General features: G+C 37.7%; 37 protein-coding genes and 2 pseudogenes (2 of these 39 only partly in view). 31 read left to right on the top strand and 8 right to left on the bottom strand.

All coding sequences use genetic code 11. The features are described from left to right. From add to IGI52_RS17345, 10 genes and pseudogenes are all read left to right on the top strand, one after another. Positions 1–662, top strand: partial view of an adenosine deaminase gene (gene add / locus IGI52_RS17300; RefSeq protein WP_438781891.1) — the 3' portion only. It extends 379 nt beyond the left edge of the window; the window shows 662 of its 1041 coding nt (coding positions 380–1041); its start codon lies beyond the left edge, outside the window; the stop codon is at positions 660–662. Positions 663–775: 113 nt separating this feature from the next. Continuing rightward, a pseudogene (locus IGI52_RS17305) lies at positions 776–1135 on the top strand (IS21 family transposase); the annotation flags it as partial. After that, complete coding sequence (locus IGI52_RS17310; RefSeq protein WP_438782278.1) at positions 1059–1253, top strand: hypothetical protein; 195 nt, start codon at positions 1059–1061, stop codon at positions 1251–1253. The pseudogene IGI52_RS17305 and the gene IGI52_RS17310, both read left to right, overlap by 77 nt. A gap of 161 nt (positions 1254–1414) precedes the next feature. Further along, positions 1415–2776 (top strand): AAA family ATPase, encoded by a 1362-nt coding sequence (locus tag IGI52_RS17315; protein ID WP_438781893.1) that lies wholly within the window; start codon positions 1415–1417, stop codon positions 2774–2776. Next, on the top strand, positions 2766–3470 hold the full coding sequence (locus IGI52_RS17320; protein WP_438781895.1) for a hypothetical protein: 705 nt from the start codon (positions 2766–2768) through the stop codon (positions 3468–3470). The genes IGI52_RS17315 and IGI52_RS17320 overlap by 11 nt, the downstream gene beginning before the upstream one ends. A gap of 377 nt (positions 3471–3847) precedes the next feature. Then, positions 3848–4186 carry a transposase gene (locus IGI52_RS17325; RefSeq protein WP_438782263.1) on the top strand — a complete coding sequence of 113 codons (339 nt, stop codon included), beginning with the start codon at positions 3848–3850 and terminating at the stop codon, positions 4184–4186. 366 nt (positions 4187–4552) lie between these two features. Further along, the gene (locus tag IGI52_RS17330; RefSeq protein WP_438781896.1) at positions 4553–6058 is read left to right on the top strand and encodes a TIGR02677 family protein; all 1506 of its coding nucleotides are present in this window, start codon (positions 4553–4555) and stop codon (positions 6056–6058) included. Beyond that, positions 6051–7187, top strand: coding sequence for a TIGR02678 family protein (locus IGI52_RS17335; protein ID WP_438781898.1), 1137 nt, complete (start codon positions 6051–6053; stop codon positions 7185–7187). The genes IGI52_RS17330 and IGI52_RS17335 overlap by 8 nt, the downstream gene beginning before the upstream one ends. Continuing rightward, positions 7174–11256 carry a TIGR02680 family protein gene (locus IGI52_RS17340; protein ID WP_438781899.1) on the top strand — a complete coding sequence of 1361 codons (4083 nt, stop codon included), beginning with the start codon at positions 7174–7176 and terminating at the stop codon, positions 11254–11256. Before IGI52_RS17335 ends, IGI52_RS17340 begins: the two co-directional genes overlap by 14 nt. After that, positions 11253–12527 (top strand): TIGR02679 domain-containing protein, encoded by a 1275-nt coding sequence (locus tag IGI52_RS17345; RefSeq protein ID WP_216407808.1) that lies wholly within the window; start codon positions 11253–11255, stop codon positions 12525–12527. Before IGI52_RS17340 ends, IGI52_RS17345 begins: the two co-directional genes overlap by 4 nt. Positions 12528–13142: 615 nt before the next feature. Here IGI52_RS17345 and IGI52_RS17350 read toward each other — a convergent pair. The 4 genes from IGI52_RS17350 to IGI52_RS17365 all read right to left on the bottom strand — a co-directional run bounded on the left by IGI52_RS17350 (position 13143) and on the right by IGI52_RS17365 (position 19224). After that, positions 13143–13427, bottom strand: a complete 285-nt coding sequence (locus tag IGI52_RS17350) for a hypothetical protein (RefSeq protein WP_438781900.1) — start codon at positions 13425–13427, stop codon at positions 13143–13145. 619 nt (positions 13428–14046) lie between these two features. Next, complete coding sequence (locus tag IGI52_RS17355) at positions 14047–15804, bottom strand: ABC transporter ATP-binding protein (RefSeq protein WP_438781901.1); 1758 nt, start codon at positions 15802–15804, stop codon at positions 14047–14049. Continuing rightward, positions 15801–17525, bottom strand: coding sequence for an ABC transporter ATP-binding protein (locus IGI52_RS17360; protein ID WP_438781902.1), 1725 nt, complete (start codon positions 17523–17525; stop codon positions 15801–15803). Before IGI52_RS17360 ends, IGI52_RS17355 begins: the two co-directional genes overlap by 4 nt. Positions 17526–17685: 160 nt before the next feature. Further along, positions 17686–19224: a helix-turn-helix domain-containing protein gene (locus IGI52_RS17365; RefSeq protein ID WP_216407797.1), complete on the bottom strand. Its 1539-nt coding sequence runs from the start codon at positions 19222–19224 to the stop codon at positions 17686–17688. A gap of 589 nt (positions 19225–19813) precedes the next feature. Between IGI52_RS17365 and IGI52_RS17370 the strand changes: the two genes are divergently transcribed. The 3 genes from IGI52_RS17370 to spx all read left to right on the top strand — a co-directional run bounded on the left by IGI52_RS17370 (position 19814) and on the right by spx (position 23284). Further along, positions 19814–20593 (top strand): putative ABC transporter permease, encoded by a 780-nt coding sequence (locus IGI52_RS17370; RefSeq protein ID WP_438781903.1) that lies wholly within the window; start codon positions 19814–19816, stop codon positions 20591–20593. A gap of 193 nt (positions 20594–20786) precedes the next feature. Further along, a complete protein-coding gene (locus tag IGI52_RS17375) occupies positions 20787–21971 on the top strand; it encodes a 3D domain-containing protein (protein ID WP_438781904.1) in 1185 nt (394 codons plus the stop codon). Positions 21972–22858: 887 nt separating this feature from the next. Further along, positions 22859–23284 (top strand): transcriptional regulator Spx, encoded by a 426-nt coding sequence (gene spx / locus IGI52_RS17380; RefSeq protein ID WP_438781905.1) that lies wholly within the window; start codon positions 22859–22861, stop codon positions 23282–23284. Positions 23285–23382: 98 nt separating this feature from the next. Here the strand turns inward: spx and IGI52_RS17385 are convergent. From IGI52_RS17385 to ahpC, 3 genes and pseudogenes are all read right to left on the bottom strand, one after another. Continuing rightward, a pseudogene (locus IGI52_RS17385) lies at positions 23383–24728 on the bottom strand (ISL3 family transposase). Positions 24729–25140: 412 nt separating this feature from the next. Continuing rightward, positions 25141–26679, bottom strand: coding sequence for an alkyl hydroperoxide reductase subunit F (gene ahpF / locus IGI52_RS17390; protein WP_438781906.1), 1539 nt, complete (start codon positions 26677–26679; stop codon positions 25141–25143). 9 nt (positions 26680–26688) lie between these two features. Then, entirely contained in the window at positions 26689–27252 is a 564-nt protein-coding gene (gene ahpC / locus IGI52_RS17395; RefSeq protein WP_216407792.1) for an alkyl hydroperoxide reductase subunit C, read from the bottom strand. A gap of 298 nt (positions 27253–27550) precedes the next feature. Between ahpC and IGI52_RS17400 the strand changes: the two genes are divergently transcribed. The 18 genes from IGI52_RS17400 (at position 27551) to IGI52_RS17485 (ending at position 57167) form a co-directional block, all read left to right on the top strand. Then, on the top strand, positions 27551–28576 hold the full coding sequence (locus tag IGI52_RS17400) for a TPM domain-containing protein (RefSeq protein WP_438781907.1): 1026 nt from the start codon (positions 27551–27553) through the stop codon (positions 28574–28576). A 255-nt stretch (positions 28577–28831) separates the two neighbouring features. After that, positions 28832–38797: a SpaA isopeptide-forming pilin-related protein gene (locus tag IGI52_RS17405; protein ID WP_438781908.1), complete on the top strand. Its 9966-nt coding sequence runs from the start codon at positions 28832–28834 to the stop codon at positions 38795–38797. Between the two features lie 754 nt (positions 38798–39551). Beyond that, a complete protein-coding gene (locus tag IGI52_RS17410) occupies positions 39552–40340 on the top strand; it encodes a YveK family protein (protein ID WP_438781909.1) in 789 nt (262 codons plus the stop codon). 9 nt (positions 40341–40349) lie between these two features. Next, positions 40350–41054, top strand: a complete 705-nt coding sequence (locus tag IGI52_RS17415; protein WP_438781910.1) for a CpsD/CapB family tyrosine-protein kinase — start codon at positions 40350–40352, stop codon at positions 41052–41054. Positions 41055–41072: 18 nt separating this feature from the next. Beyond that, a complete protein-coding gene (locus IGI52_RS17420; protein ID WP_438781911.1) occupies positions 41073–41840 on the top strand; it encodes a tyrosine-protein phosphatase in 768 nt (255 codons plus the stop codon). A 23-nt stretch (positions 41841–41863) separates the two neighbouring features. Further along, entirely contained in the window at positions 41864–42580 is a 717-nt protein-coding gene (locus IGI52_RS17425) for a sugar transferase (protein WP_438781912.1), read from the top strand. Positions 42581–42825: 245 nt separating this feature from the next. Then, positions 42826–44535 carry a phospho-sugar mutase gene (locus tag IGI52_RS17430; RefSeq protein WP_438781913.1) on the top strand — a complete coding sequence of 570 codons (1710 nt, stop codon included), beginning with the start codon at positions 42826–42828 and terminating at the stop codon, positions 44533–44535. Position 44536: 1 nt separating this feature from the next. Then, a complete protein-coding gene (locus tag IGI52_RS17435; protein ID WP_438781914.1) occupies positions 44537–45853 on the top strand; it encodes a sugar phosphate nucleotidyltransferase in 1317 nt (438 codons plus the stop codon). A gap of 58 nt (positions 45854–45911) precedes the next feature. Next, the gene (gene gmd / locus IGI52_RS17440; RefSeq protein WP_438781915.1) at positions 45912–46961 is read left to right on the top strand and encodes a GDP-mannose 4,6-dehydratase; all 1050 of its coding nucleotides are present in this window, start codon (positions 45912–45914) and stop codon (positions 46959–46961) included. Between the two features lie 45 nt (positions 46962–47006). Beyond that, on the top strand, positions 47007–47939 hold the full coding sequence (locus IGI52_RS17445) for a GDP-mannose 4,6-dehydratase (RefSeq protein ID WP_438781916.1): 933 nt from the start codon (positions 47007–47009) through the stop codon (positions 47937–47939). Between the two features lie 19 nt (positions 47940–47958). Next, positions 47959–48699 (top strand): WecB/TagA/CpsF family glycosyltransferase, encoded by a 741-nt coding sequence (locus tag IGI52_RS17450; protein WP_438781917.1) that lies wholly within the window; start codon positions 47959–47961, stop codon positions 48697–48699. Positions 48700–48759: 60 nt separating this feature from the next. Further along, entirely contained in the window at positions 48760–49893 is a 1134-nt protein-coding gene (locus tag IGI52_RS17455) for a glycosyltransferase family 4 protein (protein ID WP_438781918.1), read from the top strand. Beyond that, positions 49890–51104, top strand: a complete 1215-nt coding sequence (locus IGI52_RS17460) for a glycosyltransferase family 4 protein (RefSeq protein ID WP_438781919.1) — start codon at positions 49890–49892, stop codon at positions 51102–51104. The genes IGI52_RS17455 and IGI52_RS17460 overlap by 4 nt, the downstream gene beginning before the upstream one ends. A gap of 1 nt (position 51105) precedes the next feature. Continuing rightward, positions 51106–52173 carry a glycosyltransferase family 4 protein gene (locus tag IGI52_RS17465; protein WP_438781920.1) on the top strand — a complete coding sequence of 356 codons (1068 nt, stop codon included), beginning with the start codon at positions 51106–51108 and terminating at the stop codon, positions 52171–52173. 39 nt (positions 52174–52212) lie between these two features. After that, entirely contained in the window at positions 52213–53418 is a 1206-nt protein-coding gene (locus tag IGI52_RS17470) for a hypothetical protein (RefSeq protein WP_438781921.1), read from the top strand. Between the two features lies 1 nt (position 53419). After that, positions 53420–54958, top strand: coding sequence for a hypothetical protein (locus IGI52_RS17475; RefSeq protein ID WP_438781922.1), 1539 nt, complete (start codon positions 53420–53422; stop codon positions 54956–54958). A 50-nt stretch (positions 54959–55008) separates the two neighbouring features. Then, positions 55009–56175, top strand: a complete 1167-nt coding sequence (locus tag IGI52_RS17480; protein WP_438781923.1) for a nucleotide sugar dehydrogenase — start codon at positions 55009–55011, stop codon at positions 56173–56175. Positions 56176–56213: 38 nt separating this feature from the next. Beyond that, a complete protein-coding gene (locus IGI52_RS17485; protein WP_438781924.1) occupies positions 56214–57167 on the top strand; it encodes an LCP family glycopolymer transferase in 954 nt (317 codons plus the stop codon). Positions 57168–57585: 418 nt separating this feature from the next. On the opposite strand, the gene IGI52_RS17490 is transcribed toward IGI52_RS17485, so the two are convergent. Continuing rightward, positions 57586–57671, bottom strand: the 3' end of a protein-coding gene (locus IGI52_RS17490; RefSeq protein ID WP_438780108.1) for an ISL3 family transposase. It continues 1255 nt past the right edge of the window; only the last 86 of its 1341 coding nucleotides appear in the window; its start codon lies beyond the right edge, outside the window; the stop codon is at positions 57586–57588.

Here is a 57671-nt window from a genome sequence, read left to right on the forward strand (position 1 = left end):
AAAGACATTATGACATTCAGCTTGGTTTGATCTTTTGCTGTATGCGGCAGCAATCAGAAAATCAGAATAAAGCGGTGATAGATCTAGTAAAAAGGTATCTAGGAAAGACTGTTGTAGCCGTTGATTTAGCTGGTGATGAGTTGAAATTTCCTACTAGCAACTATCGAGCTTTGTTTAGTTATGCAAGTCGGCTAGGTATCCCTTACACAATCCATGCAGGCGAAACGGGAAACCTAGAAAGTGCGCTAACTGCGATTGATTTCGGGACCAAAAGGATCGGTCACGGAATCGCTTTAGCTCAATCACAAAAAGGAATGGAGATAGCAAAGAAACAAGAAGTGTTGTTAGAAATGTGTCCAGTCTGTAATATCCAAACTGGTGCAGCAGCTAACTGGCAAACTTATCCCGTGGGAATATTTAGTAAAAATAACTTAGCATTTTGCTTTAATACAGATAATCGCACAGTTTCGAATACAACATTAACGAATGAGTTTTTTCAAGTTGATCAAAACAGCTATTCTTTATCGGAAGAGATAATTTTTCAACAAACTAAAACAGCGATCTCTTACTTGTTTATTGATACTAAGTCTAAATTATCATTGATGAGAAGACTAGAAAGTTTTTTAGCCAAACATCCTAACGCTTACAATTATTTTGAATGAATAATGTAGAAAAAGTAGTCATACATCTTTATTAGGAAGTCCAATCGTTTATTTTTAAGGATTGGACTATTTGCATGCTTTGAAAACCATTTGTTTTGTGAGTAGTTCTAGAGCCAGGAGTGTCTGCACAAGTTGAATGGAAAGAAGATCTTGTCCTTTACAGTCGTTCTGGTCAACGGTTTCAAATCAATCTATTTTTATATGTTCTAGGCTTTTCACTTTGGAAGTATATCAAGTTAACGCTGGACAGAAAACAAGATACATTACTTCGTTGTTTGAACAATACCTTTCTTTCTTAAGAAGGAATCCCGCATGAAATTTGGTTTGATAATATGCGCACCGTCGTTGATCAAAGTAGAACGCAGTTTAGAAAGGTCATTTGGAGCCAAAGGTTCTATGAATACAGTAAAGATGCAGGATTTAAACCAATTGCCTGCCGACCTTATCGTCCGCAAACAAAAGGGAAAGTGGAATGAATTTTATTTGAAGGCTGGTCGAAATGATGAGAGGATCATCCGCCGGAATCTCAAAAACTCTCGTAAACGTATCCGAAGTATTGACTCAAATCCAGTACTAGCGAAAGAGTACTGATTACAATAAGTAGAAGAATTACTTTCATTTTCAACTGTAAACTGTCCATTAACTAAATCAAAAATCGTCTAAAAAGAATTTTTTATATCAAAATATTGATTTTGTGTTTTTTTTAGAGTAAACTCAAGATAATAAAATGATATTAGAGGGATAGACAAATTATGAATAACCAATCTGTGAAAATAGAACGTATAAACTTGGAAAATATCAAGAATGTATGCAATGGAACGATTGATTTGACAGCTAAAAATGAATCTCTCAATGTTATGGGGGTTTATGGTCAGAACGGTTCAGGAAAAACAGCGCTAGTTGATGCGTTGACAATGGTTAGAGAGCTGATTTTAGGTGGCAAATTAAATTCAGGAGAAGTAGATCTTTTAAATGAAGATAAAGAATCGAAAATAAAAATAGTAGTAGTATTTAATAGTAACTTAGAGGTTTCTTACGAAATGAGGTTAAAAAATAAAGACCATAAGGTAAACGTCATATCAGAGTGTGTTTATTTAAAAAAATTAAAAAAGTATCAACGAAAAAAAATGATTTTTGATTATAGACCTACTGAGAATGGTATTTCCGTAGATTTTTGTGGAAATAAAGACAGAAAATACAATGAAGATGAACGCGTGGAGTTATTGACAGCGCATGCTCTATCTGAACAAAATGAAACCTCTTTTTTATTTAGTGAGAGAATTAGAAAGTTTGTTTGTGATGAAAAAAATAAAGGAATAATTAATTCAGAATTACCATTAATTTTAGAGTTTTTAGTAAATGAATTTGCTAAAAACTTGTTTTGTTATTCAAATAAATTTTCTGGGATGATATATGCTGAAATACTTTTACCTATGAGCTTTCAAGTTGAAAATATGTATGGCTTAGTTCCTATTCCCATGGATGCATCAGAAGAAATTTCGGAAAATTTATATGAAACAGCAAATCTGATTTTCACACAAATAAATCAAGTTTTACCAAATTTAATTCCAGGTTTAACGATAAAACTGAGAATTGAAGATAAAAGCAAAAACCTTGAAGGAGAAAGTGAATATCGGGTTTCTGTTGATTCTATTAGAAATGGTAAAGCAATTCCTTTTAGAAAAGAATCGGATGGAATAAAAAAGATTGTTTCTATTCTTAGTACGTTAATAAATGTCTATAATTCTTCAAAAGTTATAGCTATAATTGATGAATTGGATGCTGGGATTTTTGAGTTTTTATTAGGAGAAATTGTAGAAGCTTTGTCTGATGAAGCAAAAGGTCAATTAATTTTTACATCACATAATTTAAGAGCCTTGGAAGTTTTACCATATCAAAAGATTCTTTTTACGACAACTAACCCTGAAAATAGGTATATTCGGGTAACGAATGTGAAGAAAACAAACAATCTGAGGGATATGTATATCAGAGCAATACAGTTAGGTGGTATGGAAGAAGAAGTTTATCAAGAAACAGATTCTTATGAAATCAAAAGATCATTTAAAAAAGCTTTTAAAAAGAAACGCGATGCGAGGGATTCGCATGGTAAATAAAAGAAAAGTAGTGATCATTTTAACTGAGGGTGTAAATGATGTTGATTTATTAAAGCCATATATAGATCAAATAGTCGATAAAACAAAAGTTAGATTCGAAATTACTGGAGGAGATTTATTAACCAAGCCTGAAAATAGTAGAAAAAATGCAAAAAACATAGTAGGTGACATTGTATCTAATATTTGCAAAAAAAGAAAATTTCGTGATGAAGATATTTTGTTTGTTGCACATATACTGGATCTTGATGGTTCTTATATAGACGAAAAAGATATAATAGTTGTAGACTCTCATGATGGAAATAAAAGATATGATATAGAAAATAATAAAGTAGTGGTAAAAACAGACAAATTTAAAGACCATCTTCTGAATACATGGGGGAGAAAAAGAGATAGACAAGGCGTTCTACGTTGTACGAGTAGAATTAAAAATTTAAAGTACTATATTTACTATAACTCAATAAATGCTGAACACGTAGTAGCTGATTGTTTATTAGAGGAACAAGAAGATAAAGAAGATTGCATTGAAAATTTTGTTGAGAATAATACACTGGAACAATTTACTAGTCTTTTAGCGGAGAGTAATATTTTACTTGGAAATGATTATAAAAGTTCTTGGTTAGCGATTTGTAATTCTAACGGTTTTAAAAGAGCATCTAATGTTCATTTTTTATTGGAAGAGATAAAAAGCATTTAATCCTATACTCAAATTTCAAGTAGAGCTTAGCCGCTAAAGAGGAGTAGCTAGGTTCTACTTGAAATTTTTATTTATCCAGTCTTGTACTCTGCGAACTGGTGTTAGTGGAGCATCTGACATTCATGTTCTTTTATGATAAAGCGCCAAATGATCCGTCGTGATTTTCCTTTTTTCACTTTACTAAGAAGAGTAGGGGTGATTAAAAGAACGTAAGTATTTTTTTCGAGAGCTGCGAACTTTTGTTCGGGGCTATTATAATCTTCTCCCAAAATGTGTCCAATAAAACAACCTAACCCCAACCCTAAAAAAGCTTTAACCATATTCGTTCAAAAGTAAAAACTAGCGATGTCTTCGAGGTTATTCAATCAAAGAAAATTATCGAGTGGAAATTTGGCAAGAAGATGACTAAAGAATTGGTTATTGTCCCTTTTGACCTTGCGTGTTTAAATCAAAGATCTTCAGAGAACTTGATTTTCCACTCAGATTTAGGTTCTCAGTACACCAGCGAAGCCTATGAGGCAAAGCTAAAAAAATTGAACAACCAACATTCCTTCAGCCGGAAAGGTTGTCCATACGACAACGCTGGTATTGAATCGTTCCACGCATTAATAAAGAAGGAAGACGTCTATCCGTCAAAAGCTTATGAAAATTCTGAAGTTACTCATTTAGCTCTATTTCAGTATATTGAGGGATTTTACAATTCACGGCAGTATTGATTATTTAACACCAAATCAGATGGAGGAGTTGTCCCTACAAGCTTAATCATTGCCAGCCACCTACAATTTTTTGTGAGCATTCCGCTGGAGAATTCCTTCATCATTTCGATCAGCAATCAAATAAATTTTGTTTGATGGCTGGTCGAAACGATGAGAGGCTAATCCGTCGGAATCTCAAAAAAACTCTTAAATCATGTCCGATGTATTGACTCAAATCCAAAAAGTATATGGAGAGACAAGTGCCTTTTCTGTCTGGTCTAGTGTAGCTTATTCACCCAACTTGGGTTTAACTATGTGGTGAGTGATTCACATCTTTCTTTTTATGAGTGGTATAATGGCTACATTAAAAACAGGAGGGCTTTGAGTTTGAGTGGGAGTCAGGAATTAGGTCGGATAGAAGAAACTGCTTACTTGAATGCGGAAAATGTAGAACGTTATCGCTGGGTGATGCATTATTTCTTTACCCAGCATCGTCAAATGAATATGCTTCTTTATCGTGATGATGTATTGACATATGTTCAAGAAAAATTTGATGGTTATTATGGCGAGCGAGAGGTTGATCAGGATCTAGATCAGCTATATCAATGGGGCAACCTTTCGCGTCGGCAGGAGATGGGAGAACCTAAAAGTATCGAGGAGTATAAGAATCGTCGTTACCGTTATCAGATTACGGAAACGAGTATCCAAATTGAGGAGATGCTGGAACGATTAGGGACTGTAAGTGGCAACAGTCAAGGGAGACTAGATAAAAATGTTTTCCAGGAGTTATTGGATGGCTTGCAGGAGCTAGTTCAATCTGATCTTTTTGATGAAGAGGAAACACACAAGTTATGGGAAAGAATTGTCCGTTTGTTTAGCGATATTCAACGGAATACTTCGAATTATATGGGTTATCTTGCGAATGAAGCGGTAGTAAACTACATGCAGACGGAGAAATTTTTGATTTACAAGGATCAATTTGTCCAATATTTACGAGATTTTATTGTAACGGTTCAAGGTCTGCATTATCAGATTGAGCACCAACTGCAACTGGTTTCTCAGGAGAAGCTGAAATTGGTTTTTGAGAGTATGTTGGCGCGTGAGCGAAGGATTCCTCGAATCGATGGTTTTCAGTTGGATCAGGAACGGATCAAGAGTGAACTTTTTGGTAGTTTTCAAACGATGAAACGCTGGTTTATTGATGAGGGCGATAAAACGAGTGAATTTTCCACCTTGATTCGTTTGACCGAACAGATGATTCGTCGGATGACTGGTTTGATCCAGCAACTGAGCAGTCAGTTCAAGCAATATCAAAGTCGTCGTAAGGATTATTTACAATTGGCGCACTGGTTTGACGAAGTCGCTTCCTGTGATGAAGCGGCGAATCGTTTTGCCTCGATTTTTGGCAGTCTGACATGGAAGCATTATTATGGTGTCGAACCGATTGAAGGAACAAAAAACGAAAGTATTTGGAATTTATCGCCAGAGGTATTGCAGCTTGATTCCCGCAGCCGCAAGTCGCTCCTTAGTCAGCGAACGATCACCTATACAGTCGATCGCAAACTAAAAGAACAGCAAAGAGTGGAGATTGCTGAAAAGAAAAATGAATTACAGACCAAAATCGCCCAGTTTATAACGGATGGTGAGATCCGTTTGACAGATGATCTAATGGTTCCAAGTGAGATTCGTGTGGTTTTTCTTCAATGGATCAGTAGTAGCCTAGCAAAGGATGTCCAAGTGTTTGAAGAGGAACGGCTCGTTTCCACCAATTTAGGCTATCAAGTGGGAATCATGATCCAGCCTGAGAAGCGGATTACGATTCGTTCTGAAGATGGACTACTGGAGATGCCGCAAGTGACTATGAAGATCAAGGAGACCATAAGCGATGAATGAGGATGTTTTTTTAGCACTTGAGAGCTTGTTTGAACAGTTCTGGATTATTCGGGATGAGCAGCCAGAGTTGTATCGAATGATCCTGCGCAATCGCAAAGAGATTCGAAAAATTTTAAATGAACGCTTTGGCTTGAATTTGATTTATCATCCGCGTTTTTTTCAGGTGCAAAAGCGGCCAATCAAGCCGATGCCTTGGATGGGGATCGAGGGCTTTTCGGATCAAATGGATTATGCTTTGATGATGTGTGCCATGGCGTACACAGAAGAAAAGAATGAAAAGGAAGCCTTCTTACTGAGTGAATTGGTGGAGGAGCTCCAGCACAGCTATCCGCGAGAAAATTTTGTTGATTGGACCAACTATCGCCATCGCCGAAGTTTAGTACGTGTTTTGAAAAAGATGGTGGAATTTCGTTTGATCGAAGTGATTGAAGGAGAGACTGAGGATTTCTTAAGCGAGGGAGAAAATCGTGGCGATGTGCTGTATCAGGTCACGGTCTACAGCCGCTATTTCTTGGGACAGCGGCCGGAATCTTATAGTGATTTTGAGGATTTTTCGGAAATGCAGGCTAGCTTTGAACGAATGTATCCAATTGAGCGACCCCATCGGGTGTATCAACGCTTGCTTTTAGAACCGGTACTTTTGCGGACAGAGGAGACGCTTTCTGATTTTGAGTATTTGAGAAATCAATATACTTCGATCGAAAAATTTTGGGAACAGACCTCTTTCCGCTTTGAATTGACGAGAGATACGGCGATTCTTTCGATCAATCGCCGCAGAGGCGGAAATTATTTTCCGGCTTTCCGAGTGGTGGATGAGATTTTGCTACAGCTTGCGGAGGTCTTTCGGCTGGCTGATCAAGATTATGATGAATACGGGCGGATTCATTTGTCACGAGTAGCGTGGCGAGCGATTGTTGAAAAACTGAAGGATACAAATGATGAGTATTGGTCCAAGGAATATCGTGAGCTGACATTGACTGAATTGGACGAAACACTGCTGAAAACAGCCTATGATCATCATTTCTTAACTCATGATGAAACGGATGTGGTCATATTCCCTTCATTTGCACGAACAATCGGATATCTGAACACGGAAAAGGAAGGGGATACAACAAGTGGAGGAAAATAAATGGCAGCTTAGTCGAGCGGGACTATTTAATTTTTGGTATTATGACAATCAAATTTTCAATTTTGCCGATGGGAAGATTTTATTGCGGGGAACGAATGGCTCTGGAAAATCAGTCACAATGCAAAGCCTGCTGCCGGTGCTATTGGATGGTCGAACAGAGACGAAAAGGCTTGATTCCTTCGGCTCGAATGCGCGGCGGATGGAGGATTATCTGTTGGGCGAGGAAGAGGTGTCCAATCAGTCTGAACGGATCGGCTATTTGATGTTGGAATATCGAAAAAAAGGTACGGATGAGTATTTTACTTCAGGGATCGGCTTGTCGGCCAGACGAGGTGGCAGCCTGAATAAATGGTATTTTGTGATCACCGATGGGACTAGGGTTGGTCTTGATGGAATTGATTTGGTGGAGATGCTAGGAGCAGATCAATTTCAACCGCTGACCTTGAAACGCTTGAGAAATAAGTTGGAAATTGAGGGTAAAGGGAAGGTTTTTACCAAGCAAAAGGATTATGAAGCCTTCATCAATCAACGGATCTTCGGTTTTCAGTCGCTGGAGCAATTCGATGAGCTGATCAAGCTGTTGATACAGCTGAGAAGTCCGAAGTTGTCGAAAGATTTCAAGCCAACGGTAATTTACGAAATTCTCACCGCTTCTTTACCACCCTTGAAAGATGATGATCTGCAACCTTTGTCGCAAACGATTAATCAGATTGATTCTTATAGAGAGCAGCTGGAGCAGCTAGAGATCGAGACTCAGTCACTAGAAAGCTTATTAAAGGCTTACCGTCCTTATCGTAGCGAAAAAATTGGTCAATTAGCTTCAACTTGGCTAGAAAAGAAGAACTTATTGAGTCAGATCACGCAACAGCATCAAGCACTTAGTGAGGAATTAACCGCGACTAAAACTGAGCTGGCGGAAAATAGGAAGCAATCTGAAGCACTGATGATCCGGAAAGAGGTTGTACAGAAGAGCCTACAGCAATTACAGATGGATGATCGACTAAAATTAGTTGAAGAAGGACAACGATTGGAGAAACAGCTGGCAGAAAAAAAAGCTGAGCTACAAAAAATTCAAGAGAAATTGAAGAAAAAGGAGAAGCAGCTTGATCAAGAAATCAATCAGCTAGAAGCCCTTGCTCGAAAGATCGCCGTTTCTGAAAATGAACGGACGGAATATATTGAAAGCTTATTTGATTATGCGTCGGCTTTTGCTTTTGAGGAGGAAACGGAAGAGATTAAACGGCAGCTGCTCCAGCCAGAGGTAGACGCTCATTTGACATATTGGAAAAAGCAGCTTCATGAGAAAAAGGAACAATTAGGGGAAGCTAAACAGCACTTGATCGAAATCGATAAGCTGCGGGAAAAACAAAAGACTGCCGATTCAGCAGTTGGTGAGCAGGAGCAGAGAGTTGAAACGGATCAAAAGCATTTGAAGCATTGGGAAGAATTTGCTGGCACAGAATTGGAAAAATTGCGAGAGAATATCTATCAATGGAAGCAAGCTTTTTCTTTTGATCTATCCAGTGATCATTTTATTGAGTTGATCCAAAATATAGAGACCTTGGGAGAGACCTCGCAAAGCTTTGAACAGCTGAAGGAGCCGCTTTATCAAAGTATTCAAAAAATCAAAGCGGAATTGAACCAGCAGCGCTATCCGCTGACGAACCGTTTAAGGGAGCTGGAGCAAAAAACAGCGGAGTACCAAACTGAACGGAAGAATTGGCTAAAAAAGCAAGATCCAATCCCTTTACGGACTGCCGCAACGATTGAGAATCGTGAACACTTAGTAGGGAAAAAGCAGAAATTTTACAGCTTTTACGAAACGGTCGATTTCCAGCAGGAGATCGATATGGAGAGTCGAAATCGATTAGAATCGGCGATTGCTGAAGTTGGTCTGTTGGATGCCTTGGTCTCAATTGATTCCTTGACGATCGAAAGTGACCGCCAGCTTCAGCCGACCGGAGCGATCGTATTAGGAGAAACATTGGCGGATTACTTGCAACCGGAGACCAGTCTATCAGCAGCGTATCAAAATTTAGTGACGGAGATTTTGCATGAGATCCAGATTACCTCTGAAACGTTAGACGCAGGTATTACGATGACTCCATCGGGCAGCTATTCGGTGGCGTTGCTGCAGGGAGAAGCTCATATGGATTATCAAGCTAGCTATATCGGTAAACGGAGTCGTGAAGAATTTCGTGAACGGAAAATTACTGAGCTAGATCAGCTGATCACAGAGCTAAAGGTGCAACAAAATGAACTGATGAATCAAATAGATCAGTTGGATCAGTGGGAAGAAAAATTAGCTGAGGAGGTGCGGCAATTCCCAACCGACGCTGATTTTCAGATGGCGAAGAGTGAATTGAAGAAGGCTGAGATGCAGCTGAAGGATGATCAATGGCAGCTTCAACAGCTTCGGCAGCGCTTGAGCGAATTGCTGCAGGAGCTGCAGCAGACCCGGTTCACCTTTGACAAGGTACTCTCGGATTATTATGGTTCGAAGACCTATGAGGGATTGACCGATGGCATCAAGTCTATCGGTGATTTCGTGGATACTTTGGAAGATTTGCGGCTGAACCATGCACAACTCATCAATGACCAAACGCGTCATGGAGAAAAAGACTTATACATTAAGGATCTACAGGAGGAACAAGCGGAATTTCTGTTTGACCAAGGGGAAATCAGTCGGACCTTATCACGAACTGAACAGTTTTTAGCTGAGAATTATGCGCAACAGTCGTTAGAAGATATCGAGAAGCTACAGTCGGAATTTCGTCGTTTTAAGAAAGAGGAGCAGGAATTAGACGAAAACGAACGTAGCTTGATGAATCGCAAGGAGGCCTTGATCAAGCTGGAAACCAAAGCCGAGGCTGACCTAGAACGTGTCACCCAAGAGGAAATCGAGCTTCAGCAAATGGAGGAACTGTGGGGAAAGACTTACCGTGCGGAAACATTGCGTTTTAAAGTAGACAGGATTACCGACTTTGTTGAATTAGCCAAGACAGAAGCTCACCCAGTGGATTCAGATAAGCTGGCGAAAAGTGAAGAGGTCTTTGAAAATGCCTATCGCCGTTTTGAAAATGATTTATTAGAATATCGGCCGGTAGTTCGTATCGAGCAATCGATTTTGGAAGAGGAACTGTTATCTACTAGAGAGCTGGAATATTGGCGCATGATGAACAACCAAAAAATCGTCAATTTGGATGTCGACGGTCAGTATGAAGATCCATTTACAGTCCAAGAAAAAATTGAGCAGCAGATCGAGACGACTCGTCTTTACTTGAGTCAAGAGGACGAGCAGCTTTTCCGTCAAATCATTTTCGATTCTGTCGGTCAGGTGTTGCGCCGTTCGATTGAAAAGGCGCAAAAATGGGTGGCTCAAATGGATCAATTGTTGAAACGGCAGGGAAAAGAAAATTCTTCCGGCTTGACGCTGTCCTTAAAATGGTTGCCGAAGGATCCAGAGCACAAAGATGAATTATCGACCTCGCGTTTGATCGCCCTGCTGAAGAAACCAGTAGAAACCCTACAAGATACCGACCTATTAGCCATTCGTAATCACTTTGAGGATAAGATCAATTTTGCGAAGGAGCTGCAGGCGGGGGATGAAGGGAATGAAAGCTTGTACGATACACTGAGGGATATTCTAGATTATCGGAATTGGTTTGAATTTCAACTGTCCTTTAAAAAAGGAGATGTTAATTTCAAGACGATGAACAACAATCAATTCTTCAAGTTTAGTGGAGGAGAAAAAGCGATTGCGATGTACCTACCGTTATTTGCGGCAGTCTATTCCCGCTATCAGGATGCTAGTGCGAATGCGCCATACATCATTACTTTAGATGAAGCATTTGCGGGGATCGATGATAAGAACATCTCTGGATTGTTTGAGGCCTGTGAACAATTGGGTTTTAACTATGTTATGAACTCTCAATCATTACAGGGAGAGGTTTCAACAGTCACGAACCTGAATACCTATGAACTGATCCGACCTAAGAATTCCGCGGTAGTTTCGTTGCTTTGCTATCACTGGAATGGACGAAAGCTTCAGTTGGTGCTTGAAGAATGACAGCACAGGAGGGTTTAAAGAAAGCGGCTTTGCAGTATTTTGACAGCCCGGCTTTTCGAAAATTTTTTACTGAACTCGCGCGAAAGTTTTACCATCAAGGTAATTTTGGTAAAAGCGTTGGCTTTCAAAAATTTTCTAAAGAAGAGCTGTCAGAGCTGATGCATTTCATGGGTTTTAGTGAATGGGAATGGTCAAAAAGGCACAGTATCTCGGTGACCAAGTTTCTTCAAAGTTATCAGGAAAGTCGCTTTGCCAGTCTATCTTTTTCAACGGTGCTTGAATCGGTGCTTGGACAGCCGTTAAGCTACAAGCAGGAGATTTTTCAGGCAGAGCAGCGTGAGTATCAGCGTTTTGAAAGCATGCTACAAGAAAGCCTCTCAGGTCATGAAGCCTATTTATCAACGGAGAAAAAGAAAAGCTGGTTAAAAAGCTTTAAAACTGATCAAGACATATTATCAGTGGGTCTGACCAATCTGAAAAAGGCGTTGGATCATTTACCCGATCACTTTGAGAAACTGCCCTATTTTTCTTATCATTTGTTTCGCGATCCGCATCGTTTAGATCGGTCCACCGTAAGCGGACGTTTGTTTTTCGATTACCTAGAGTCAATCACACGACTGGTCACTCAAGAGCCTGCCTATATGGGCGATGCTGAATGGGAAAACGCGGTCTATGAAAATTTTTATTTGTTAAAGGATGACTCCTTCAATGCGGTTCAAATAAACGGGTTGACCGCCTATCAACAAGGAAAAGAGGTCCAGATGTGGACCGCGGCAGCTCAATCGGCTATCGCATGGAATGTTCCCCTGAAGCATATTTTAGAGGTCGATCGGATTGTACCGTTTGTGGGAAACAAGGTTCTATTCATTGAAAATTCCGGTGTTTTTTCGATTATCTGCGGTGCTTTTCCTCAGCTACCTATCGTGTGCTCCAGCGGGCAATTTCGTTATTCGGTCTGGAAAATAGCGGAAAAGCTTACTGCCAGCGGCGTTGAGATTTTTTATTCAGGTGATCTTGATCCTGCAGGGCTGCAGATAGCCCAGAAAATTCTGCGGCGCTTTGCTCCACAGGTTGTTTTGTTGCTAATGGATGAAGCGGCCTATCGCAAGGTTCCAAAAGAGGTAGAGCTATCAGAGGAACACCTCAGGCAATTAGGCTCCATCAATGAGCCTAGCTTAATAGCAGTCCGAGACTTGATGAAGATGGAGAAGCTAGCAGGCTATCAGGAAGGTCTGTTGGAAGAATTGTTTGAGCTTTTAGCTCAGTGGTAAAAAGTCTCGATATTAGTCTTTTTGTCTAATATCGAGTTTTTCGAAGAGTTTCCAATGGACCAAAACTACTTTTGGATTAAGGAAACCCCGGGGGAGAACTTGCGCTATTCATGACTGGGAATCAATCTAATTCTAGGGAAAAAAATAAAACTATTCTCAAATAAATGGGTATAACGAGTAATCTCTAGTAACATCAAAAAAAGATTGTCCCCTACGCATGTAATCGTTTTTTGTTATACTGACATATAAAATAGTTGGATACAACAAGATGTCTTAGTGTAACGCCAACAGAAGTATTTTTTTTGAGACTAGTGAGGGTCATCAAACTCTCTACTAGTCTTTTTGCGCATCCTTCGCTCAATTGGGTGGTGCAGATGGTTCACAACTGTCTAGTCGTAGATTCGATTCCTACAGGTGACATTTAATTAATGAAAGGCTATTGGAAACTAATTATAAAGGGATTTAGTCAATTGGCAACGTAATTTTTTGCAACTTAAGTGAGTTACTGGCGTATCCGTTATAAAATAGAATTGATTATGTGTATGATGATGTTTGATAAATTATAAAATTGACTCAGTTAATAGCTTTAGAAAAGGAATCTTAGAAATTAAGTATTTATACGATAATTTTCCCACAATTTACACTGTACCTGTATATAGCAATTTTTCTGTTATTCCAAAAAAATAGCCGCTTATTTTTGTGAAGAAGTAAAATCGCAAATAATGTCTTTATTGTCATTGGAGCTTTTCTATTCTGACGAAAAAACACAAGGTTTCCTTCATCATCGGGTTTTGCAGTAGTAAATTGAATCAGATTACCGCCTAAACGGGTATAAATACCCTTGTAGTCCTCATGAAAAGGATTCGCAGTTAATTGTTTTAATAATTCACCAGCCTTCATCTTGGACCTTCTTCCGTTGGAATATGCCTGACTACAAATTTATTAGTACAGGTATTACAAATATTTGATAGTCACTACTTTTCTTTGTAGAAGAAAATGGAAAGTTAAGTCGGACCGTTGCAACAGAGTACAATGGCCCTATCCAACCTATTTTTTCTGATATCGTTTGCCATCACATAAATATTATGTTTTTTTACATCTAGATTTTTTTCATACATTTCTTTTTCCAATTTTAACGAACTTGATCCATCATTTCAAACTCAATTTTACCTTGATTTTTTATGTTCAGGTTAGAAAGAATGCCAATTAAAGAGTGCTTCTTCAACAAAACCGAACACTTCCAGCTTGTCGTTATACGATAGGATAAGTTGATAAAGCTGTTTTAGTGTTTGTTTATGTGGGAGACATCTTCAAGTTTTTGCAAATTTGATATGAGTCTTGTTATCTCTAGCGATGTATCGTTTAAGTTTTATATGATACAAATGGAAAAATATATGTATGAACAATACAAACAAAAAACCATACTAAGAAAGAAGGTGGAGAGATGCTAACTCATTCTACGTTCTTTCTTAGTATGATTGATGAAAAAATGAAATCTATAATAATTTGTCTAAAAAAATCAACTCTGTGAAAACTGAGCCTCATATAACTTTTTATAAAATCCGTTTTTTTGCAGGAGTTCCTGATGATTGCCGACTTCAAGGATGTGCCCGTGATCTAGAACCAGGATCTGATCAGCGTTTTGGATCGTTGATAGGCGATGAGCAATCACAAAGCTGGTATGATTTTTCATCATTGCAAGAAAGGCACTTTGGATTTTTTGTTCAGTCAAGGTATCGACGGAACTGGTTGCTTCATCAAGGATCAGCATTGATGGCTGACTGATCATGGTACGGGCGATCGTCAACAATTGCCGCTGACCATCCGAAAGCTTGATGCCAGCTTCGCCAACGATCGTATCTAGTTTATCTGGCAAACGCATCACAAAATCATACATATAGGCATTTTTTAATGCAGAATAGATTTCTTCATCGGTGGCTGATTTGCGACCGTAACGGAGATTGGCTCTTAAACTACTATCCATCAACCACGTTTCCTGCAAGACCATCCCGAACTGTTGCCGCAAACTATCACGGGTTAAATGACGAATATCTGTGCCATCAATCGCAATCTTGCCTTTATCGACTTCATAGAAGCGCATCAGAAGATTAACCAAGGTCGATTTTCCAGCACCGGTTTTTCCGACAATAGCGATGGTTTCACCTGGTTCAACGGTTAAATTGAAGTCTTCGATTAACGGCTGGTCTTTTTGATAAGCAAAGTCCACATGCTCGAAAACCACTTTTCCTTTTGCATCCGATAACGTAATCGCATCCGGATCATCGGCTTGCTCAACGGGTTCCTTCAGTAATTCAAAGGAACGATCGAGTCCGGCGATGGCTGTTTGAATCTGGATCGTGATACCAGATAGTTCAATAAATGGCTTCGTAAATTGACTGGAATAGATCGTAAAGCTGGAAATGATCCCAATCGTCACTCCGCTGTCAGTCTTTAATGCTAACAATCCACCCACGAGCCCAACCATCAGATACGCTAGATGGTCAATAAAACGTGAAGAGGGATTAGTCAATGATGACGCGAATTGTGCCTTTTGTCCACGAACATAGAGCTCTTGATTCAAGGCTTCGAAGTTCGTTTGGTTTTGGTTTTCACGTTGGAAGGCTTTGACGATTTTTTGATTGCCCACCATTTCCGTAATGAACCCCGAGATTGAACCGACTAATTGCTGCTGGCTGGTAAAGTATTGCTGCGAAGTACGAGCCACGATATAGGTGATCAAAAAGATGATCGGGGTTGCCACCAATACAACTAATGTCAACATTGGACTTAGATACAGCATAAAGACTAAAGCGACTAAGACGACGGTCATGCCGGAGAATACCTGATTGAAGACCGCAGAAATCGCGGTAGAGATATTATCCATGTCATTCGTAAAGCGGCTGACGATATCGCCTTTTGAGCTTTGATCGTAATAGCTCAATGGCAGCTTATTCAAATGAGTGAAGGTTTCTTCCCGCAATTTAGCGACTGAGTCAAACGCTACGGTGTTCCCCAAGCGTTGAATAAAGTATTGACTGACCACTGTTACTAAAAAGATTCCGACAAACAATTGAAGAATCTGGAAGAGCCGGGTAAAATCAACGGCCCCTTGATTAACCATCTGATCGACAGCGACACCGATGTAATAGGTCATCAGCACCGAGGTGATTCCGCTGGCGATTCCCAGAATGATCGCCGCGATCAATTCCTTCGGATAAGCAGCTAGGTAAGGGATGAACAATTTTAATGAGCGGAAAAAGTTTTTCTTCTTGATCATTGAGCAGCCCCGCCTTCCTCTTGAGATTTGACCAGCTCTTGATAAAGTGTGGATTCCTGCAGCAAGATTTCATGTTTTCCTTGTGCTGCGATTGTTCCATTATCCATCAACAAGATCGTTTCAGCGTCTTGGATCGAACGCAAACGTTGCGAAATAATGATCACGCCGCAATCTAGATCACGTTTCAACGCTTGGCGTAAATCTAAGTCAGTTTGATAATCCAAGGCGGATAAGGAATCATCCAAGATCAGCAATTTTGGTTTGCGGATTAATGCGCGGGCGATCGTCAAACGCTGACGCTGTCCGCCAGAGAAGTTCTTTCCATTTTCCAGGATCATTGTATCTAATCCTTTGGGCAAGGTTTCGACGAATTCGCTAGCTTGAGCGGTGGCTAAAGCTTGCCAACATTCTTCATCTGTTGCGTCGGATTTGCCCCATTGCAGATTTTCCCGGATCGTTCCGCTGAATAAGACTGCTGTTTGGGGAACGATTGCGATCTCAGAACGCAAGCTGTCCAGTGTCCAATCCTTAACATTGCCTCCAGCGAAGCTCACCGTTCCCTTGGAAGCATCATAAAAACGCGGAATCAAACTGATTAAGGTAGATTTTCCACTACCTGTTGCCCCGGTAATACCGAGGATTTTGTTTTCCTGTAAGGTGAAGGAAACATCCTGTAGAGCAAGTCCTGATTTTTCTGTATAACGAAAATCGACGTGATTGAAACCAATCAATGACGCTTGTTCATCTGCTTCTTTAATCGTGCCATTATCAGCTAAAGTCGTGTCGGTAGCAAAGACTTCATTGATACGATTGGCAGAAGCTGCTGCGCGAGTGAAGAGCACGACTAGGTTGGAAACGACGATCAAGGCTAGGAGCATTTGGTTCATATAGTTGATCAAGGCCAAGACTTGTCCCTGCTCTAAATGACCAATATTAACTTTGAAGCCGCCAAAATAGAGCAGGGCAACAACGCCGGCATTCATAATTAAGGTCGTGCTAGGAGAGAGCAGCGCAGAAATGTTCGCTACTCGCTGATTTAAGCGAGAAATGACTTCGGTTTCTTCATTGAAATGCTTGGTTTCTGTCTTTGTCCGAGCAAAGGCGCGAATCACGCGGACACCGCTCAAGTTCTGAGTAACCAATAGATTCAACTGATCTAGTTTTTGCTGAATTTTTTTGTATAACGGCACTGAAAAATGAATAATCAAAAAGAGTATCAGACAGAAAAGAGGGAGTAAAATTAAGAAAATCAGGCCCATCTGCCAATCAATGTAAAACGCCATAATAACCGAACCAATACTTAAAAATGGTGCACGAACAACTAGACGAATCAGCATCGCCAGAGCCCCCTGCATTTGATTGATGTCATTAGTCATGCGAGTGATCAAGGTATCCGTGCCGAAGCGATTTAACTCATTATGGGAAAAGCTGTTGATTTTTTCCATCAAGCGATTTCGCAAAACAGTGCCGAAACCCTGTGAGGCGATCGAAGCATAATATTGACAGACTAAAGCGCAGAGCAGTCCAACGATCGATAGACCCAGCATGGCGACTGTCATCTCGATCACCCTGCTTTGATCGTGGCGGGCGATGCCTTCATCAACCAAGCGAGCCATGAATAGCGGCAGGATCAGTTCGAAGACGGCTTCCAAAAATTTGAAAAATGGGCCAAGGATGATCTGTTTACGATAATCTTTGGCGTAACGTAAAAGCTGAAACATGTAGGTTCCTCCAATATATATAAAGTAGCTAATAAGCAAAATAGGATCGCTTCTATTGTAACTTACTTGTCAAACAAGTCCGAAGAATATACTTAGAATTGTCAGAAAAGCTATTCATTGCTTAGAAGACAGGTCAAATAAAAAAGAGTGAAAAATTCTTTCACTCCTTTGTAACTTCTTCAATTTTAGATAGCTCATGTTGCTTTGAGAGATCGCTGATTGTTTCTTGAATGAAATTCCTGCTTTGATTAGTGATGAATGGATCAATCACGACGACTGGGTAATCTTTTGGCAAACCTTCGGATGAACCTGTTGTGATTAGACAATCATAATTTTTCAATTCTTTTTTTAGATTAGGTAAACCACCCGATAATTTTTCAAAGTGCGTAATAGTGAAGTTACCATAGATATTTTCAGAAATCTGTTTTGCTAAAAAGGTCTCTTCTGTTGGGGCTAAATCAGATAATAACAAAATTTTTAGCGGTTGATCCTGACTTGCCAGCCATTCCATACTATATACTTCTGTCGTGATTAATAGATACACATAATTTTGGATAAAGTCCTTTTCTTGATACATATTATATTTTTTCACAAATCGTTCTACCAATGTACGGATTTTTTGAACGCCGCGCTGATAAACCTTTGAAGCTTGTTCGACAAATACAGAACGATTACGCCAGAGTACGCCAATATATTTTCCATTTGGATCACACAAGTATAAATCGTTGCATAAAACAGTGGCGATATCTAAACGATTCAAGTTGCTGAGGCGATTTCCTAACATCTCATCAAATTCTTTAGCTAAAGCATAGTGTTGCACGAATAATCTTCGGTATTTAGGATTATCCAGTAATGCGACTTCTCGATGTAGCAAACTAAAGACAATAGCGTCTGAAAAAGTTAGCCAGAGAGTGTCTTGAATCATGTCCATAGTGAGCTTCAATCCTACCCCTTCTTTAACGGCCTGCTTTAATTTATTATAGGAAATACCTGTTGGAAGAAGAATGGCATTTCTTCTTAATTCTTTTTTAGGAAACTCATGTCCGCTTTTTAGTCGCCAAAAACTAATATACATATTGTAGATCAAACGTTTCTCATAAACATATTTCTCATGAATACAGTTCATTTCGATAAACTCTTGGATATATGTTTCGATGATGTGATAATGCTCAGTCGGTAGTTTAGGCAGAGTACTTTCGAAGGCACTTTGTCGTTCAGTATAAAAGCGATAATAGAAATTTCGAATTTCACCTTCGTTTCCTTCTAATCGTAGTGGACGATAATGAAGTTCCATTCCTGCTTCAGTTAGGGTAGTTTCGATTTTTTTTAAATACCGTTGAGTATTAGAAGAGCTTAAATATAGTTTTTTAGAGAGTGCAGTAATATTTTCGCATTCTTCATACAGAAGTTCCTCGATGATTTGAAATTCAGGACAGGCATTTAGAAAATCCGCATAGATACTCCCGAGGCTCATTGATTTATCCATGACAAGACGAAACAAGCCCTTCACTTTGAGAATTTGGAGGACATTTGGTTTTTCAGAATTGATCAAATCGATATCGTTCAATAGGATCGGCAGGGAACAGTTCAGCAAGCTTAATAATTGAGCACTAGATAGACCATCTCGTTGATAGTATAAATGCTCTAACAACAACAAGCGGCGTTTATTGCTGGTTCCTAAAGTTGTGCGAAAATCCATCGTCGTTACCTCCTACTTTTTTGAAGTCAATATTTTTGACTAAATAAAACTTTTTACGAAAATAATAAATCGATAATTTTCAATTACTGAAAGTGACAATGTTTAAAATAAATATACAGATATAGTAACAATAGTCCTTCGATAAAAACGTTTTCTATATAAAAATCATAAAGGGAGGAACCGTTAAAAACAAGCTTTAATTGTAAATACATGAAAAAAATAAGTGCTTTCTAATGTGTTGAATCAGCCATTTTTATAGTCGATTACTTACTTCGTTGGGTTGAGTCAACGAAATTTTCCGAAAAATTGGCTACAGAAAATACAACACTTAATGGACAAGTCTAGTTAGCGAAAAAATGTTAACTGAAAGGTAGCTACAAGAGTTTTCGCTGCTACAGTTGAAGCGGACTATCCACAAGGTTATGCAGAACCAAGTTCATTTCCTATAGAGAATTCAATAGTTAGACAGGCAGGACGCTTTCTAAAGTTAAGCACAAGGCACATTGTGGAAGCTTTACCCATGAAACTAGCATTTTCTGACTATCCGTGGAATAATGAAAGCCAAGCATTCGTTTAATGGAGGAAGAAAATGGAAAAAATATTTACGATCATTGTGCTCTTATTTTTTTGCTATTCATTTATTGGTTGGTTATGGGAGACGATTTATTGTTCGATCAAGGCGAAACATTTCGTGTATCGCGGCTTCCTATTAGGACCGATCACACCGATCTACGGTTTTGGAGTCGTTGGTGTGCTTTATTTTATTGAGCCCTATCAGCAGAATATCGTGCTCCTGTTTTTCTTAGCTCTGATTCTCGTGACCGCCTTGGAATATCTGACCAGCTTTTTATTAGAGAAAATTTTTCATCTAACATTATGGGATTATAAGGATGTTCCATTGAATATCAATGGACGGGTGGCCATACCAGTCTCCATCTTTTGGGGCATTGCCTGTGTGTTTATCGTTCGCGTCTTAAACCCTTATTTAATGACTGTCGTGAACAGCTGGCAGCAGCGCTTTGGAATTTTTCTACCGATGTTTCTATTAATGCTAACAAGTTTTGATCTAGGTTTTACCCTAGCGAACCTTGCATCATTGCGTCAGGCGATAAACAAGATGAGTGCTACGATCCAAGATAAGAAAGAACAGCTGCAAGCAGATCTTGGAGAATTAAAGGTAGCAGCTGAAGAACGTCGCCAGGGTTGGATGGCTGAAATCAAAGAACAGCCTGAGTGGCGTAAACAACTGCCAAGGCTGAATTTCCAAGAACGCCGCTTCTTGAATAGCTTCCCAAATATGAAATCGAAGGAAATAAAAAGCCCTTTAGAGGAAATTCGCCAGTTATCTAAAGAGCTGCGAAAAAAATAATATTACAAAAATATGACAAAAGATAGTCCTTTCAAAGCTTGAAGGGACTATCTTTTTTATGGTGTCTAGGAAAAATAAAGCAAATGTTACTAAAACATGTTTCGTTTTGTAATGAAATGTAATGTTGGTGAAACAAAAAGTCCGTCATTTTCTCGTATAATAACTGAGGGTAAATAGAAAGGTGGACTTTTAAGTGAGAAAGCAAACGTTTGGGTTCGTTGCCACGCTATTGTTGGGTGCTAACGTACTTTTACCAGTCTTTGCACAGGCAGAGTCACTGAATGAGTTAGATAAAAAAGAATCCGCAATCGCCCGACAAAGCGACAAGATCAGCGGAGAGTTACAAATCGCACTGAATGATGTCAACGAAAAATATCAAGAAGTTAACGATATTCGGACAAAAATCAGTGAGAATGAAGCAGTTTTGGAAAAGACCAAAACAGATATTGTGGAAACAGAAAAGAAGATTGAACAGCGTAAAGAAGCAATTGCAGAGCGGATGAAAACTGCTCAAGTCAATGGTATGACGGATCGTTCGATTAATGCATTATTGGAATCAAAGGATCTTGGTGAGTTTTTGAATCGTGCCTTTGCGATGTCCGTTATCCAAAATGCAGAGAAAACAAAAGTTGCTAGTCTAGGCGAGGCCAAAGAAAAATTAACTGAATTAAAAGCAACACAAGAAAAAACACAAGCCCAATTAAAACAAAATAGTCAAAGTCTGGAAGCTGAAACGACGAAGTTAGATGAAAAAATGGCCAACTTGAAGCAAGAGTTAGCCGATAATAAAACTAGTTTAGAAAAAATCAGCCAAGACAAAGAAGTAGAAAAAGCCCGCCAAGCTGCTGAAAAAGCACAAGCGGAGAAAGAAGCAAAAGCATCCGAGGTTGCAAAAGCGGCGGAAGCTGAAAAAGCATCAAAAGCTGCGACAGCACAGTCACAAGAAAAGGCGAGGGCTGAAGCGTCATCGCAAGCCTCTGCACAATCGTCAAAACCAGCTGCATCAGCGTCAAGTTCACAACAAACAACACAAACAAGTGAACAACCAAAACAAGAACCAGCGCAACCAGCACCAAGCACACCGACGACATCCGGTCGTACGATGCAAATGGAATCAACGGGTTATTCATGTGCAGAGTCAGTGAATACATTTTTTACAGCGATGGGGATCGACTTACGTCAAAACCCACAGGTTGTAGCTGTTGATCCAAGTGTCATTCCATTAGGTTCAATGGTAGAAGTATCTGGCTATGGAATTGCAATCGCTGGTGATACCGGTGGTGCCATCAAAGGAAATATTATTGATGTCCATTTTCCAACGGTTGAACAATGTATCCAATGGGGACGTCGTTCAGTAACTGTGACCGTTATTAGTTAAGACAAGTTAAGCACCGTTTGAGATCATAGGATTTCAGACGGTGCTTTTTTTGCGTATTTAGTCGTTATTCTGAATGATAAGATTATCTAAATGACTTTCTATTTGTTCTACGTCCAACTTATTTGTGAAGTTAAACTAAAAAGCTTTCAATCACAGAGCTAGGTGTTACACACCAAAAATGTTAATTCAGACTCGGTTAAAAAATGTAGAAGAGCTAAATTGTAGGTAAAAAAATCGTTATTGGAAAATAGGTCCGAATGGCAAATTATTGATGATGACACATAAATATGTTCAATTGTTGCTTAATATTCAAACAGAACCGTTTGATTCGCGGAATTATTCTTTTTAGAGATAGTAAATAGTAAGAAAGCTATTGACTACACTAAAACGTAATCATAGATTCTTTGGAAAACGAACATAGCGTGTCAGAAAAATGGAAATAATTATAACAAACAGAACTTGATACCATAGTCATTCAAATGATCACTTAGAGACCTCTAATAACATTAACAATGCTAGCTTATATTTAGGAGAAAAACTAAATAATAATAAAAAGAACTATTTTATCATCCTCAATCATCTTTTACTTTGTTAAAGAAATAATTGAGTAATCACCTCTTTTGTACATTACGAGTGTTATCTAATGTTTCTATACAAGAAACTTTATAAAGCTTGTACTACTTATAATCTTTCTATCATGTCATGTATACCTTATTTAGAATAAGTATTATTTTAAGTTATAATATAAAATTTTTCATTGTGACTAAGTATCATTTTTTGATACTTAAGAAAGTGAATTGTTTAACATATGCCTGTAAATCTTGTATTGTAATAGGTGTAGAACAACTCGTGTTATTAAAATAATGAATTAGAAGGGTGAATGTAAAATGATTAAATTGTATACGTCAGCTAGTTGTACATCATGTAGGAAAGCAAAAGCTTGGTTAATAGAAAATGGACTTGAGTTTGAAGAAAGAAATATTATGTCTAATCCGTTAACGAAGGACGAAATTAAAGAAATTCTCTCAATGACTGAAACAGGAACAGATGAAATTATTTCCACACGTTCAAAGGTCTATGAAAAATTAGACGTTGATTTCGATGAGCTATCTCTAAGCGAATTGGTCGATATCATCGAAAAATATCCAAGCTTATTGAGACGTCCGCTTGTTTTTGATGAAACGAAATTCCAAGTCGGTTACAACGAAGATGAGATCCATCAGTTTATTCCGAGAGAAGTTCGCAGAGTGACTTCGAAGAAAATGGCTAGAGTCTTGCTTTACATGGATTTGCAAAAAGAAAGTCTTGTATAAAGACATAATTATAGATAAATCCCCATCCCGTTCTTTTGGCTCTTCGTCAATGAGTGTTGGTGAAGAAATTCAATAGAATAATCAAGATACTCACACGGCTAGACAGCTATCTTGTCTAGCCGTGTTGTTGTTCTGGCTTTAGTTAGTTGGGTAGTGTTCTTAGTTTTCTTGAAATATTTTCCTCGATATAAAAAGATTCGTTCTCGGTAGTTTTGAAAGTTTCTAAAGCCATAGGCAATTCGTTTTAGTACTTTGATATGGTTGTTCAAACATTCTATAGGGCCGTTGGAATAGGGAACGCGCAACGCTCGTTTGATTTCTGTTTGGTATTTCTTGAAGGTCGTGAACACTGGTTGGTAGTGCTCTGGCAACTCCTTGTAGTCTTCTTTTAGGAGCGCGACGAATTCAGGAACATCTTGTCTTCTGATGGCGGAAAGAAAATCCTGGTAGACTTCGTAGCCTCGCTTTAAGGAGTCATCATAAGATAATAGCCGATCGACTATCTCCGCTTCTGTCAGATGATCTCGAAATGACGGACGCCAGTAGCGATGTTGACCCTTCAATTCCCACGCATTCTTTTGAAGTAGTCTCCAGTATTTCTTTAAGTGCTTCGACCGACGATCCCCTTTTTTAAAGGTCTTCATTACTTGAATTCGGTGGTTGGTAAAGGCTCGACCGATGTGTTGGCTAATATGAAAGCGATCGGCGACAATTCGGGCATTCGGAAAACACTCTTTCACCAATGTGCGATAGGGTGTATAGAAATCTGAAACCACTAGACGCACTTGTTCACGGACTTTTCTAGGGTAACGCAAGAAATAGTCGCGTAAAGGATCGAGTTGCCGATTTTCCACAATATCAATCAGTTGATGGGTTTTGCCGTCCATCATGACAAAGCTCATGGCTCCCGAGACGTTTTTCACCGATTTGAATTCATCGAAACACACCACTTCTGGTAACGGCTGGTTCAAAGAAACGGTTTTAGGCCGAAGGCTGCGAAGTATTCGAATGACAGTGGTCGGAGAAATGTGCTTCATACGTGCAATCAAAGACATAGAAATAGGCTCACTTAATAGCTCAAGAATGGCTTGGCTTGTTTGACTCTGCGGGCAATGGAGCAGCGACGATCACTAACTGAATCTTCTGCTAAAAAAGTCTTTCCACAGTGTTTACATTTGAAGCGCTGTTTGTTAATCCGCAGAATGGTCTTGTAGTTACTGACATCATTCAATAAGATGGATACTTTTTTCCAGCCCCATTTAATGATCGTTTGCTTATTTTGATAGTGACAATGGAAGCATTCCTCTGGTTGATAGGTCAATGTGCCATCAAAAACAAAACATGTTTCGTCATTGATTCGCTCTTTGCGAAAGGCATCTTCATGAAAGATAAGATTTAGGTCTAGAATATCTAGTAACTCTTTGGTAAACTCTGAATAGGACATCTTGAAACACTCCTTTGAATGGTTTTCGTCGACTTTATTCTAAAGGATTTCAAGGTGTCTGTTTGCGTTTATTAGAAAAAAGAAAAAGTATTGGCAACAGAAGGCGTCACCAACACTAGATATTATAGAGCCGTTCTTTTTTGTTGGTAGGAACAGGCTGGGGATTATTTTGCGAGTTAGGCCTTTCGCAGTGTATTAAGTTTGAAGTATAGATATGATTTTTTAACAAATTAATGAACAAGCAGTTTAGCCTAATCGTATGCGTACGAGAATAGAAGTCATTTTTCACGCTTTTGGAAAAATGATTACCATTCAACTGAGCTAGCTGCGAGTTAAGCTTCTTGCAGTGTATTGAGCATGAAACGAAAATAAGCCTCATTTTTCTGTTTTTAGAAAAATGAGGCTTATTCTACTAACTAACTGTTTGTCGAATCAAATAATCAAATGCACCGAGGGCAGCGGTAGCTCCAGAACCCATGGAGATAATGATTTGCTTATATGCGCTGTCTGTACAATCTCCTGCGGCAAAAATGCCTTCTACATTGGTTGCGCCATGTTTGTCCACTAGAATTTCACCACGATCGCTCAAGGCGACTGTATCGGCTAACCACTCAGTGTTCGGCATTAGACCAATCAAGATGAAGACCCCTTCAACATTCAAAGTATGTTCTTCATTTGTTAGACGATCCGTATACGTCAATGCTTCAACGTGAGAAGAACCGGTGATCTCCTTCGTTGCTGCATTGGTAATTACCGTGACATTCGACAATGAATAAAGCTTTTCTTGCAACACTTGATCGGCCTTTAGTTCAGGAAGAAATTCCAGTACATAAATATGTTTCGCTAATCCAGCTAAGTCAATGGCCGCTTCAATCCCTGAGTTTCCGCCACCAATCACCACAACTTCTTTATCTTTGAACAATGGGCCATCGCAATGCGGACAATAAGCGATGCCTTTGTTCTTAAATTCCTTTTCACCAGGAACATTGATGGCACGCCAGCGAGCACCTGTTGAAAGAATCGCTGTTTTTGTCGTTAAATGAGCACCATTTTCTAATTCAACTTCGATCAAATCCTTCTTCTGAATGGATTTGGCACGTTGTACTTTCATGATATCTACATCATATTGTTTCACGTGTTCTTCCACTTGACGCATTAATTGCGGACCTTCCACGTAAGGCGTGCCGATCACGTTTTCGATTCCCAGCGTTTCTAAGACTTGACCGCCGAAGGTATCCACGACCATTCCGGTCTTGATTCCTTTACGAGCAGCATAAATTGCTGAACTGGCACCAGCAGGACCACCCCCAATGACTAAAACATCAAAGGTTTCTTTATCAGCGAATTCATCCGCGCTCAAAGGTCCGCTGACTTTTTCGATAATCTGTTCGATCGTCATTCGACCGCTATCAAATTCTTCATCGTTTAGAAAAACAGTCGGTACTGCCATGACTTCTTTTGCATCAACTTCTGCTTGGTACATCCCACCTTCGATCATGGTATGCGAAATCTTTGGATTCAACACAGACATAATGTTCAACGCTTGGACGACATCCGGGCAGTTATGACAGGTTAGGCTGACATAGGTTTCAAATGCTAACTCCCGATCAATCAATTTGATTTGTTGAATCAGCACATCATCAATCTTCGGTGCCCGACCGCTGACTTGCAGCAAAGCTAGAATGAATGACGTAAATTCGTGTCCCATTGGTAGACCGGCAAAGACGATCCCACTAGCATCTGCACCCACCTGATTAATCTCAAAGCTTGGCGTACGCTTTAAGTTTTTTGTTTCGATCAAAATCTTATCATCCATCGCTGCGACTTCAGTCAAGAAATCTTCTACTTTTTTCGAATCTTCAGAGTCATCCAAACTTGCTGAAAAAGCGATCTTTGATTCTAATAGTGCTAAATATTGTTTTAGTTGTTCCTTCGTTTCGTTATCTAACATAAGAACCCCTTAAATCTTGCCGACTAAGTCAAAACTTGGTTTCAACGTTTCGCCGTCTTCTTTCCATTTAGCAGGGCAAACTTCGCCTGGATGGGTGCGAACATATTGGGCAGCACGAATTTTGTCGATCAAGCTGCTGGCATCACGGCCGATGCCGTCCGCGTTGATTTCCATTGCTTGAACAATCCCGTCTGGATCAATGATGAAGGTTCCCCGTTGTGCCAATCCTGCTTCTTCGTCTAACACATCAAAGATACGTGAGATATGATGAGAAGGATCACCGATCATCGTATAGTTGATCTTGCCGATGGCATCTGATGTATCGTGCCATGCTTTGTGCGTGAAATGAGTATCTGTTGAGCAAGAATACACCTCAACACCTAACTCTTGTAATTTTTCATATTGGTCTTGTAAATCCTCTAATTCTGTTGGACAAACAAAAGTAAAATCTGCTGGATAAAAACAAACAACGGACCATTTGCCCTGTAAGACTTCTTCAGAAACCTCGATAAATTTTCCTTGACGATAGGCTTGCGCTTGAAACGCTTCAACTTGTTTTCCGATTAATGACATAGATGTACCCTCCTGTTTAATAGTGAGAAAATATTCTCGTAATTGATAAAAGAAAATCTGAAAAAACTAGCATTGATCTTCTTTTATTTAAAATAATTATAAACAGAAAACAATTACATTGTAAATGCTTTTTTTGCATATTCCTGAAACTATTTGCCCAAAAAAGCGAAATAATATTGGAAAAAAGATTTTTAGCGAGTAGAGGTTGATTTTTCAACAATAAATAGATTCTAAAAAAGCGATTGCATAGCAGGTGAAGAACCGCCATAATTGAGAAAAAGCAAAGGGAGTGAGGAAAATGAAGCGGGTACTTTATTTTTTCTCGTTAGTACTGTTTGGGTTATTCTGGTGCGGTACAGTCCAGGCGGAAAATATCTATGTGGAGGATCATGCGAACGTGTTGTCCTCCGAAACGAAAGAACAAATCTATCAATACAATCAAAAATATAAAGAACTAAAGCTAAGTCCTCAGCTGGCAGTCGTGACTTTGGAGCAGCTACCAGATAATCAATCGATCGAGAGCTTTGCCAACGAGATATTTAACCAGTTAGGGGTTGGGGATAAGGAACATGATTCTGGTGTCTTATATGTGATCGCGGTGAAGGATCGTAAACAACGGATTGAAGTAGGTTATGGGCTGGAGGGCCACATCCCAGATGCCTTAGCGATGGAGCTTATGACTGAAGAAGCGAAGGAGTATTTCCGCAAGGGAAATTATGATGCAGGAGTCAAAATCGTTACAGACAATATTAATCACATTTTAATAGGAAAGAAAACGATCAAGGATTTTGAAGCGGGTTTCTTTGAAAAACATTTTGCTGGTAAAAATACGAGGGAGATTATTGGGAATTATGTATTTCCAGTGTTGGTTATGGTCGTAATCCTTTATGCCTTTTTAGAGCCGCCAGTGTTAAAGCTTTATATTTATTGGAAAGCTCGTAGAGAATTTGCTGCTGAGTTAAAGAAGGATCTAAAGAAAGACGATCCGAAATTTCAACGCTATTCGGTTAGAAAAATGATTCATAGTAAAGAGGCGGAAGTAGTAATTGCTAGAGAAAAAATTGTGAAGCGCTATAAACGACTAAAAAACAAAAAGCCACGATATTATCATTTTTACTACGCCTTTGGAACTTTGAAGCTCAAGGATTTGTTTGTGAAGAAAAAGAAAGAAATGAAACAATACTCCGTTTATTATCATCACAAGAATCTGTGGAATATAAGCAGCTTTAGCCGCGACAGATATGACAGAGACAATTCCTCAGGCGGCGGAGATTCGTTTGGCGGCGGAAGCTCTGGCGGAGGCGGTGCAAGCTCAGATTGGTAAAACTAGGAACATGAGGTCTTTCGCTTGATTACGTTTTAGTCTAAAAATAATAAAAAGAATGTAAAAAGCAACTTGCTTTTTACATTCTTTTTCATTTTTCTTTCATTCTAATTTTCTGGTTTTAAAATTTTATGGACGATTTCAGGGGTTATTGTTTGTAAAGTGAAAATAATCATAGCATAATTATAAAAAAACTATCTGATTTTCTTTTAATTGAGCAAGAGATAATTAGAAAATTTGAAAAGTGGGGATTATATGAAAAATCGGGAGAATATGAAGAGATGGGTAAGTGCAGTTATGCTATTGAGCATCGTTGGAGGCTTTGCCTCGCCGCTTCTTGCGACCGCCACAGACACCGCTGAAAGTTCTCATAGTAACGCAACTAGCGATAGCTCAACACTAAACTCAATGACTAGTGATCCACAACAGGTGCTATCCACGGCATCGGAGCCGATACCTGCGAAAACAGGCAGCACGGAAAGCTCTGATGAGATTACAAATTCATTACTTTTTGACAAAAATAGTGAAATGATTAGCAAAGATTTGGTCAAGAATCAATATGAAATGAATTTAAACGGAAAAATCAATAGTTCAGTAGAAAATAACCAACCGGTCACTTTTGAAATGACGAAAGCTTTTACACAGGAAGACAGTAAAGATAAAGAGAACAATATTTTAAATGAAACCAACGAAACAATAGGTGAATACACTGTTGATGCGACCGGTACTCGAACGAAGTACACTCTCAGTTTCAACAAATTAGTAAAAGGTGAAAATCGCTTTAGGCTAAATTTGATAGGCAGGATCACTCGCGGTCCTGACAAAACAATAGATATTTTTCATGAAAACCAAAAAATTTTCCAATTAACTATACCAGAGAATAACGAGTCTAGTGAAAATTCAAGTTCCATTAAGAGTGAGGAAACTAGGACAGAAGGCAGTAAAGATTCTGTTACAGAAGCAACAGCTAGTAGTCAAGAATCAGCTAAAGACAGCTCGAAAGCAACCACTGAGAGTACGAAACCGAATAAGAAAAAAGAACCAAGTCTCAAAGTACAAGCAGAGGAACAACAAAGCGAACCGAGAGCAGCGGGGCCAATTGATGATTTATTCAGTCAATATGCGCCAGGTGATAATTTTGTCAAAAAGATTCAATTGAATTTCAATCCTGATCCGCCAACGATCCATTCAACGATCGATTTTGATTTGGATTTTACTATACCAGATGCGGTTCGGACTGAGATGGTGCCTGGTGATTATTATGAGATGGATTTTCCTCAAGGACTTACGATTAAGCAGCCTTCACCACATGGAAATCTAGTTGATGACGATGGAAAAATTTATGGAAACTATGAATTTAATGCAGATACGCAAAAAGTACGAATTACTTTTACCAAACAAGAGAACGAAGACTTTTTGCCAGCGAATGGCGGCTCTATTTCAGCTGATGTTTACTTTGATCAGAAACAAGTCACGCGGCCGGGAAAGACAAAAATTATTTATCCTAGTAAAACCAATATCCCACCAGTAACAGTAAGTATCAAAACAACTGGCGGTTCATCGATCAGTAAGGCGGGACAGCCGGATTCACCGAATAACCCCACTAAAATCAACTGGCAAGTAGATTTCAATAAGGATTTTAGTGAATTGACGAATCCTCTTGTGACGGAGCATTTTCCAAAGCAAGTCGCGTTTGATAAAGAAGCGGCTGGGGCAGTCGTTGTCTATCCGTTGAATGTTGACTTCAATGGAGAAGTAACGGGGACAGACTCTACACCGCTTGATCCGAGTGAATATACAGTGGCAGACGATGGCTCGATCCAATTCAATACGCCGGTTGATCGACCTTACCGTATTATGTATTCCACGAAGATCAATGATTCAGCTAAACCGACTGATGGCGGCAAGGTTACAGTGATTAACAACGTCGATTTAACGACAGATACGATCAATCTGAAAACCTCGGCTTCCGTTGTATTGAACTATAAAAAAGCCTTGGAAAAAGTAAAAACTGGTTATGATCGCGTTGGACAAGTATACAGCTGGTTGATTCGTTACAATTATGGTCAAAAAGAACTTGCGAATGATACGGTGGTCTCAGATGCTTACTCGTCGAATATGGATGTCGATCCTAACAGCTTTAATGTTTATCAAGTGAACTTTGATAGCAAAGGGAATCCTGTTAATGGTGCACCAATCAATCCGAAAGATTACACGATTGATACATCTACGAATCCCTTTACGGTGACCTTTAAAAATAATGTCCAAGCTGGGAAAGCTATCAATATTGCTTATAAAACAAAGGTCAATAAAATTGTCGCGAATAATTCAGCAGTACAGGTAACGAACCAAGCCAAGACCAAAAATTTACCGCCAACAACAGAAATTCAAACCAATCCTGCACAGCAGGTGGTCATTAAAAATAAACCAACAATCGATGTCGGAACGAAAACGGCGCATTATTTGATTGATATCAATAAGAATAAATATGAAATGGAGCATGCTCTCTTTACTGATACGATGAGCTATACGAATGAAGGGTATGCTAGTTTTCCTTTCAAAGTCAAGGTGCCTGAAAGTGAAGCAGATGCAGGTGTGTATATTCGAGATGTGTCAGCTAGTAATCGTCTTTTAACTGGAGCTATCCGCATTCTAGCTAAGGATGGGAAGGTTTTGTACACAGCCGGTGACTCTGAAACGTCTGATTATGTTATGGATATCCATTTGAATGAGGAACAAACAGGCTATACCGATTTCAGTGTAAACTATCAAAATGCTTATGCGAAGACAGCTCATCAATTCCAAATGGAGTATTACATCACGTACAATCAATTTAGTGAAGGGTCCCCGAATCCGAATACTAGTCTTGATTACAAAAATACGATGAATGTGGCATTCACCAACAATGGACAGCCTTATGGTGCTTCTAGCAGTACGGATTTCAAGACGAGTACTCAAGAAGTCAATCAAGGAATGAAATCTGGCAGCTACAATCCGGCAACCAAGGAGATTACTTGGACAATTGTAACGAACTACAATAATTTAGGGGTCTCCGAATTTGATTTCAATGATCCGATTACTGGAAATCAGGTGTACGAGCCTGATTCATTAACAGTCACCCGAGGAACGATCAATGCTAGTGGGAAATTTCAAGCAACGACTAAGGAACCTTACCAAGGAAACCAAGTGGGAAAAAGCTACTTGACGGTGACGAATCCGAAACCAACAGGTGAAAATGATCAAGGCAGCTTGTCGATAGGTTTTGGAAGAGCAGGGAACTTCATTCCAGGCTGGGATGGCAACTCCACGCCGATGGTCTATCAAATCCAGTTTAAGACTACTTTGAAAAATCAAATTGTCTACGATCAATCTACTTACAAAAATATTGCGACTGTTGATATTGATGGAGTAAAACAAGAATTGCCGGCTTCTGTATCGATTGCTTTTGGCGGGAAATCGGCGATGAAGGATGCAAATTTCAATTTACAAACGGGAAAGATCAATTGGCATCTTACGCTCAACCCGAATCAATCCTTACTATCGAATGTCAAAGTGGAAGATCATCCAAGCGCCAATCAGATCATCCAAGAAGACAGCTTCAAGCTTTACACGGGCAAATATTCAGGCTCCGGTAATGAAACAACTGTGCAACCCGATCAGGAAGTACCGACGGATCAGTATCATATTCAGGTAGTTACCGATCCAGCGACAGGACAACAAACCTTCACGGTGGATATGTCTGGGATCAAGGAAAAAGCTGATCCTAACAGCGAGGGCGGGTTCTTGACGGGTGTGATTGAAAAGCCGTATATCTTAACTTATGAGACTGAACCTAATTTTGCTTCTAAAACAGAAAAAGTCACGAATGATGCATCCATTTCGAGTGAAGGCAGAGAATTGCCTGGAAAAGATACTGAAGGAACGGTCACTGTTACCGTTCAAGAATCTGGCGGCTCTGCTTATGGAACAAAAGGCAAAGTTGTTGTACAAAAAGAAAATGGTAATGGAGAGGTTGTTCCAGGAGCCGTTCTCCAATTGATCCGCAAAAATACGCAGACTAATAAATCGGTCATACTTTATCAGACAACAACAGATAGTCAGGGGATGGCCACGTTCGGTAACCTGATCGCTACCAGTCCTGTGTATGAATATTATGTCAAAGAAATCCAAGCGCCAGATGGCTATACGATTTCATCTGATTTATTGAAGGGCAAACGAGTAATCGCAGACACTAGCAATAAACCTGTGGTCACTGAGCTAAAGAATGAACCGATTAGAGTCATTTTCAACAAGACTGATAGTGTCGGGAAAGCACTCGCTGGCGGGCTATTCAGTTTATATGTAAATGAGGGGACGAAAGATGCGCCCAATTACACCTTCTTGCGAGGATATGAGGCAACAACCGATGGGGTGGACCTTTCTGGTCTAGAAGATGGTCAGTATTACATCCAAGAGGTAATGGCACCCGCTGGTTATCAAATCAATCAAACACGGATCAAGTTTGAAGTGAAGAAAAACGATGATAATACACGAAATGTTTTCGTCGATGATCAAAAAGTAATTGATGGGATGCTCAGATTAAAGGACTACCAAGGTTCCGCAGTTTTGAAGAAAACCAACGAAACGGGCAAAAATCTTGCTGGTGCACAGTTCAATTTGCAGCGTGCGGAGTTGAATTCGAATGACTACAGTGATTATGGTAATCAGAGTAACTACGTGACTAACAGCAATGGTCAATTGAATCTAACTAATCTGGCACCAGGTAAATATAAATTAAAGGAAAGCAAAGCGCCAGACGGTTACTATTTAAATAGTAAAGAAATGACTTTTGCAATCGATCCTATCTCGATCGGCAACCAAGTACCTACAACGATCCAGTTGAATAATGGCGAGGCGTTGATCGATTATTCAGGCTCCGCTCGCTTCAAGAAAGTCGATGGACGCGATTTCGCAGCTGGAAAAGAGACACCATTGGCTGGTGCTCGTTTCCAACTGTATACTGCGGATGGTAAAACAGCGATCGGCAATAGCGTTACTTCCGGTACAGATGGATACTTTACCTTTAATAATCTAGCACCAGGAACGACCTATGCCATCAAAGAAACGCAAGCGCCAGATAATTATCTGATTAATCAACAGCTGATTCGCTTTACGACTCCAGTATCCAATAATCAAGGCGCTTCTGCGATTACGATCGACAATGAAGGACAGAAGCTGGTCGTAGATGAAAAAACACCCTTCAAAAACTATAAAGAAGGGGTGCGTTTCCAAAAAGTTGATGCGCAGGGCCGTGGCTTAGGCGGTGCGAACTATCAATTATTGATGCAACGAAACGGTCAATGGCAGCCGATTACTGATTCAGCGAATGGCGCAAACAGCAACGGAGTTTTCACATCTGATGCCTTAGATGGAAATGTGCGGGCCTTTGAATTAGCTCCCGGCAGCTACAAGTTTGTCGAAAAAACTGCACCAAACGGCTATCTGTTGAACACCAAAGAAATTCCTTTCGTTGTTCAAGCCCAAGCCGAAAGTGAGCCAGCCATTCTGGACATCCCGATTACTGGCGATGCCAATGTCAATTATCAAGGCTCGGCACGGCTTTACAAAGAAGCGGAGAATACGTCTGATAACGGTTTTAGTAAATTAAGCGGAGCAGCCTTTGACGTCTATACCGATGCGGCTGAACCGGTAAAAATTACACCGGAAAGTATTAAGTCTAATGCTGATGGAAATGTCACGATCGATGGACTAGCGCCTGGAAATTACTATTTCCAAGAAGTTTCAAACAGCAACAACTATCTCGTAAACACGCAAAAAATCAAATTTACGATTCCAAATAGTGCGGCTGGCAAACCAGCAGTCGTTACAACAAACGACCAAACGGCTCCCGGCGGCAAGCTGACCCTGCGAAATTATTTAGGAGCGGTCACACTAACGAAAGTCGATCAAGATGATCAAGTATTAAGAGGCGCGGAATTTACTATATATAATAGTAGTAACAAAGCCGTCGGCACCGGAATCTCTGGTCCAGATGGAAAAGTCACGATCAATAAATTGGCACCTGGGGATTATACGATCAAAGAAACCAAAGCGCCAACTGGCTATTTACTCAATGATCAAGTACTCAACGTCACGATTCCAGCTTCAGCAGATGGTCAACCGCAAACAGTTACGATCACTGAACCTTTCAAGGATTATCAAGGCTCAGTCAAATTGATCAAGACCGATGACAATGATCGACCATTAGCCGGGGCGAAGTTCCAGTTGCTAGATAACGACGATCATCCTGTCGGCGCTGCATTAACAGCCGACGACAAAGGTGAAGTCATATTCAATAAGCTGGCCCCTGGCGACTACACCTTTAAGGAAGTCGAAGCACCAGCCGGCTACCTATTGAATACCACGACCGTGCCAGTCACTGTCGCAAAAAATGCCGACGGTCAACCAGCAGTCGTGACGGTTCAAGAGCACTTTATGAACTATCAAGGAACCGCGGAATTGACCAAGACCGATGGCGATGGCACCGTATTACAAGGCGCGAAGTTCAAAGTTGTTGATGAGCAAGGAAAAGATGTTGCCGGCAAAACCGCAATATCCGATGATAAAGGTCTCGTTCGCGTAACCGGATTAGCCCCTGGCCGCTATCGTTTCGTGGAAACCGAAGCACCAGACAAAGGTAATGAGGGCAAATACATCATGACCAGTGAAGACTTAGCTTTCGAGATACCAGCAGAAAGCCAAGGTGAACCTGCAATTGTGAAAATCAAAGAGGATGTCGCAAATTATCGCGGTACGATCCGTCTGCATAAAGTCGGTAATGATATTAATGATGATTCCAAGACCGTTAATCTAGCAGAAGCAGAATTCACACTGTATACGAAGTCTGATTTCAGTGATACAAATCCGGCGAAAGTAAAATCTGATGCAAAAGGAATCGTTGAATTCAAAGATCTAGCGCCTGGCACCTACTATGTGAAGGAAACAGCGGCACCAAGTGGCTACTTGTTAAATACCTTCCCATTGACTTTTGTAATTCCTGAACGGGTTCCAGCGACAATGCCAATGACCGATAAACAAAATCATACGAATACCATCCAAGACGGTGAGTATGTTGTTGATAACGGGGATTTCCAAAATGGCAGAAAAGAAATAGAGTTGAAGAAAAGCGATGGCGAATCCTCCGGCGATTTAGATTTGTCACAGGTCGCCTTTGCGTTGTACATCGATGATGGAAGCACCGATGGCGAACTGGTTAAAGACAATTTGAAACCAGAAAACGATGGAACGATCGATTTGAGTAATCTGGCGTTAGAAAACGGCAGCTACAAATTGATCGAAGCACAGACTGCATCAAATTACGTGATCAGCAGCCAACCAATCTATTTTGTAGTGGATAATCAGCAAGTCAACGGTATGACGTTAGATTTAGCCAATTACCAAGCTTCCATTAAAGGGAGAAAGGTTAGCGGCAGTAAGAAGCTTGAAGGAGCGGAATACCAGCTCTTCAGAGCAGACACGCTAGACCAACCAATCAAAACGACTGATAAAGCTGGCAACGATCAAACAATCATCAAAACTGATGCTGATGGCGAGTTTTATGCGAAAGGATTGAGTGCTGGCGACTATGTCTTGAAGGAAACCAAAGCACCAAAAGGCTACATTCTGGACACGACCGAGCACAAATTTACGGTCTATCCGCAAAAAGATAAACCGATAACATTGGACCTTGGCGATTTTGAAAACTATCAAGGAACGGCGAAGCTGACGAAAAAAGCCGAATCTGGGAAATTATTACCAGATGCTGTTTTTGACGTTCAAACCAGCGCTGGAAAAACAGTCCAAACAGATTTGACGACTAATGAAAATGGTGAAGTTACGGTAAAAGATCTCGAACCCGGCGATTATCAATTCGTCGAAACCAAAGCACCAAACGGGTACCTGATCAATACCACACCAGTACCATTTACCATCGAGGCAGCATCAAAAGGCAAACCAGCAATAGTCACTGCCAGTGAAAATTTTGTAAACTATCAAGGTTCTGCCCACTTCCGGAAGACGAATGTGAAGAACACGCCATTAGCAAATGCTGAATTTGAAGTGCGGGATGAAAACGATCAGCCAGTCGGTGAAAAAATCTATTCTGATGAAGACGGGTACGTTACAGCAAATGGATTAGCCCCAGGCAAATACACATTTGTTGAAACCAAAGCTCCTGATGATTACCTGATCAACAAGACAGAAATACCGTTTACGATTGCTAAAGAGGCTGCTGGCAACCCAGCGATAGTCGAAGCGTTGAATGGCGAAAACTTTATCGATTACAAAGGCTCAGCGATCTTGACGAAAACAAATGCGGACGGGACCAAGTTATCCGGAGCAGTTTTTAATGTTTTAGATGCATCAGGAAATCCAGTAATCAAGTCCATTACAAGTAACACCGATGGAGAGCTTGTTGCTAATGAGTTGGCTCCAGGCAAATATACCTTTAAAGAAGTGAAAGCTCCAGCTGGCTATCTGATCAACGCTGATCCAGTATCATTCGAGATACCCGTAGAGGCAAAAGGTGAACCGCAGCAAGTCCAAGCTAATAACGGTGAAAACTTTATCAACTACAAAGGCTCCGTTGAAATGAAGAAAGTCGCCTTTGATCGGACAACAGATGATGAAGGATTAGCCGGAGCAATCTTTGCGGTTGAAGATCAAGACGGCAAGCAAATCGCTAAAGGTCAGCCGACAAAAGAAGACGGCATCGTTCATTTTGATGGACTGGCACCAGGCGATTACGATCTAATTGAAATCGAAGCACCAGAAGGATACTTGATTAATAGTACAAAAGTGCCATTTACGATTCCAGATCATGCTTCAGGTGAACCAACATCTGTTCAGGCAAACGACGATGAACCGTTTAATAACTACAAAGGAACCTTCCTGCTAATCAAGCAAAATAAAGCTGGAGCAGCTTTGAAGGATGTCGAGTTCGACCTATTTAAAGACGGCATCGAAAAACCAGTTAAACAAGGAACAACCGATACAAATGGTGTAATGACGTTAACAGGCCTAGCTCCTGGCAGCTATCATTTGATCGAGACCTATTCTTCCGGTTATATTGTCAATCAAACGCCGATCGTATTTACGATTAGCGATACAGCAGAAGGACAGCCAGCAGTAGTGATGCCAGACGAACCAGTCATTAACTATCAAGGCTCAGCCAAATTGATTAAGACTGATGAAAACGATAAGCCTTTGAAAGATGCAGAGTTCGAAGTTTTAGATGAAGATAATAATCAAGTCGGTAAGACGATCAAGTCTAATGAAAATGGTGAAGTTATCGCAACAGACTTGGCACCAGGGGATTATGTATTCAAAGAAGTCAAAGCACCAACTGGATACGTGATCAACACCACGGAAGTGCCGTTCACCATCGATAGATCAACCGAAGACGGTAACCAAGCAGTAGTCATAGATGATCCATTCATCAATTACCAAGGCTCAGCCAAATTAATCAAGACCAACGAAAAAGGTAAAAAACTAGCAGATGCGCTCTTTGAATTGCAAACGAACAAAGGTCAAGTCATCATTAAAGACTTGAAAACCAATGCTGATGGTGAAATAATGGTTGATTATCTAGCGCCAGGTGATTACCAATTTGTTGAGACAAAAGCACCAACAGGCTATATTATCAATACCAAACCAGTTGAGTTTACGATCAAGGCTGAAGCGAAAGGTCAGCCAGAAGTAGTCGCAGCTAGCGAAAACTTCATTAACTATCAAGGAAAGGCTGTTCTGACAAAAGTTGCTGCCGATAATACCGGCAAGCATTTGACAAATGCCGAATTCCAATTACTTGATAGCGGTCAATCAGTCTTACGCGAAAAACTTAAGACAGATGCCGATGGCAAATTGCAGGTAACGAATCTAGCACCTGGCAAGTACTACTTTAAAGAAACCAAAGCGCCAGTCGGCTACCAATTGTCAGACAAACTCGTTGAATTCACCATTGCAACGAAAAACAATGACAAACCAGCACAGGTTGATGTAGTAGCCAAGAATAAGCAAATACCGAATACTCCAAACCGACCTAATCAACAAAGGAAACCCGGGCAAGGATTTTATCCGAAAACGGGCGAAGCTAAAGGGGTGCTATCGGTCATAATAGGAGTGATTCTTGTTCTTATCATTACTGGCGTCACGTACACACGAAGAAATAGGAATCAAAAATAAGCTAAGTTGAACTGTAGGCAATGCTCGGAAATGGAGCACTGCCTACAGTTTTTTGCGTAAAGGAGTTTTTCAATTTTTAAGAAAGAATTGATACATACTGCACTTTTTTTGAAGGAAGAAAGACTAATTCAAAAATTTCAAATGTATCAAACAGATTTCAACTGTGACGAAAATAAAAGAGACGATTATTTATGGAGACGAATCGCTGAGGGAATCCCCTTTCTTTTTCAATATAATAGTGAATAGCAATACATTCAACTTATAATATATAAAATCATTTTTATTTTTAAGCGCTTTTTTGAAATAAAAAATGAATATAATGTTATAATTGCTGTTTAAATAATCATTGATATTGCAGACCGTCTGAACTATAATAATAACGTTGATTGTGTTTTTTAAGTTAAAATGGTATGAGTGCGCAATCATCTAAGTGAATGAATAAACAAAAAAACATTGTATTTTTATTTGGTTAGCATTATATAAAACAAGTATTTAACGTTTTAATTTGGAGAAAGTTTTTTTCATGCTTTTTTTATGGAAATGAAGCAACTTAGCTTTAATAGAAATAGCATTTAGCAAAAGAAGCGAAACCGGCATTGTTAAATTCTTTTTCTTTATAAAAGACGTTGAAAAAAGAAGCTAAAGTTTCTAAAGGAATGCCTTTCGTATCAAGCTTTTTTGATATACTATTTCTGCTATTTAAGGAAACTAACCGAATGAGTTAAAAGTAAAGTATAGGGAAGTTGAGGGTCTTATGGAGCAAACAATCAGTATTAAACAATTATTTGAACTATTAAGGAAAAGGATCGGATTGATCATTTTAGGAGGTTTAGTGGGCCTTTTGATCTCAGGTCTGTTAGCCTTTTTCATTTTAACACCGAAATACAGTTCACAAGCACAGCTAGTAGTCACATTGCCGCAAACAGAAACAACCAATGCCAACGATGTGAATACCAACTTGCAGATGATCAATACATATAAAGATATTATCACCGGGGATTTGGTAACTAAGGAAGTATCAGAGAAACTAAGTTCTGAATACGGCTTAAAAATGACTACCAATGACCTTAAGGAGAGTATCAAGGTAGAACAAAATCAGAACTCTCAAATGTTTTCAATTATAGCAACAAGTAAAAGTCCAAGAGAAGCAGCGAATATTTCGAATACGACTGCTGAAATTTTTAAGGCTAACGCGAAAGATGTGTTGAATGTCGATCGGATTTCAATTATCTCTCAAGCAGTCGCAACCAGTTCACCAGTCTTTCCGAATAAGAAGCTGACAATTGCAGCGGGGCTATTAATTGGTTTAATGTTAGGAACTTTTCTAGCTGTTCTTCTAGAATTATTGGATCGCACAGTTAAGGAAAGCAAAACTTTAACAGATGAATTTGGTTTAACACTTTTAGGGAATATCCCAGAGTTAACCCAAAAAGAATTAAATGCCAAAATTCGTCGTGAACCAGCACCGAAGATCACTAAAAGAGAAGTTCCAAAAAATGAAACAGACATGGCTCTTGATCGTCGCAGACGAAAACGGGTCTAGGAGGTAGTTATGGCTAAAAAATTCAAACAATCAGATGTAGCTCAAGCAGTCAGCTTGATTACGTTAGTAGATAAAAGCTCACCAGTCTCAGAACGCTATCGTACAATTCGTACAAATATCCAATTTGCTTCTTCAGCAGATCGTCAAATTAAAACATTAGTAATCACTTCATCAGGTCCTGGAGAAGGAAAATCAACGACAGCAGCGAATCTTGCAGTGGTATTTGCTAATTCAGGACAAAGCGTTTTATTAGTCGATGCGGACATGCGTAAAGCCACCGTGCACAAAACCTTCCTATTAAATAATGGCGTGGGATTGAGTAATGTTCTAAGTACAGATATGAACGTCAGCGAGGCAGTTCAGCGAAGTATTGTTCCTAATCTTTATGTAATGACTAGCGGTCCAAAGTCTCCTAACCCTTCAGAATTATTAGGTTCGACTCGGATGGATCAACTAGTTAGAGAGTTACGCTCAGATTATGATTTTGTGATCTTTGATATGCCGCCGATCGTGGCGGTAACGGATGCTCAAATCGTTGCTTCGAAAGCAGATGGCACCATGTTAGTAGTGCGTGAGAACTTTACTCGCAAGGATTCCTTACAAAAGGCTCGCGAGCTGTTATCCATGGTAAATGCCAATGTATTAGGCGCTGTTTTTAACGGCAGCACTGATGCAAATGATCAAGGTTATTACTATTATGGCACAGAGAACTAGCACAAGAAGGTGAAGGGCTTGATTGATTTGCATAGCCACATTCTACCGGGAGTAGATGATGGTGCTCAAACGATTGAAGATAGTATCGAAATGGCAAAAAAAGCGGTGAGTCAGGGGATCACGCACTTGATGTGCACACCGCATCATAATAACGGGAAGTATTCCAATCCTGCTCAGCAAGTGATTACTAGAGCCAACCAGTTGCAATCAGTTTTGGATCAAGAGGATATTCCACTCACTCTCTTAGAAGGACAAGAAGTACGGGTTACAGGGTCACTGTTAGAGGATATTCAAAATCAAGAAATTTTATTTACTGACCTTGATAATACATATATCCTGATTGAGTTTCCTTCTGGCGATGTACCAGAGTATTCAGAGCAACTTTTCTTTGAGTTAATGAGTCATGGTCATGTTCCAGTAATTGTTCACCCGGAGAGGAATGCGATCTTTCGAAAAGATCTAAATCGATTAATACCATTCTTGCAGATGGGGGTGCTTACTCAGTTAACAGCGCCAAGTATTGTTGGCGTCTTTGGAAAAGATATTCAAAAAACAGCAAGAACTATGTTAAAGCACAACATGCTATACATGGTTGCTTCCGATGCACACAATCTAAGACACCGAACGTTTCTGATGAAGGAAGCCTATGAAGAAATTCATAAAATTGGTGGAGCAAGAATGGTTGAAGAGATGCAGCAAATGGCGAAAGATCTGGTAAATGGTGATGAAGTTGTTAGACCGGAATTTACAATGATAAAGGAATCACGCTTCAAATTCTTTAGTTAATAATTTGTTTGGGGGAGCTTATTATGAAAAGTGAAAAGTACTTTGGGGATGTGAATATATTGAAGACCAAGTCTCCTGTAGAGAGAGAAGGATCTCTATTAATTTGGGTAGATAAAGAAAAAATTAGGAAGCAAAAGGGATATGATTTTGTTAAACGACTCATTGATTTTTTTGCAGGACTTATCGGAATAATATTGATTTCTCCGATTATGCTTTGGATAGGTTATAAAATACATAAGGATGAGCCGGGTGCTCCGGTAATCTTTGCGCAAAAACGCGTTGGGCGAAATGGTAAATTGTTTACTATGTATAAGTTTCGATCAATGTGTGTAGATGCGGAAGAGAAATTGAATGGGTTGGTTGACAAAAATGAAATCAAGGGTGCTATGTTCAAAATGAAAGAGGACCCAAGAGTTACAGAATTTGGGAAATTTATTCGAAGGACTAGTTTGGATGAACTCCCACAACTGATTAATGTCATTAAGGGCGATATGAGTTTAATCGGACCAAGGCCGCCATTGCAAAGGGAAGTTGCTGAGTATACACAGTATGATATGCAACGTTTGCTTGTAAAGCCAGGATGTTCAGGATTATGGCAAGTAAATGGACGTAATGACGTACATTTTGATGAGATGGTCAATTTTGATATTGAATACATTCAGACTAGAAGTGTGCAGAAAGATATTTCTTTAATTTTAAAAACAATCAAAGTTATGACTAAGCCCAAGGGTGCCTATTAATACATTTGTGTACTTAGAGCATATTTTTTGAACTTTGATTGCTAACTATTCAAAGCTTTGTAAGATGAAAATATAGAAGAGTTCTCAAATTAAATATCTTATATTTTGAAGGAAGACAAATTGGTTAGTAATGATATTACTGGTAAGTACTTTGAGCATATTGGCACAAAGTGCTTTAATTTTTAAGATCCTAAACTTTTAGTCAAAAAAAGTAATGAGAAAATTTGATAATTGAGGGGAAATAAATGGTTTATTTAGAAAAGTTTGCGCAATGGAAGAATGATCCTTTTTTTGATTTTGAAACTAGAACTGAGTTAGGTGGATTAAGAGGAGATAATGAAATAGAAGATAGATTTTATAAAGAATTAGAGTTTGGGACAGGTGGACTCAGGGGAATTATGGGTGCAGGAACCAATAGAATGAACAAATACACTGTGGGCAAAGCAACTACTGGATTAGCTAACTATTTGATAGCTACCTATGGAGAAGAAGAATGCAAGAAACGTGGTGTAGCTATTGGATACGATACTAGAAATAACAGTAAATTTTTTGCTGAAATTGTTGCGAATGTTTTGATTGGTATGGGGGTAAAAGCCTATCTTTACTCATCTGCCAGACCTACTCCTCAACTAAGTTTTTCAGTAAGAAAGAACAATTGTTTAGCCGGAGTTGTTATCACTGCTAGCCATAACCCTAAAGATTATAATGGATATAAAGTGTATGATGAGTTTGGTTGTCAGTTAGTTCCAAAAATGGCAGAAGAAGTAATTAAACATGTGAATGAGTTAACCGATTATAAAAAAATAAATTTTACTTTGTCTGATTGTGATGTAATTATGATTGATGATACTGATGATTTTATCGATACTGTTTTATTGCAGAGTCGACTAAAGAATGAGGGGTTAAAACAAGAACTAAGTGTCGTTTACACGCCATTACATGGCGCAGGGTACATTCCTGTCATGGAGGTACTAAAAAGAGATTCCTTTAGGAAACTTAATATAGTCCCAAAGCAAGCTGAATTAGACGGTGATTTCCCAACGGTTTCTTCTCCAAATCCTGAAGACAAACTCGCACTTGATTTAGGTATTGAATTGGCAAAAACGATTAACGCAGATATCGTCTTAGGGACTGATCCGGATTGTGATAGAGTCGGTATAGCAGTTCGATCTGCAAACGATAATTATTACTTGCTATCAGGAAACCAGATTGGAGCATTGCTAGTCGATTATTTACTTTCTACAACTGATCTATCAAACTACAAAAAACCAACTGTTGTAAAAACTATTGTAACATCTGAACTAGGTGCCGAAATTGCTAAGAAGAAAGGAATTGAAATCTTCACAACTTTAACAGGGTTCAAATTTATTGGTGAAAAAATAACTCAATTTGAACAAGCTAGAAATTGTGGAGATACGGAACACGATTTTGATTTTCTATTTGGTTATGAGGAGTCATATGGCTACCTTGCTGGGTTACACGCTAGAGATAAAGATGCTGTTGTTTCTTGTATGTTAATTTGTGAGATGGCTGCTCTGTATAAAAAACTTGGGAAAAATCTAATAGAGAGATTGGAAGAATTATATTCTGAATTTGGCTACTATTTAGATGAATTAGATAGTTTTACTTTTAGTGGTAAGACTGGACAAGAACATATAGAAAACTTGATGAATGAACTAAGAGAAGATGAACACCTTTTCGAGGGTGTTAAGAAAAAAATAGATTATCTATTAGGATCTAAAGAAAATAGTCTTTTTGAACCACTGCCTAAATCAAACGTTTTAAAATTCATTTTGATTGATGATTCGTGGGTAGCAGTTCGACCTTCTGGTACAGAGCCTAAAATTAAGATTTATTATAGCGTTAAAGGGACGGATAAGGAAGACGCAAAAAATAAATTCAAAAAGATTAGAACTCAATTGATGAATAAACTTGGAATAAATGAGGAGTTATAATATGAACATAATTTTGCTTTCTGGAGGAAGTGGAAAAAGATTATGGCCGCTTTCAAACGACGTACGGAGCAAACAGTTTATCAAATTGTTTAAGAATGAGGAAAATCAATACGAATCAATGGTACAACGTGTCTATAGACAAATTCAATCAGTCATTCCTGAAACAAACGTGACTATTGCTACTAGCAAGACACAAGCTAGTACAATTAAAAATCAATTGGAGGACAGAGTTTCTATTTGTGTGGAGCCATGCAGACGGGATACTTTTCCCGCAATTTTGTTAGCAGCTGTGTTTCTTAAGTATAAGAAAAATATTTCCAAAGATGAAAGTGTAATTGTTTGCCCAGTTGACCCGTATGTTGATGATACATATTTTGAAGCTTTTAAAAAGCTAGAAAAAAATGTAAATGAGAAGAAATCAAATTTAACGTTGTTGGGTATTGAGCCTACTTATCCAAGTGAGAAATATGGATATATCATTCCCAGTTCTTGTGATTCTATAAGTAAAGTCAAGGAATTTAAAGAAAAACCTGATCTTCAAAGAGCAAAGAAATATATCAAGAAAAATGCTTTGTGGAATGCGGGAATATTTGCTTTTAAGCTAGGTTATTTAATAGATAAAGCTCATAATTTGATAGACTTTGAAACGTATGAGGAATTTTACAGGAAATATGAATTAATTGAGAAAACAAGCTTTGATTATGGTGTTGTCGAAAAAGAAGCAAGTATCGAGGTAGTGAGATACAGTGGTGACTGGAAAGATGTTGGTACTTGGAACATGATGACTGAAGTAATGGCGAATGATATCAAAGGAAATGCTATTATGGATGATTGCTGTGACAATACTCAAATAATTAATGAATTAAATATTCCTATTATTGCTCTAGGGTGTAATGATATGGTTATTGCAGCTAGTAATGATGGAATACTGGTTTCTGATAAAGAGCGAAGTGGCTATATGAAGCCCTATGTAGAAAGCCTTAAGCAAGATACTATGTATGCTGAAAAATCTTGGGGCACATATCGGGTTATTGATAATCAATCTGAGTCTATGACGATAAAAATATCAATGCGCTCAGGAGATTCAATGAGTTATCATAGCCATAATAATCGTGATGAAGTGTGGACAGTTGTAACTGGTGAAGGGATCGCTACTATTGATGGAATCGAAAAGACGTTAAGTCAAGGAGATACTTTATCTATACCAAGAGGTGTAAAGCATACGGTGAAAGCGAAAAGTGTTTATTTTGAAATTGTAGAAGTACAATTAGGAAATTCGATTAATGTAGAAGATAAGATTAAATATAATGTTTTATAAGGAAAGTATCTTAAACAATTAAACTAATTAGATTTAAAGAATGAGGAGAATAAAAAATATGAAAAAAGCATTGATTACTGGAATTACCGGACAAGACGGCTCTTATTTAGCCGAATTTTTACTTGAGAAAGGATATGAAGTTCACGGGATAATTAGAAGAGCATCAGTTTCCACAACTGAGAGAATTCAGCATCTTATTGATAAAAAACTGATTACATTGCATGATGGTGATTTATCAGATTCGTCCAGTATTATTAGAGTTATTTCAGAGGTAAGGCCTGAGGAAATATACAATTTAGCTGCACAAAGTCATGTAGGAGTTAGTTTTGATGCTGCTGAGTACACTAGCGATGTAGATGCTCTTGGTGTTCTCAGAATTTTAGAAGCAGTTCGGATGTTGGAATTAACAAAAACTTGTAGAATATATCAAGCATCCACCTCAGAACTTTATGGTAAAGTTGAGGAATGTCCACAAAATGAATCTACACCATTCCACCCATATAGCCCTTATGCGGTAGCCAAACAATATGGGTTTTGGATAATCAAAGAATATCGTGAGGCATATGGTATGTATGCTTGTAATGGTATACTGTTTAATCATGAATCAGAGCGACGTGGGGAGAACTTTGTTACTAGAAAAATTACTTTAGCAGCAGGTAGGATTGCTTCTGGTACACAAGAGTATTTAGAATTAGGAAACCTTGATTCCTTGCGTGATTGGGGTTACGCAAAAGATTATGTTGAATGTATGTGGTTAATGTTACAACAAGAAAAGCCAGAAGATTTCGTTATTGCCACTGGTGTTCAACATACGGTAAGAGAATTTACTACTTTAGCATTTAAACATGATGGTATAGAAATTGATTGGCGAGGAGAAGGAATGGAAGAAAAAGGATATGACAAAGCAACAGGTAAAATGGTTGTATGTGTTAGTCCTGAATTCTTTAGACCTACAGATGTTGTGAACTTATGGGGAGACCCAACGAAAGCTAAAACAGTTTTAGGTTGGAATCCTCTTCAAACTAGTTATGAAGAACTGTGTAGTATTATGGCGGAGCATGATTTAAAAATTGCTAAGAGGGAAGCTAAAGATAATATAAAAAAGTAACATTTCAAATGTGATAGAAACAAAAAAGAGTAATGAGGTGCAAGAGTGAGTAGGATTCTAATTTTTGGCATTGGTGGCTTTGTTGGGAAGTATTTAGCTAAAGAATTTTTAGATGCTGGATATACTGTAATAGGATCGGACTTGAAAGAACCAACAAAGTTATGCAAACGAGTAACTTTTATCAAAGCTGATATTGTAAATAATCAGGAAGTTTTTGAAGTAATTAATCGTGCTCAACCAGAAATGATAATAAATCTAGCTGGAATCAGTAGTGTAGGGAGTTCTTGGAGTATACCCCAAACAACAATTACAGTTAATGTCATAGGCGCTCTAAATATTCTTGAGGCAGTCAAAAGGTATAAGATAACTTCAAAGATTATGTTTATCGGTTCCAGTGAGGAATACAAGAGTAAAAACGAACCAATGAATGAAAAAACACAGTTAAGTGCTAATAATCCTTATGGCATTTCTAAAATTACTCAAAGTAATTTTATATCATTGTACAGAGATTATTATGGTATGAAAATATATGAAGTAAGGCCTTTTAATCACACTGGAGTAGGGCAAAAAGATACTTTTGTCCTGCCGAGTTTTTGTAAACAAGTTGCAGAAATTGAAAAAAATAAAAATGGTGGGACAATTAATGTTGGCAATCTTAATATAAAGCGTGATTTTAGCCATGTAAAAGACATTGTTAGAGCGTATCGTTTAATCATTGAAAGCGATGATTATCAGGTAGTATATAATGTAGGTTCTGGTAAATCATATGAATTAAATGATTTACTTAATTACATCATAAAATTGAGTAGTCAAAACATCAAAATTGAAATTGATCCTGATCGATTCAGATTAACTGATACACCAATAATTCAGTCTGATAATAGTTTGATAAGAAGTAAACTTGGATGGGAACCAAGAAATACAGTATTTGATGCCTTAAAAGAGATTTACGAGTTCTATCTCAATGAAGAAAAATGATTTTCATATGGAGGAAGCAATGTCAAAACTAGAAATTTTAAATATGCGTGTTGATAATCTTACATTGGAAGAATCCATTGATGAAATTAAAAAATTAGTAAAGAAAAAGAATCCTTCATATCTGGTTACGCCGAACGTAGACCATGTTGTTTTACTAGAAAAAGATAATTACTTCAAAGAAATATATCAATATGCTGATCTAGTTTTAACGGATGGTAAACCGTTAATTTGGATTTCAAGATTAAGAAAAAAACCAATTGTTGAAAAAGTATCCGGTTCAGATTTATTTCCAGAAGTATGCAAAATGGCTTCTAAAGAAGGCTTTTCGATTTTCATTTTAGGCGCAGCTGAAGGGGTTGCAGAAAAAGCAAAAAAAAAATTATGTTCAAAATATCCAGGATTATTAATTGTTGGAACGAATTCTCCTCCACATAATTTTGAAAATGATCCCTTAGAAGTAAAAAACGTTATTCAAAATATTAAGGATAAAAAACCTGATATATTAGCAGTTTCTTTAGGATCTCCAAAAGGAGAAAAATTTATCTATACACATTTAGCAGAGATAAATGTTCCATTGTGCATGTCAATTGGTGCAACTATTGATTTCGAAGCAGGTAATATTAGACGAGCTCCAAAATGGATTTCGAATATAGGATTTGAGTGGCTATATCGCGTTTTCAAGGAACCTAAAAGACTTGCAAAAAGGTACATTAATGATTTTTTTGCGATTATTCCAATTATCATAAAATATCGTAATTAAAAAGAATGGTAGTGTCCAGTGTAGTTTTATGGAAAATAACAATTAGATTTGAGGAATAAAATGAAAATTTTGATAGATTTGACCTCTCTTGCGGATAACTTATCAGGTATTGAACGATACGCTGGTTCTATTGCGTATCAGATGGTTACGCAATTCGAAGAAGAGTATGTACTTATATTTAAAGAAAAAGTTTATCATACTTTTGAAATATTTAAAGAAAATACTAATGTAGAAATGATTGTTATTCCAAGATGTCGTAAAATTTTTTTTAATCAAATAAAATTACCTTTAGAAATAAGAAGACACAAATGTGATTGGTACCTATTTATGGCTTTTCCTGTACCAATCATACTTTTCAAAAAAAATATGATATCTACAATTCATGATATTTGTTGTTGGGATTGTCCAGAAACAATGACATTTTTAAGTAAGTGGTATTTTCGAATTTCTCACAGAGTAGCTATAAGAAAATGCACATCAATAATTACTATTTCGGAATTTTCGAAACAAAGAATCGTCGAAAAGTTAAATTATCCAGAATCTAAAATAGTGATAGTTTATTGTGGTGTTGATGGAAATTTTGACAGTTTTAAATCAAAAAGTCGAGACAATAATTTTGTAAAACAGAAATATAAATTACCAGAAAAATTCTTTTTAACCTTATCCACTTTAGAACCTCGAAAAAATCTTACATTACTTTTAGAAGCTTATAATGATCTTAGAACTAAAAAGGAAATTAAGATTCCTTTGGTTCTTGCTGGTAGAAAAGGGTGGAAAGTTGATGATTTACTTGAGAAGGTTAATAGAGATACTAGGGATAATCTCTATTTTACAGGTTTTATAGACGACAAAGATTTACAATATGTGTATCAAAATGCAGAGTGTTTTGTTTTTCCTTCGAAATATGAAGGGTTTGGAATGCCTCCATTAGAAGCAATGGCATGTGGAACAACTGTTATATCGTCAGATTCTACATCTTTACCAGAGGTTCTAGGGGAAGCAGCTTTCTATTTCAAAAATGAGAGTAAAAAGGATTTAGAGCAATGCTTGAAAGAAGTTCAAAAATTGGATAGTTATGAGAAGAAGAGACGGGAAGATCAGGGGATTATGAACACAAGAAAGTATTCATGGTCAAAAGAGGCGTATAAGTTATATCAATACCTTGATAAGAAGAGGGGAAAATCGATAAGGTGAAAATACTGATAGTAAATTCATTCTATTATCCAGAAGTTATTGGTGGGGGAGAATATAGTGTTAAAAAATTAGCAGAAGGTTTGGTCAAAAGAAATCACGACGTACTTGTAATTACCGCAGGGAATCAAAATAAAACTGAATATATCGAAAATGTGAGAGTAAAGAGATTGAAATTGAAGTCATTTTATCATTCATATGGAAAAGTTAAAAAAAATCTTTTTACAATGATTGGTCATAGAATTTTAGACATTTATAATCCCTTCAACGCCACCATTTTTTCAAAAGAAATTGAACAATTTAAACCTGATATTATTCATACTAATGGGATTTATGAAATATCTTCTTCAATTTGGTTTGTAGCCAAAAAAAAAGGAGTTCCTATAATACATACTGCTAGAGATTATAATCTAGTAAATTTAAGAAGCACATTAGAGAAAGATTCTGGTATATTAAATATTGAAGATTTATTTTTTGGTGTTCCTTATCGTTTTATTAATCGACGATTATTACAAGCAATAGACTATGTTACAACTCCTTCACAAGCAATGATGAATAATATGAGAGAGATGAATTTCTTTGTTAACAAAAATAATAGCGTGGTATACAATGCAATAGATTTCGATTCTATTATGGTTTCAAAACAAATAAATAAAAAGAAGAAATCATCACGAGAAGAAGTAACTTTTGTATATTTGGGAGGGCTATATCCACATAAGGGAATTACAGTTCTATTGGAAGCATTTGCGAAAATTGAAAGCACAAAAGCTAGATTAATTTTTGCTGGAAAAGGTGTTGAAGAGGATGCTGTTATGGAAGCTTGTATTAAGGATACTCGAATTAATTATGTAGGTTTTCTCGATGAAACGAAACTTGCTAAGATTCTTGAGCAGTGTGATGTTCTAGTATGCCCTTCAGTATGGGAAGAACCATTTGGGAGGGTGATATTGGATGCATACAAGAATGGTCTTCCAGTTATTGCTAGTCGGGTTGGTGGATTACCAGAAATAGTTAATAATAATGTTACAGGAATATTAGTTGAACCTGGTGATAGTAATGAACTATCTGAAGCAATTAATAAATTTTTAGAAAATGATGCTTTTTATCAACAATGTTTGAATCAATTACTTGATGAACTCAGGAGATTTAGCTTAGATAGGCAACTTGATGTATTTACAAATATTTATAATGATTTATTAAGAAGGAAGGCTTGAAATGAATACTATACTTTATCCAAAGGAAATAAAAGAGAATCCTTATATAACAAACGTTTATAATGCAATTGTTGAATCTGGATACGAAGTATATGATCTATCTGACATTAAGCATAATCGTCAGTTGGCCAAAAAGATTGAAATTATCAATCTAAACTGGTTTGACTCTATAGCGAATGTTAGCCGACCCAAAGCATGTGCTCTACTTATTCGTCAGATATTGCGAGTATATTACTACAAATATTGTGGAATGAAAATAATTTATACATTGCATAATAAGGTAGCTCATGATACAAATTTTCCTAAAATAAATCGGTTTTTAATGAAATTTCTATGCAAAAAAGCTGATAGGATTGCGGTGCTTTGTAGTTATTCAAAAGAAGTTTTGGGGGCCTTTTTAAGCGAAAAAGAAATATCAGATAAGATGCGTATTGTATATCTGCCTGTTTACTCCGAAACAATAAAGGAAACTAACTCCTTTGTTTCGGAATTACCTGATGCGAAAAATGAACTCCATGCTCTTTTTTTTGGAATGATAAGACCGTATAAAAATATTGAAATGTTGATAAGCATTGCTAAGATGTTTAAAAATCAGAATATTCATTTTGTCTTTGCAGGAGAGCCGATGTCAGATGAGTATCGTAAATATATAGAAGAAAAGTGCTCTAATAGTTCTAATATAACAACGATTTTTAGGTTTATTGAAGAAAGTGAAATAAAGACTATTTTTGATTGGGCTGATATCATTTTACTACCATTAGCAAAGAAGAGTGTCCTTAACTCTAGTAGTGCGGTAATGGCCTTTTCCTTAAACCGAACAGTAATCGCTCCAGTAATAGGTACATTAGGTGATTATCCTAGCAGAGATTTATTTATGTATGATTATAGAGATGAGGAAGAGCACCATAAAGAATTCTCAAAGATGTTAGAAATTGTTTTACAAATATGGGAACATGATCCTGATAAACTTAAGGAAATGGGAAGAAGAATTGGCGAATTTTCAAGGGAACATTTTTCACAAGAAAAAACAAAAGAGCGCTATAAAAAATTATATTCAGAATTGGAATAATCAATAGTGTAAAAAGATAAGCAATTTTGGGAGGATAACGTGATTACAAAGCAACTATCAAAACAAAGCCCAACTTTATTGTATGTATTTTTTCTCTTTGGGTATTTTTTTCAGACTTCTAACATACCAGCTCAATATAGATTTTTTAGAATGATAATGCTCTCCCTTTATTTTATTGGGTTTATCATTGGAATACAGAAATTGTTATTTCAACGATGGACAAAAAGAGAATTATTATTATCGATTAGTCTACTTGGATTGGGGTTTGGTACTTTTATTGCAAATCGAAACATTGATTTGACAACAAGTATTGGTTTTTTTAGTATTATCTTTTTAATAGTTTGTTCGAAAAATTTGAATCTAGATAAACTTATAAAAATAGATTTAATCAGTAGGATTATGTTTACAATACTATTGTTTTTCTTGACAAAAATGAATTTGCTAATTAATGTTACGACAGTCAGAGATGATGGGAAAATAAGAGAATCATTTGGGTATGGACACCCCAATAGACTAGGGACAGCGATTTTTTTAATAGTTCTGTATAGTGGTTATCTTAGAAGAAAGAAGCTCAGTGTATTGGATTTATTATTTCAAATATCTATGTTGGTAGCTACTAGTAGTATTACAGATTCTCGTAGTAATCAAGTAGGTATTATTTTAGTGATTTTGTATACAACTTGGCAACTATTGAAAAATAGAATATTTGAGAACAAACTTAGAAGGGTATTAAGTGTAGAAGTTACAGGACTTATTTTTCAAGTTTTAGCGTTTATTCTAATTGTTTTAATTGTTTATCTATGCTTCAACTACGATTATAGTGATCCAAATTATCTTAAACTGAATACTTTTTTAAATTCGCGTATTGAGTTAGGAAAGATGATAATAAACTATTATCATCTTTCTCCTTTTGGAAGGGGAATTCAAACATATACTTGGGAAGAGGTTATGAGATTAGGATTATCAAAGGCATTAGTAAGTGTTGATGTTCTTTATGTATACGTACTTGTAACATTTGGAATTGTTGCGATATTACTTTACATTTTTATTTTGTTAAAAATTATTGATATATCGGCTAAAAAGGACAGCTATTTACTATTTTCAATAATGATTATAATTCTAGTTTCTTGTATTGAGAATCAATATCTAGCAGTTGGATCTAATATTTTTCTACTTCTTTTTTCGAATTACATTTATAAAACATCTGGGAAAGAAAAAATAATTAAGGAGTTAAGCGTGTCATAGAATGCAGTATTTAAACAGAAAAAAAGATGGTAATAAACAGTCTAGTTTAGTATTTAATATGTTATGGTCAATTATTGCAGTCTTAATTACTTTTTTAATTAATATGTTTGTAACCCCCTATGTAACCAATATTTCGGGAGCAGAAGCTTATGGTTTTGTTACACTTGCTAATACGTTAACCTCGTATATTGACGTTATTGCAATAACCATTAATGCATTTGCTGCACGATATATATCCATTGCTTATCATAAGGGGCAATATAAAGAGGCAATAACATACTTTAATTCAGTGTTAGTATCGAACTTGATTCTATCCGGGATATTTCTATTAATTTGTTCAATTTTAATTGGACAATTAGAGAAAGTATTGAAAATATCTTACAATTTGATTTTTGATGTAAAACTACTTTTCATATTTGTATTAGTAAAATACTTATTTTCTATGCTTACAACTGTGTTTTCTGTGGGTACTTTTATTACTAATAGAATTGATTTGTCTGAAAGACAAAAGAGTATGAGTACCTTATTCCAAGGAATTGTTTTATTAATTCTTTTTTCAGTTTTACCTATGCATGTATGGTATGTAGGACTAGCAGGATTGTTAGCAATTTTCTGGCTTTTAATTGCAAATATCCGTTACACCAAAGTATTAACACCAGAGTTAATATTCGATATAAGATTTTTTAATATCGGTTATGTACTTAGGCTAATTTCTTCAGGTATCTGGAACGCTATAAATAATTTGGGAAATGTTTTAAATAATGGGCTAAATCTTTTAATGACTAACTTAATGATAAATGGTACGGCTATGGGACAGGTGTCCATCGGGATAAGTCTAGGCACGATGTTCAATGTTCTATTGGAAGCAATAACGAATTCTTTTAGACCTAAATTATTATTCTTATATGCTAGTGAAGCTAAGGATAGTTTAAAACAGGAATTAATCAAAGCTATGAAATTTTCTGGATCATTATCCAATATTATTGTTGCAGGATATATTTCTTGTGGATATACATTCATGGAATTGTGGGTACCAACACAAAATACTAGATTTGTATATAGTATTGCTGTCATAGTCCTACTAGGTAGTTTAGTAGTTGGTATTGTTAAACCATTATATTATGTCTTTACTATGACAGACAAACTAAAAATACCATGTGCTATTACAATAGTTAGTGGGGTTATTAATGTTTTTTCAATGTACTTTTTGCTCAAGTATACAGACATAGGTGCCTATGCAGTTGTATTAACAACTATGGTTCTTAATTTGGTTCATTTCATTGACACTCCAATTTATGCTGCATATTGTTTGAAAATGAAATTAACCACTTTCTATCCTACAATAATAAGACTCTTTTTATCATGTTTCTTAACTATTATAATAATGTGCTTTTTAGGTAGTTTTTTCTCAACAATTGTTTCGTGGAAATATTTACTAGTAAAATGCTTGATTTGTGGTGGTGCTGGCACAATTACTGCAATGGGCACAACATTTAGTAAAAAAGAATTATCATTATTTTTCTCTGCTATTTTTAGATGAGTAAATCCAAATAGGAGAATATTATTAAAAAATTGTTAGGGGTGTTAGATATGAATATATCTATAATTGGTTTAGGTTATGTCGGTCTTGCAAACACTCTATTGCTTGCGCAAAATGAGTATGTGATGGCATATGATATTGTATCAGAAAAAATAGACATGCTAAAAAGAGATTGCTCTCCCATAGAAGATCAAGAAATCCATTATTTCTTAAGACGAGATGATTTAAATATTGAATTTACTACAAATTTTGATGATACTGTGAATTTTGGTGATTATTTAATTATTGCAACCCCAACTGATTATGATGAAAAGAAAAATTATTTCAATACATCAACAGTAGAAGACGTAATCGAAAAAGCATTAGCAATTCGTCCAGATGCAACGTTTATTATCAAATCAACTGTTCCAGTGGGTTATACTGAAGAATTAAAACATAAGTACAATACTGATAATATTATCTTCTCTCCAGAATTTTTGAGAGAAGGTAAAGCTCTTTATGATAATTTACATCCCTCAAGAATTATTGTTGGTGAATGTTCTGAACGGGGACAAGAAATTGCTGATATGTTTTTAGAAAATGCTCATGATAAAGATGTTTCAGTATTATTGACTCATTCTACCGAAGCAGAAGCGATCAAATTGTTTTCAAATACCTACTTAGCATTACGTGTAGCATATTTTAATGAACTGGATACATATGCTGAATCTAGAGGTTTGAATACAAAACAAATTATTGAAGGCGTTGGACTAGATCCTCGAATTGGAACTCACTACAATAACCCTTCATTCGGTTATGGAGGCTATTGTTTACCAAAAGATACAAAGCAATTGCGCGCAAACTATGAAGATGTACCTAGTAATATCATTGGAGCTATTGTCGAAGCAAATACGACACGCAAAGATTTTATTGCAGAGCAGATTTTGGCGAGGAATCCCCAAGTCGTTGGAATCTATCGTCTAACAATGAAATCGAATTCTGATAATTTCAGATATTCTTCGATTCAAGGGGTAATGAAAAGATTGAAGGCTAAAGGTGTTCAAGTTATCGTATTTGAACCTACCTTAAATGAAGAAGAGTTTTTTCATTCTAAAGTAATAAAAGACTTTGAAGAGTTTAAAAAAATGTCTGATATTATCGTTTCTAATCGTTACGAACCTGAACTCCAAGGGGTTGAAGAAAAAGTTTATACTAGGGATATCTTTGGAAGAGATTAAAAGTATTGTTTCAAAATCAAAAAAAGCGAGTTGATCAAATGTCTGAAAAGAGAAAACGCAAGCGTCAGGGTGTTAAACGAACAAGTCGATCCAAAAAGATTTTCTTAACGTTATTAGGAATCTTACTAGCGATCATTCTTGTAATCGTTGGTGTTGGTGCAAAGATGTATCATGATGTGAAGTCTACGGCAGACGATGCTTATGAGACAGTAAAACGTAGTGGTTCTGAAAAGCGTCAGGTGAATTTGTCTGAGCAAGAACCGTTTAGTGTTTTACTTCTAGGAGTTGACACAGGGGCGCTTGGTCGTACCGAGCAGGGGCGCTCGGATACGATGATGGTGGCGACGGTGAATCCGTCAACGAATGAGTCGTTGTTAGTGAGTTTGCCGCGGGATACGTATGCGGAGATCGTTGGGCATAATACGGAGGATAAGATTAATCATGCGTATGCCTTTGGCGGAGCTGCGATGTCGATGGATACGGTGGAGAAGTTAGTGGATATTCCGATTAATCACTACATCACGATCAATATGGAAGGCATCGAAGCGCTGGTTGATGCAGTTGGCGGGATCGAAGTGGATAATCCTTTTGAGTTTACGTATGAGGGAACGACTTTTCCGAAGGGTTCTCAGGAGCTTGATGGTGAGTTGGCCTTGAAGTATTCGCGGATGCGTTATGATGATCCGAATGGGGATTATGGTCGTCAGGAACGGCAGCGTCAGATTATTACGGGTGTCTCGAAAAAGGTTTTAAGTACGAATGGCTTGACGAATTATCAATCGATTTTAACTACGATGGGCGAAAACGTGAAGACGGATTTGAGTTTTACGGATATGCGGACATTGATGGGTGACTATCGTGCGGCGTTTGGCAATATCAAATCGGATCAAATGAAGGGTGAGGGCTTCATGCAAGATGGGGTTTCTTATCAGCGGATCGATCCAACTGAGTTGAAGCGCGTGCAGGATGAATTGAAGGCGCAATTAAAGTAGAATTGGCAGAGAAATCCAAGATAGGAATATGTTCGGGTATTCTGTTTTGGATTTTTTTACTGGTTGCTATTCGAGTGCAGCATAACTGATAATTTTTTTGTCGTGGTTATGAATTTTTTTGTTTGATAATAAAAAGCTATTTGCAACAGAAATATTTGGCAGGAAAACTTATTTTTTAGAATTTTAGAAAGATACGATTAAGCAACTAACGTTTAATAATATATAAATAGTTTTTGTTTGCATGTATTAATAAATAATTAATTATCTATCTTTTTTACATAGTTAAAACAAAAATATAAAATTTATTGTCTTTTTTATTAATAAAAAGTATACTTGAATCATCGAAAATATTATTTTTGATGATTTTTTTGTTTGCCATTTTTTAGTAAAGTAAGCGTCAGATAGGTTCTTTCCAATTTCATGGGATTCGACGATTTTCCAATGATAAAACTTTTTTTCGTAATAAATTGAAACTGCACCGTCCATACATCTGTTTCTTTATGG

This window comes from Enterococcus sp. DIV0187 (genome assembly GCF_051713785.1).
Lineage (GTDB): Bacteria > Bacillota > Bacilli > Lactobacillales > Enterococcaceae > Enterococcus_A > Enterococcus_A avium.

What these genes read in the sequence shown, in the direction of transcription:
- IGI52_RS17405 (WP_438781908.1), top strand. Translation starts at nt 28,832, where the DNA reads ATGAAAAATCGGGAGAATATGAAGAGATGGGTAAGTGCAGTTATGCTA.
- ahpC (WP_216407792.1), bottom strand. Translation starts at nt 27,252, where the DNA reads ATGTCATTAATCGGAAAACAAGTTGAAGCGTTTCAAGCGCAAGCCTAT.
- IGI52_RS17450 (WP_438781917.1), top strand. Translation starts at nt 47,959, where the DNA reads ATGTCAAAACTAGAAATTTTAAATATGCGTGTTGATAATCTTACATTG.
- IGI52_RS17435 (WP_438781914.1), top strand. Translation starts at nt 44,537, where the DNA reads ATGAACATAATTTTGCTTTCTGGAGGAAGTGGAAAAAGATTATGGCCG.
- IGI52_RS17350 (WP_438781900.1), bottom strand. Translation starts at nt 13,427, where the DNA reads ATGAAGGCTGGTGAATTATTAAAACAATTAACTGCGAATCCTTTTCAT.
- IGI52_RS17430 (WP_438781913.1), top strand. Translation starts at nt 42,826, where the DNA reads ATGGTTTATTTAGAAAAGTTTGCGCAATGGAAGAATGATCCTTTTTTT.
- IGI52_RS17410 (WP_438781909.1), top strand. Translation starts at nt 39,552, where the DNA reads ATGGAGCAAACAATCAGTATTAAACAATTATTTGAACTATTAAGGAAA.
- IGI52_RS17360 (WP_438781902.1), bottom strand. Translation starts at nt 17,525, where the DNA reads ATGTTTCAGCTTTTACGTTACGCCAAAGATTATCGTAAACAGATCATC.
- ahpF (WP_438781906.1), bottom strand. Translation starts at nt 26,679, where the DNA reads ATGTTAGATAACGAAACGAAGGAACAACTAAAACAATATTTAGCACTA.
- IGI52_RS17315 (WP_438781893.1), top strand. Translation starts at nt 1,415, where the DNA reads ATGAATAACCAATCTGTGAAAATAGAACGTATAAACTTGGAAAATATC.
- IGI52_RS17415 (WP_438781910.1), top strand. Translation starts at nt 40,350, where the DNA reads ATGGCTAAAAAATTCAAACAATCAGATGTAGCTCAAGCAGTCAGCTTG.
- spx (WP_438781905.1), top strand. Translation starts at nt 22,859, where the DNA reads ATGATTAAATTGTATACGTCAGCTAGTTGTACATCATGTAGGAAAGCA.
- IGI52_RS17320 (WP_438781895.1), top strand. Translation starts at nt 2,766, where the DNA reads ATGGTAAATAAAAGAAAAGTAGTGATCATTTTAACTGAGGGTGTAAAT.
- IGI52_RS17425 (WP_438781912.1), top strand. Translation starts at nt 41,864, where the DNA reads ATGAAAAGTGAAAAGTACTTTGGGGATGTGAATATATTGAAGACCAAG.
- IGI52_RS17345 (WP_216407808.1), top strand. Translation starts at nt 11,253, where the DNA reads ATGACAGCACAGGAGGGTTTAAAGAAAGCGGCTTTGCAGTATTTTGAC.
- IGI52_RS17365 (WP_216407797.1), bottom strand. Translation starts at nt 19,224, where the DNA reads ATGGATTTTCGCACAACTTTAGGAACCAGCAATAAACGCCGCTTGTTG.
- IGI52_RS17485 (WP_438781924.1), top strand. Translation starts at nt 56,214, where the DNA reads ATGTCTGAAAAGAGAAAACGCAAGCGTCAGGGTGTTAAACGAACAAGT.
- IGI52_RS17400 (WP_438781907.1), top strand. Translation starts at nt 27,551, where the DNA reads ATGAAGCGGGTACTTTATTTTTTCTCGTTAGTACTGTTTGGGTTATTC.
- IGI52_RS17370 (WP_438781903.1), top strand. Translation starts at nt 19,814, where the DNA reads ATGGAAAAAATATTTACGATCATTGTGCTCTTATTTTTTTGCTATTCA.
- IGI52_RS17455 (WP_438781918.1), top strand. Translation starts at nt 48,760, where the DNA reads ATGAAAATTTTGATAGATTTGACCTCTCTTGCGGATAACTTATCAGGT.
- IGI52_RS17480 (WP_438781923.1), top strand. Translation starts at nt 55,009, where the DNA reads ATGAATATATCTATAATTGGTTTAGGTTATGTCGGTCTTGCAAACACT.
- IGI52_RS17465 (WP_438781920.1), top strand. Translation starts at nt 51,106, where the DNA reads ATGAATACTATACTTTATCCAAAGGAAATAAAAGAGAATCCTTATATA.
- IGI52_RS17335 (WP_438781898.1), top strand. Translation starts at nt 6,051, where the DNA reads ATGAATGAGGATGTTTTTTTAGCACTTGAGAGCTTGTTTGAACAGTTC.
- gmd (WP_438781915.1), top strand. Translation starts at nt 45,912, where the DNA reads ATGAAAAAAGCATTGATTACTGGAATTACCGGACAAGACGGCTCTTAT.
- IGI52_RS17355 (WP_438781901.1), bottom strand. Translation starts at nt 15,804, where the DNA reads ATGATCAAGAAGAAAAACTTTTTCCGCTCATTAAAATTGTTCATCCCT.
- IGI52_RS17310 (WP_438782278.1), top strand. Translation starts at nt 1,059, where the DNA reads ATGAATACAGTAAAGATGCAGGATTTAAACCAATTGCCTGCCGACCTT.
- IGI52_RS17475 (WP_438781922.1), top strand. Translation starts at nt 53,420, where the DNA reads ATGCAGTATTTAAACAGAAAAAAAGATGGTAATAAACAGTCTAGTTTA.